Raw genomic sequence first — 56287 nt, 5'->3', positions numbered from 1 at the left:
CTTTCCTCCCTGCTCCATGAGCTGTTCGCGCCCAGCCACGCGCGCATCGTGTGCCTGCGCGCGCAAGACAGCGGCAAGCGGCGTGCCGAGGTCAAGGGCGGCCACGATTCCGTCTACGAATCGTCGTAGCGGCTGCGCACCCGTCCGCACCGCCATGTCCTGAAGGGCCCTGCTGAGCGGCTCACCGGCCCGTGCGTCCGCGAGCGCTCGCCGCAGTTCCTCAGGAAGCGCACCGTGGGTGGTGCGCGCGACACGTTCCATCGCGGCCCGCGCCCCCTCACCCGCGGCAACTGAGAGCGCGAGTAGATCCGCGATCGTAGGAAGTTCAGACACAATGAGCGCGGTGCGCTTGTTGGCCGCGCGCGTGAGCCACGCGTCCCTCGCCAGCGCGGCGCCGAGTGCACAGATCGCCACAAGAATGAGCAGCGTAACGAGCGGCGCTCCCCTGGCGATCCGCATCGTGGTGGCGGCGGCGAACCCAATCCCGAGCCCAACGGCGCCCCACGCCACCTGTTGCGACCGGAACTGCTCGACGGTGAGCCGCGAGCCGGAACGGTCCAGCCGCAACCGCACGTCCTTGGCGCTCGAGCCCCATCGTTCGAGCACGCGACTGGCGTCCCGCACCACGGGAGCCGCGAGTCTTGCGACTGTGAACCTGGACCCTGCGTTGTGCTCCGACCAGGCGCGCCCATCCGCTGGTCTCACGTATGGCGCGAGCCGCGCGTCGAGGCTTGGACGTCGAGCGAAGACCCACGACATCACGAGCCCTATACCCACGGCGAGCGCGAAGGCAGCAAGAAACGCGAAGGGCATCATCGCAACACCCGCGCCTCGTCCGGGAGCCTGCCGATGGTCACCATCAGTCGGTACGCAATGACCGATGCGATCGCACCGAGCGCGAGCACCATCGCACCAGCCGGCGAGTTGTACGCGTCAACACCACCTGGCCGCGTCGCCAGCACGCCGAGCACTACCCATGGTGCAGCGACGGCCAAACGAGCGGCATTGACCGTCCAACTCTGGCGCGCCTCAAGTTCGCCGCGCGTGCGCGCGTCATCGCGCAGGAACTCGCTCAGCGTGCGCAGCATCGTGCCAACATCCGTGCCGCCCACTTCGCGCGTGACCCTGAGCGCCTCAACGATGCGATCCGCGACAGGATCGGCGAGGCGGTCCTTGAGCGCGTCGAGAGAGTCGCCAAAGCGTCCCGTGGCGCGGAAGTCCTCCGCGAAGGCAAGGAAAGCGGGCCGCAACTCCTCCGGTCCCCGCGTCCCCAACTGGGAAACTGCATGAGGCAACGAAAGACCAGCCCGAATCCCCCCTGCCAAGTGGTCTACAGCGTCGGGCCATGCGGCGCGAGTGATGCGAACGCGCGCCCGGGAGCGAGAGGCGACCAACGCGAACGGTGCCCGCGCCGTCATGACTGCGAAGCACGCGGCGACTACCGGCGAGCGGGTAAGACCCGCAATGACGAGGAACACGACGAGCGCGCCAACAACTGCGACGGTCACGAGAGCACCTGGCGTCACTCCAGGCGCTCCCGCGCGCGTAAGGCGATCCTGGGTGCGGCCGTGCCAGCCGTCCGCGCGGCGCGAGGACGCTGGTGAGGGCAACCAGAAGGCCGTCCACACGAGGAAGAGCCCCAGTCCCAGGGTCAGGCCAAGGAGGAGCGCCATGTCACGCGGCCAATAGCTCGGCGAGGCGGTAGCCATTGCGTGCGAAACGCTCTTGGTGGGGCGGGTAGCCGTCCGCACGCTGCAGTCCGTTGCCTCGGTTGATGAAGAGCTGTTCCAACTCCACAACTCCGGACTCCACGCGGCCTGGAACGGCGACGATCTCGGTGGCACGGCGGCGGCCTCGCGCATCTACGGCCAGATGCACAACGAGGTCGATAGCGGACGCGACCGTGGGCACGACGAAGCGATCGGAGACGTTCTCTCCCGCGAGCAGCGGCAGCGTGCACATCTTCACCACGGCGTCGCGAGCTGAGTTCGCGTGCACCGTGCACATGCCGGGGATTCCGGCGTTGAGCGCGATGAGCATGTCCAAACTCTCCGCTTCTCGCACCTCACCGATGATGATGCGGCTTGGCCGCATGCGAAGCGCCTCTTTCACGAGGCGCCGCAGGCCGATTTCTCCCGTGCCCTCGAGAGACGGTTGGCGGCATTGAAGCCCAACAACATCGCGGTGGGTGAGACTCAGTTCAAAGACTTCTTCACACGTGATGATGCGCTCCCGCGCAGGAATGGACCCGGCCAACGCGCCCAACGTGGTGGACTTCCCGGCCTGCGTTCCCCCTGCTATGAGCACGTTCAGTCCGCACACCACGGCGGCGTCGAGGAACCGCGCGGCCTGCTCGGTGAGCGTGCCGAGCGCCACCAGATCGCCCACGTTCTGCGCGCGCGCCACGTACTTGCGGATGTTGACGCTCCAGTGTTCGCGAGTGACATCAGGGATCACCGCGTGGAGCCGCTCGCCACCAGGCAGCGAGGCATCGACGAAGGGACTGCTCAGATCCAGGCGACGACCGGACAGCTTGAGCATGTGCTCTACCAGGTCCCGCACTTGGCCGTCGGTGAGGATGGTGGGGGTCAGCTCGCTCACTCCGCGCCTCGCCACAAACACCTGACTGGGCCTATTGATCCAGATCTCCTCGATCTCCGGATCGTCCAGGTACTGCTGAAGCGGCCCCAAACCTGACACATTCGAGAGCACGGTGCGCACAGCGTCGGCCCTATCGGCAACCGGCGTCACGGTGCCAGCGAGCGCTTGCTTATCCCACTCCGCAAGCACCTCATCGACGAGCCCGCGCACCACGTGGGCATCGCGCACAGGATCTACCCCGCGCTTGCGAATCTCTTCGCGGACGCGGGTCTCGACGGTAACTACTGGGTCTCCCCCCATGCGCCGAAAGTAGTGGCACGTCGGTATCCCCGCAACCCCAGTTGTGGATAACTCAGTCCCGCGCGGTGTCACACGCCTGTGTCACGATGAACCCATGTGCGGCCGCTACGCGAACTTCCTCACCGAGCAAGAACTCATCGACGCCTTCGCCATCGCCACCATTGCGGATGACGTTCGCCTGCTCCCGCCCAACTTCAACCTGGGGCCTATGCAGCAAGGCGTCATCATTCGGCAACGGCCCGACGGCCGGGAGGCCGAGCTTGCCAAGTGGGGTTTGGTGCCTGGCTGGGCAAAAGACCCCGCGGTGGGTGTGCGCGCGTTCAACGCGCGCGCGGAAACAGTTGCGGAGAAGCCCACCTTCAAGAACGCGTTCGCCAAACGACGGTGCATCGTTCCTGCCAATGGCTATTTTGAGTGGCAGGTGGTGGATGGCGCGAAGACGCCACAGTTCATCCACCCGGCCGACGGTTCCCCGCTCGCCTTCGCTGGCCTCACCGAGGTGTGGCGGCCATCGAAAGACGATCCCTGGCTCGTCACCTTCTCGATCGTCACCACGGAGGCGCGCGGCGAGATGAAGCAGATCCACGATCGCGAACCCGTGATGCTGACCACCGAAGATGTGGACGTGTGGCTGGATCCAGAATCGTCCCCGGACGACCTCTTCGCGGTCATTGACGCCCCCGCGCCGGAGCTCACGTGGCATGCCGTGGACAAGCGCGTGGGCAATGTCCGCAACAACGACGCGGATCTCATCGAGCCCGCGTGAGGGCGCTCAGCGGTTCGTGACCGCCGTCAGGATCAGCGCAAGCGCCACGGCCACCGCAACGCCAAACGTGCCCCACAGCACGTAGTTCCACAGCCGCCCGCGCAACTCCACGAGTAGCCTCCCCAGCACCGCGGCGAGCGTGGGCGCAACGATCACCGCAAGAACCCCAACGGGAGTCAGCCCGCTCACCCCAAGTAGCAGCGCCAGCATCAGGCCAAACCCAAAGCCGTAGATGCCGAACGGAATCAAGGAGGCCCGCAGCCCACGAGGCGCCGTGCGGCGATCCGACCACCGCCCAATGGTGAACGCGAACGCGGGAACCACCACCAGCACCCCAAGGCAATAGGTGATGAGCATCAGCAGCAGGAACGCGAGATCCTCAAAGCCCTCGTTGCTGCGGGACGCCGAGGGCGACAGGAACACCAGCCCAATCCAGATGGGTAGCATCGCGCTCGCCGTGGCCCGCCACCCAAGGATCGCGCGCCCAACACTTCCCGGCTCCCCGATCATGCGCGCCTCACCCTCACGTCGCCGGCCAGCACCTCTTGGTCGCCGTTCGCTGTCCTTACGAGTAGCCCGCCCGACGCTGTCAGCCCTATCGCCGTTCCCGTCACTGGGGAGGTGCTTGCGTTAGGACCGGCGGGCACATCCACGGCCACGTCCCAGCCAATCGTGGCGCACGCGGCAGTCACGAGCGCCGGAATGTCGTCGCCGCGTTCCCACGCGGCGACGGCGTCGCGCAGCTCGGCCACAAGCGCACGCAGAAGCGCCACGCGGTCCAGTGAAGCCGCACCAAGGGTGGCGAGCGACGCGGCGTGAGGTACGGGCAGCTCGGACGCATCCTGAGACACATTGATGCCAATACCAGCGACGATGGCGTCCTGATCGGGGACCGCCTCGCACAGGATGCCCACGACCTTGCGCCAGCGACCCCACTCGGGGATGTCTCGCGCGCCGTGTTCCACGACCACATCGTTGGGCCACTTGAGGAATGCGCCAACGCCCATCCGGCGCAGCGCGCGCACCGTTGCCAGGCCCACAACAAGGGGAGCCCAGCCATATTCCGCACGGGAAACGGCGGGCCTCAACACATACGAACCGGTGAGTGCCGCGCGCGCAGGCGTGGCCCACGAGCGGCCCGCGCGGCCCCGCCCAGCCGTCTGATGGTCGGCGACGTAACCGCTCAAGGCGCCCCACCCGTCGGGCTGGCTGGTGACCAAACCCACGAGCGCGGTGTTTGTGGACGCGGAGGTGGCAACGATCTCCAGCCGTGACAACGGGCGGCCGTCGCCAACGACGTCCTCGAAGTCCGCGCGCTCAAGTGGCGCGCGAGAAGCCGCAATCGCTGCGGGCGTGGCGTGGGTCACGGGGCTAGGCTATCTGCCAGCCACAAAGGGAGTGACGTGTCCGAACCCCGCAAGACCACCGCCGCAGCGCTAGACCAGCTGCGCGCCAAGACCGATGCCGCCGTGACCACCCCGGAGGCCACCGCTCAAGACAAGCAGCACGCCCGCGGAAAGAAGACCGCCCGCGAGCGCGTCGACGCGCTGCTGGATGAAGGCTCGTTCGTGGAGCTCGACCGCCTAACGCGGCACCGCAGCCAGAACTTTGGGCTCGAGAAGAACCGTCCGTTTGGCGACGGCGTGGTGACGGGCTACGGCACCATCGACGGCCGCCAGGTGGCCGTCTATAGCCAAGACTTCACGGTGTTCGGCGGCTCGCTAGGCGAGGTGCACGGGCAGAAGATCGCGAAGATTCAGGACTTTGCGTTGCGCACGGGCGTGCCGTTGATCGGCATCTCAGACGGCGGGGGCGCGCGCATTCAGGAAGGCGTGGCCGCGCTCACGCAGTTCGCCGAGATCTTTCGGCGCAACGTGGCGGCATCCGGCGTGATCCCGCAGATCTCGATCATTCTTGGGCCGTCTGCAGGCGGCGCCGTCTACTCCCCCGCCCTCACCGACTTCATCGTCATGGCGGACGGCACGTCGCAGATGTTCATCACCGGCCCTGACGTCATTAAGGCGGTCACCGGCGAAGAGGTGACGTTTGAGGAGTTGGGCGGCGGGCAAACGCACAACGTGAAGTCCGGAGTGGCGCACTACCTGGCCGCGGACGAGGACGACGCGATCGAGTACGTGCAGCACCTGCTGCAGTTCCTCCCCCAGAACAACCTGAGCGACCCGCCGGCATGGGGCGGCGAGGCCGACCTCGCACTCACCGAGGATGACCAGGCGCTCAACACCCTCATCCCCGACAGCGACAACCAGCCCTACGACATGAAGACCGTCATTTCCGCGGTGCTCGATGAGGGCGACTTCTTTGAGGTGCAGCCGCTCTTCGCCCCCAACGTGGTGGTGGGCTTTGGGCACGTGGAGGGATCCTCCGTTGGCATCGTCGCGAACCAGCCGCTGTCCATGGCCGGCACGCTCGACATCGCGGCCGCGGAGAAGGCCGCGCGCTTTGTGCGCACGTGCGACGCCTTCAACATCCCCGTGCTCACCTTTGTGGACGTGCCCGGCTTCCTTCCCGGAACGGACCAGGAGTACCAGGGCATCATCCGCCGCGGCGCCAAGCTCATCTACGCGTACGCGGAGGCCACGGTGCCGCTCGTCACCGTGATCACACGCAAGGCGTACGGCGGCGCGTACATCGTGATGGCGTCCAAGCAGTTGGGCGCGGACGTCAACCTCGCGTGGCCCACCGCGCAGATCGCGGTCATGGGCGCCGGGGGCGCGGTCAACATCCTGCAGCGGCGTGCTCTGGCGGCCGTGGCCGACGAGGGCGGCGACGTCGAGGCCCGCCGCGCCGAACTCGTCTCCGAGTACGAAGAGGCCATCGTCAACCCCTACGACGCCGCCGACCGCGGCTACGTTGACGCCGTCATCGAGCCCTCCGAGACTCGCGCGCAAGTGGTTCGCGCCCTGCGTGCCCTGCGCACCAAGCGCGCCTCCCTGCCGCCCAAGAAGCACGGAAACATCCCGCTATGACCTCGGCGCCGGAAGGGCCCGACGGCCTGCTCGCCGCAGCGGCCGCGCTCAAGATTGTGCGTGGTTCCGTTGACGAGGAGGAGCTCGCGGCGCTGCTCGCCGGGGTAGTCGCGGTGGCGTCCACGGGGCTCGAACACGACGCACCGGGCCACCCTGCGTCCGCGTGGATGGACAGGACGCGCACGATGCGCGGGCGGCGGCTCATGCTGCCGCTTGGACGGGGGGAAACGGCGTGGCGGAACTCGTTGAGGTAGCGCCTGCGCAGGTGCGCAAGACCGCTCGGCGCCGCTGGATCACTGCGATCCTCGTGGCGCTCTTCATTGTGGCGCTACTGCCGTGGACGCTCATCCGCGCGCTCACCTGGACCGACGTAGGGCCGGTTGGGGGCAATCTTGATCACGCAGATGCCGCCCTGGTCTTGGGCGCCCGCGTCTACCCGGACGGCAGCCCCTCTCCGTTCTTGCTGGAGCGCGTGACCGCGGGAGTGGAGCTCTACGAACGCGGCATCGTTGACCGCATCATCATGAGCGGCGACGGCAACGACTCGAGCGGCCACGGCGAGCCCACGGTGATGCGGTCCCTCGCTGAGGGGATGGGCGTGCCCGCGGAAGCGATCGTCGAGGATCCCCTTGGCGTCGATACGTACTCATCATGCGTGCGCGCGCGAGACGAGTTCGGCGCAGACACGGTGATCGTCACCACCCAGGAGTTCCACGTGTCGCGCGCCACGTGGCTATGCAAGCGAGCGGGCCTCGACGCTCAGGGCGCGTTCCCGCCGATCACCCTGCGCAAGGGAACCGTGGTGGGCAACCTCCGCGAAGTTCCGGCGGCCGCGAAGGCCTGGATGGACGTGGTGAGCGGCCGCGAGCCGTGAGCGACGTAGGGTCGACGTTGTGAGCAAGACACCAGCGTTTGCAGCTGCGGGCACGCTCGGCGCGGCCGCCCTTGCCGTCCTGACCCCCGCCGCAACCGCACGTTTGGCGACGATCGGCGCTCGCCGGCCCATAGCGTCGGGCCGTTTTCACCATGCCGAGGCGGCGCTGGTACTTGGCGCGCGCGTATGGGCGGATGGACGCCCCAGCAGATTCCTCAGGGAGCGCGTGGTCACGGGAGTGCGGCTGTACCGGATGGGGCTCGTGGATCGCATCATCATGAGCGGGGCGGGCGAGGACTCGAGCGGTTACGGGGAGCCGCCGGTGATGCGGCGGGTCGCCGAGGCGGCGGGCGTGCCGAGCGAGCACATCATCGAGGACCCGCTTGGCGTCGATACGTATTCAAGTTGCATCCGCGCGCGCGACGAGTACGGGATGCGTTCCGTCATCGTGGCGACGCAGGAATTTCACTTACCGCGCGCGGTGTGGCTCTGCGAGCGCCTAGGACTGGACGCGCAAGGCGCGTACCCGCCGGTGATCCTCACGGAGCACACGATCCGCGGGCACGTGCGGGAGTTGGGCGCCACTGGCAAGGCGATGCTCGATCTGGCGCGCGGGCGCGATCCGCAGGGATGACCCCTGGTTACTTGAACCTTCAAATGATAGAATAGTGCGATGGAGACCGTGGCCACTACCGAGCAGGAGCGCATCCTCTGGGCGCGCTACAACGCCCTGCTCACCACCGTGCCCGGCATGATCGACGAGCGCATGCGCGCCGCCACCGGCCTGTCTCGCTTCCAGTTCATGCTGCTCGACACCCTCGCCAAGAACCCCACCGGCCAGGTACAGCTCGCGGACGTCGCGCGCGCCGCGGACTCCTCGCTCTCCCGACTCAGCCACGCGATAACCCGCCTTGAAGAGGCTGGACTCGTGGAGCGTCGGGCCTGCGATAGCGACCGCCGCGCCTCCTGGGCCGTGCTCACCCCTGCCGGCGCCAAAGCCATGGCCGACGCTCGCGAGGCCCACGATGCCGTCATGCGTGAGGTGCTGCTCAGCAGGATTCCTGCGGGCAAGCAAGCGGAGGCCATCGCCTTCTTGACGGCGCTTCTGCCCGACGATGTGGCTGGGGCCTGCTCGACGATCGACGGGGTCTAGGGCTTGGTTCCCGTGTCAGGGCCGTCCGCTAAGGTGACCCTGTGTCCGAAACGTTTCGCGCATGGTGGCGTCGCTACAAGGAAGAGGCCATAGTCGCGCGCCTGCGCATCTGGCAGATCATGCCGCTCGCGGGGTGGGGGCGCGTGGTGGCACTGGCCGGTGTTGGGCTGATTCTTGGCGGCTTGCCCATCGTGTTCATGGTGGCAACGTCCGCGATGATCGGGCACGTCCCCGCAGCCGTTGACGGCGGCACATCCTCTGACGAGTACGACACTGTGGTGCGGCTGTTCCTCATCGCGGCGGGGGCATTCTTGCTGCAGCAATTGCTCGCCCCGGTGCAGCAGATGATCGGGTTGTCGATTCAGCGCGCGGTTGACGGCCGCATTCGCGACGAGGCCGTGGAGGCCGTGACGGCGTCCGTGGGCATCGGCGCGCTCGAGGACGGCGAGGTGCTCGCCACGTTCTCCGAGGCACGCATGCGGTTCGAGAACAACTTCCACACGCCGGGCAATGCGGTCGCGGGGATGCTGTTCCTGGTGGCGCGCTACGTGCAGATGATCGCCACCTTCGTCATCGTGTGGATCCTGCTTGGCGCGTGGATTGCGCTCGCCATGATCGTGGCGGTGATGGTGCTGCGCACCGGAAACCGGGGCGGGCTGCGGGCGTACTCGGTGCTGTGGCGCACTAACGGCCACTTGCGAAGGCGCCTCATCTACTTCCGCGATATCGCCATGGGCCCAACCGCCTCCAAGGAGATCCGCGTGTTCGGCACCATGCCGTGGATCAGTAAGGGTCACGAGAAGGCGTTCCACGAGTTCGCCGACCCCACCGATCGCGAGCGCAGGCGCATCTACTTCAAGCCGTACCTCGTCTATGCGGCAATCGGCCTGGTAGCCACCGTGTGGGCGCTTGTGGCACTGACTGCTCAGGCGGCGGGGACGGGGAGCGATCCCGGCGAACTCACGCTTGGCACCATGACCATCGGCGAGCTCACGCTTGGCCTGCAGGCGCTCATTGGGCTGCTCATGATGGGGCGCGACTTCCCGGAGTCAGACACGTCCACGCAGTTTGGGATGAACGCGCTCAGCGCCATTCGCGAGGTGCAGCGAGAGGTCAAAGAGCGGGACACCGCACCGCGCGGATCAGCGCCGGTCCCGCCTGGCGCGCCAATCCAGAGCATCGAGTTCCGCGACCTCCACTTCAGCTACCCGGGAGCCGCCCGGCCGGTGTTCTCCGGGCTCAACCTCACGCTCAGGGCGGGACTCACCACCGCCATCGTTGGCGTCAACGGCGCGGGGAAGACCACCCTCATGAAGCTCCTCGCGCGCCTGTACGAACCCACGAGCGGTGCTATTTACGTGGACGGCATCGATATTGCCGAGCTTGACGTCGTCGAGTGGCGGCGCACGCTGTCCGTGGTGTTCCAAGACTTCGTCCGCTACGAGTTCACTGCTGCGGACAACATCGCGATGGGTGCGGCGTTCGATCCCGCCGATAGGGCTGCGGTAGAGGCCGCAGCAGCAAAGACCGGAATGCTTGAGACCCTGTCCGACGCTCCGCTTGGCCTGGACACGATCCTCGCCCGCGCGTACGAGGACGGCATTGACCTCAGCGGCGGCCAGTGGCAGCGCGTCGCAATCGCGCGGTCCCTCTATGCCGTGGACAAGGGAGCGCGCGTGCTCGTGCTCGACGAGCCGACTGCGGCCCTCGACGTGCGCGCCGAGGCGGAGTTCTTTGAGCAGTTCATCGAACTCACGGCCGGACTCACGACCGTGCTGATCTCGCACCGCTTCTCCTCCGTGCGTCGCGCGGACCACATCATCGTTGTCGAGGAGGGTCGCGTGGTGGAACAGGGGTCTCACGACGAGCTCACCGCGTCTGATTCTCGCTACCGGCGCCTGTTTGAGCTCCAGGCCCGCCGCTTCCGCGAGGGCCTCGGCGCGGACGACGATGCCGACGCCGCGGTCATGGAGGGGGCGTAATGGAACTCCTGAAGGGAATGACAGACATCCTGCGGGTGGCCTGGCGCGCGGGAAAACTCAACTTCGTTCTGGGCTTTGGGCTCATGCTCGTGGCGCCCCTTGCGATGCCGCTTGCCGCCGTGGGCTTACGCGGGATCGTGGACAACGCGATTGCGGGAGAGGCGCGCGCCGCAGTCATCGCGGCCGTGTGGGTTGCCGTGCTGTCTGTGCTTGGCCTCACCGCCGGCCACTTCGCCCACATCTTCTACTTCAAGACCGCGGAAGACGCGGCCGCCCTCATCGAGCGGGACGTCGCCGCGCTGTCCAACGGCTCCGTTGGCCTTGAACACCACGAGCGCGCCGACTACGCGGATCGCGTCGCCTACATTCGGCGAGAAACCGATCGTGCGGCCTGGAACACCGTCGCGTCGCTCTATGGCGGCGTCGCGATCGTTGTAGCGCTCGTGGTCACGGGCATCCTGCTTGCGACGCTCTCGCCCTGGCTGCTCCTGCTGCCCGTGTGCGCCATTCCGCCGCTGCTGCTTGGCCGGAAAGCGGAGGCCGTCGCCAAGGAGGGGCGCGCCAAAGGCGCGCCCGCAACGCGCCAGGCAAACCACCTGTTCTCGCTCCTGAGCGAGCCCGGCCCCGTCAAAGAGGTGCGCACGTGCGGCCTTGAGAGCGAGGTTCGGGAACGCCAGCGTCGGGCCTGGAGCGAGGTCTCTCGACTTGAGATGCGCGGCGAGTACAAGGCCACCGTGCTGCGCACCATCGGGCAGGTGTTCTTCGCCATCGCGTACGTGGGCGCCACGCTCCTCGTTGTCCGCGATGCCATCAACGGGCATGCCACCGTGGGCGACGTCCTCATGGTGATCACGCTCGCCGCACAGGTCAACGCGCAGGTCACCTCCGCTGTGGCGATGCTCCAGGGCCTACAGCGCACGGCCTCGCTGTTCACGGAGATCCGGTGGATTCGCGGAGTCGTCGCTGGGCAACAGGGCGAGCCCGCGGATGCCGTCGTTCCGCAGACACTGACCTCGGGGATCGAACTGCGAGACGTCACCTTCACCTACCCGGGCACCGAGGAGCCCGTGCTCAGCCACGTTGATCTCACCATTCCCGCAGGTGCCACCGTGGCTATCGTGGGCGAGAACGGCGCAGGTAAGTCCACGCTCATCAAGCTCCTGTGCCGCTTCTACGACCCCGACTCCGGCCAGATCACGGTGGACGGCACGGGCCTGTCACGCATGCCCGTCACCGAGTGGCGAGAGCGCATCTCCGCTGGCTTTCAAGACTTCGCCAAGTTCGAGTTCTCGGCGCAGAACACGGTGGGGCTCGGCGACCTTCCCCGCGTCGACGATCCCGAGGCGGTGGCGGACGCCCTCGCGCGCGCCCGTGCGGAGGACGTCATGCGGCGCCTCACCGACGGCCTGCAGACCCAACTGGGCAAGTCCAACGTGGGCGGCACCGACCTCAGCGGTGGCCAGTGGCAGAAGCTAGCCCTGGGGCGCGCCATGATGCGCGAATCGCCGCTGCTGCTCTTGCTCGACGAACCCACCTCTGCCCTCGACGCGCAAGCGGAGCACAACCTCTTTGAGCAGTACGCGCTGGGGGCTCGCCGCGTGGCGCAGCGCACGGGCGCGATCACCGTGCTCGTCTCGCACCGCTTCTCAACGGTGCGCATGGCGGACACGATCCTGGTGGTGGGCGACGGCCGCATCGTCGAGTCGGGCTCCCACGACGAACTCGTGGCCCAGGCTGGGCTCTACGCCGAGCTCTACGCCCTGCAGGCCAAGCAGTACGCCTGACCCCCGCGCAATGTGTGCGTCAGCACCACTTTCCCGGGCCTTGCCGCTCCTGTGTGTGCGTCAGCGCGAGACGCGCGGCGCCTCACCCCCGGTGCTCGCGCCTGCCCAGACCTGCCGCACCCAGCGGAGTAGCCCAAGCCAGATATCCGGACCTCACGCACCTTTAGGAGCACGACTCGTGCGAAAACCGGGCCTCACGCACCAATAGGAGCGTAGGGCCAGCGCGGTTAGGCTCGTCGGCATGCCCGTCCCCCTCGTTCTCGCCTCCCAGTCGCCCGCGCGCCTGTCCACGCTCCGCAGCGCAGGCGTGGAACCTCGCGTGATCGTCTCCCACGTGGACGAGGACGCGGTGCTCGCCTCACTCCCGGATGGCACCGGCCCGGCCGACGCTGTGCTCGCCCTGGCGCGCGCCAAGGCCGAGGAGGTGGTTGCCAAGCACGCGCCGAATGCGCTCGTGCTCGGGTGCGACTCGATGCTCGAGTTCGGTGGCGAGATCCTCGGCAAGCCGGGGAACGCCGGGACCGCCATCGTGCGCTGGCGCCAGATGCGCGGCAGCACCGGCGTGCTCCACACGGGCCATTGGCTCGTGGACGCGCGGAACGGACGCGCCGCGAAGCAGACCGGGGCCACCAGCTCCACGACGGTGCACTTCGCAGACCTCACAGACGAAGAGATCAGCGCCTACGTCGCCACGGGAGAGCCCCTCAACGTGGCAGGCGCCTTCACGGTTGACGGTCTCGGCGGGCCGTACGTCGAGGCTATCGACGGCGACTACCACGGTGTGGTCGGAGTGAGCCTGCCCCTGCTGCGGCACCTGCTGAGCGAGTTTGGCGTAGCGTTCCACGATCTGCGCGCATAGCCGCCCTTTGTAGAACCGCAACAACCAGCACCCACCCAGCCACGGCGTCGGGCAGTGTTTTTGTGGCCTTTCTACAAACAGGGGCCAAAGGGATGGTGCCGCCGCGCAAACTTCGCACAACCCCAGTGGGCCGGTTAGGGAGCCGCGCAAGGCCCGCGCTACCGTTTTCCGGTGACTGCCTTCTCATCCGTGCTCATTGCCAACCGTGGGGAAATCGCAGTTCGCATCATCCGCGCCTGCAAGGACGCGGGATTGCGCTCCGTTGCCGTCTACGCCGACCCCGACCGCGACGCCCCGCACGTACGGCTCGCCGATGAGGCGTTCGCTCTTGGCGGCGCAACGGCACGCGAGACATACCTGGACATCGCCAAGATCATCGACGTCGCACGGCGCGCGGGGGCAGAGGCAGTCCACCCCGGCTACGGCTTCCTCGCCGAGAACGCGGAGTTCGCGCAGGCGGTCATCGACGCTGGCCTCGTGTGGATCGGCCCCAGCCCCGCAGCCATCGAGGCGCTCGGCGACAAGGTGAGCGCGCGCCACATCGCGCAGCGCGCAGGGGCTCCCCTCGTTCCGGGCACACCGGACCCCGTTGAGAGCGCCCACGAGGTTGTCGCCTTCGCCCAAGAACACGGCTTGCCCGTGGCCATCAAGGCGGCGTTCGGCGGCGGCGGGCGCGGGCTCAAGGTGGCCCGCACGCTCGAGGAGATTCCGGAGCTTTTCGATTCCGCGACCCGTGAGGCAGTGGCCGCGTTTGGGCGCGGTGAGTGCTTCGTTGAGCGATTTCTCGACCGCCCACGGCACGTTGAGACGCAGTGCCTCGCGGACCGGCACGGCACCGTCGTGGTGGTCTCCACGCGTGACTGCTCGCTGCAGCGCCGGCACCAGAAGCTCGTCGAAGAGGCCCCGGCGCCGTTCCTCACCGACGAGCAGAACGCGCGCCTCGTCGAGGCGAGCAAAGCCATCCTCAAGGAGGCCGCTTACGAGGGCGCGGGCACGTGTGAGTTCCTCGTTGGCGTGGACGGCACCATCAGCTTCCTTGAGGTCAACACGCGCCTCCAGGTGGAGCACCCAGTCACTGAAGAGGTCACCGGGCTGGACCTGGTGCGCGAGCAGTTCCGCATCGCGGCGGGCGAGCCCGTCACCATTCCACAGCCCGCGCGCGGCCACTCGATCGAGTTCCGCATCAACGGCGAGGACCCTGCGGCGAACTTCATGCCGGCCCCCGGCACCATCCGCACGCTGAACTTCCCCAGCGGCCCCGGCGTTCGTGTGGACGCCGGCGTGGTCGAGGGCGACACCGTGAGCGGCAACTTCGACTCGATGATCGCCAAGCTCATCGTCACGGGCGCCACACGCGAGCAAGCGATTCAGCGGGCGCGCCGCGCGCTAGCAGAGCTCGAGATTGAGGGCATCCCCACGGTAGTTCCGTTCCACCGGGCGGTGCTCGAGGCGCCCGAGTACGTGGCCGCAGACGGCCACTTTGGCGTCTACACCACGTGGATCGAGTCGGAGTTCGCGGACACGGTCGCAACCCTTGGGTCCAGCGGTCCCGCCGCGGAGGCCGTTGAAGAGCCCGCCACCGAGCGCGTCATCGTCGAGGTTGGCGGCAAGCGCCTTGAGGTTGTGCTCCCGGCGGCTTTGGCGCAAGCCGGTAGGTCTCGCGCGGGTGGCCCCGTACGTCGGCAGGCCCGACGCTCCGGCGGCCCCGTGCGAGCGGCAAGTGGCACTACCCTCACCTCCCCCATGCAAGGCACGATCGTCAAGGTAGCCGTTGCCGAGGGGGCGGAGGTCGCCGAGGGCGACCTCGTGGTGGTGCTCGAAGCAATGAAGATGGAGCAGCCCCTCATCGCTCACAAGGCTGGCGTCATCCGCGGCCTCACGCTCGACGTGGGTGCCGGGGTGAGCGCGGGCACCGCTATCTGCGATATCGCGGACGTTGACGCGGCTGAATCCGCCGCATCCGCCGAATAACGCAACTAGTCCCTTGCGCAATCCGCCACGGCGGTCCTAGGCTCTCCAAGGCGCATTGCCGCGCCGCCATCCCATCCCCACCAGGGAAAGCCGCCGCATGTTCGCCAACTACCTCATCGGCCTGCGAGAGGGCCTTGAGGCCTCACTCGTGGTCGGCATTCTCGTGGCGTACCTTGTGCGCACCGAACGTCGCCACCTGCTGAGCCGCGTGTGGATCGGCGTCGGGATCGCGGTTGTGCTGTCGCTCGCGTTTGGGGCGCTGCTCACGCTTGGCCCTCAGGGCCTGAGTTTTGAGGCGCAAGAGGCGATCGGCGGAACCCTCAGCATCGTCGCGGTTGGCCTCATCACGTGGATGATCTTCTGGATGGGCAAGAACGCCCGCTTCCTCAAGGGCGAACTCGAGGGCTCGATGGAGCGCGCGATCTCGGTTGGCTCCGGCGCGGTCGTCACGATGGCGCTGCTCGCCGTTGGTCGCGAGGGTCTTGAGACCGCGCTGTTCCTGTGGGCCGGAATCCAGAGCGCGGGCACCACGGCGGGCCCCGTCATCGGCGCCACGCTTGGCCTCGCCACGGCCGTGCTGCTTGGCGTCCTCATCTATCGCGGCGCCATCAAACTCAACCTGCGCGTGTTCTTCCAGTGGACGGGCGTGTTCCTGGTGGTGGTCGCGGCCGGGGTGCTCGCATACCGCGTGCACGACCTTCAAGAGGCTGGCATCCTGCCTGGCCTGCACAACCTCGCCTGGGACGTGACCGCGGCGATACCGCCAAGCTCGATCCACGGCACCATCCTCAAGGCGATCTTCAACTTCTCCCCCGCCACCACCGTGCTCGAGGCCGTCGCGTACTTCGCGTACCTCGTGCCCGTGATGTTCCTGTTCGTTCGCCAAGCCTTTGGCGCACCAAAGAAGAGGCCAGACGCTGCCGTGTCCCCAGCGTCGGGCCCTGCTACCACCGACGCTCGCGAGAGCGTCCAACCCCAAGGAAACTGATGCGATTCCGTACCCCCGTATCCGCGGCGGCCCTCGCCGCCATCTCCGCGCTCGCGCTGGCCGCGTGCGTTCCCAACGACTCGGACAGCTCCGAGGGCATCGCGGTAAGCTCCACCGCGGACGAGTGCAAGGTGGCCACGGACACGGCCGCCGCCGGCCCCGTGGTGTTCCACGTCACCAACGACGGCGAGGACGTCACCGAGTTCTACCTGCTCGCGGACGACGGCCTGCGCATCATCTCCGAGGTTGAGAACATCGGCCCTGGTATCACGCGGGATCTGGTGGTGCGAGTGCCCGAGGGCAACTACCTCACGGCATGCAAGCCGGGCATGGTGGGAGACGGCATTCAGGCGGCGTTCACCGTGACGCCCTCCGATTCCACGGTGGCGCCAACGGGCGACCGCGAGGAGCAGCTCGCCGCGGCTGGCGACCAGTACATCCTGTACGTGCGCGACCAGGTGCAGACGCTCGTGCAGAAGACCGACGAGTTCGTCGCCGCCTACGAGTCCGGCGACTACGACAAGGCCCGCGAGCTCTACGCGGACGCGCGCGTGCACTGGGAGCGCATCGAGCCCGTTGCCGAGTCCTTTGGCGATCTTGACCCCAAGACCGATGCTCGCGAGGCGGACCTCGCCGAGGGTGACGAATGGACCGGCTGGCACCGCATCGAGAAGCACCTGTGGCCCCCGGCAGAGGGCTACGAACTCACGGCAGCAGAGCAGAAGTTCCTAGCAGATGACCTCAAGGCGAACATCGCGACCCTCTCAGACGAGGTGAACGCCGAGGACTTCACGCTCGACGCCTCGCAGATCGGCAACGGCGCCGTGGGGCTCCTGGACGAGGTCGCCGCAGGCAAGGTGACGGGCGAAGAGGAGATCTGGTCGCACACGGACCTGTGGGACTTCCAGGCCAACGTGGACGGAGCGCTCGTGGCGTTCGGCGTGCTGCGCGACGTGGTCAACGAGACGGATCCTGACCTCGTCAACACGCTTGACACTCGCTTCGATGACCTCAACGCACTGCTCGCGCAGTACGGCTCCATCGACGAGGGCTTTGTGCTCTACACGGACCTCACCCCGGACCAGGTCAAGGAGCTCTCTGACGCGGTCAACGCGCTGAGCGAGCCGCTCTCCCAGCTCACGGCAGCCGCCGTACTGTAACTCCCGTGACACTGCCCGACGCTGACGAACCTCAGGCGACGCCGTCGCCAAAGGGGCCCTCGCGTCGGGCAGTGTTGGGGGCGAGTGCCGCGGCCGTGGGCGTCGCTGCGGTGGCTGGCGCCGGGGGATTTGCCTTTGGACGAGAGACGTCGTCCTCACTGACCTTGCGGTCATATGACTTCCGCGGGCCTCACCAGAGCGGCATCGTCACGCCGCAGCAGGACCGGCTCCACTTCGCCGCGTACGACCTCACCACCTCCTCCCGCGAGGACGTGATCGCGCTGCTCAAGGCATGGACGGAGGCGGCCGAGCGGCTCATGGCCGGAGGCGAGCTGGGTTCCGGCGCCACGGGCGGATCCTACGTGGCACCGCCGGATGACACGGGCGAGGCGCTGGGGCTCGCCGCCTCAGGTCTCACGATCACCTTTGGCTTTGGGCCGGGGCTGTTTGATGACCGCTTTGGCCTGGCGTCCAAGCGGCCAGAGCAGCTCATCGACCTTCCGCACTTCAGCGGGGACGTGCTCGACGACGCGTTCGTGGGCGGCGACCTCTGCATTCAGGCGTGCGCCGACGACCCCCAGGTGGCGGTGCACGCGATCCGCAACCTGTCTCGCATCGCGTTCGGGACCGCGGCAATACGTTGGACGCAACTGGGCTTTGGGCGCACGTCATCGACCACGCAGGCGCAGACCACGCCCCGCAACCTGATGGGCTTCAAGGACGGCACGCGCAACCTCCGCGCGGAGCAGACGGCGGACATCGACCGCTTTGTGTGGGCCGACGCTGGTGACGGTGCCGCGTGGATGGCCACTGGGTCCTACCTGGTAGCCAGGCGGATTCGCATCCGCGCGGAGATCTGGGACCGCACGTCGCTGCAAGAGCAAGAGAACTCCATTGGGCGCACCAAGGGCTCCGGCTCTCCCCTCAGCGGAGGCGGCGAGTTCACGGAGCCGGACTTCACGCGTGCAGGCGGCGACGGCACTCCGCTGATCCCTGTCGACTCACATGTGGCGCTCTCGCACCCCGATGCGAATGACGGGATGGCGATGCTGCGACGCGGCTACAACTTCACGGACGGCGCGGACTCGTTGGGGCGGCTCGATGCCGGGCTGTTCTTCCTTGCATACGTGCGCGATCCCCGCACGCAGTTTGTGCCGGTGCAAGAGCGGTTGTCGAAGTCCGATCGCATGACGGTGGAGTACCTCCACACCACGGGCTCGGCGCTGTTCGCCGTGCCCGGTGGCATCGGCCCCGGAGAGTACGTGGGACAGGCGCTGTTCGAGTAGCGCACGGGGGAGACCGATTCCAACGGACGTCCACGTGAATCGCCCGTCAGTTTCCGTGCCCGCACCCAATCTGACGGACGTTCCGCACATTCGCCCGTCAGGAACCGTGGCGTGCGCGACGCAACGAACGCACCAAACCCGGCCACACCGTCGGGCTTGCGTGGTTAGGTACTTCATCTGATACAGTACCTGATGTGACAGAAACTGACGCATTCGCCGCGGACTTGCTCCGCGGCAACACCGACACCATCGTGCTCGGCGTGCTGCGTCGCGGTGACTCTTACGGATTCGAGATCCACAAGGCCATTCGCGACGCCGCAGGCGGCGATCACGAGATCAAGGAAGCCACCCTCTACGCCACGTACCGCCGCCTCGAGAAGGACGGCCTCGTGGAGTCGTACTGGGGTGACGAGTCCCAGGGCGGCAGGCGCAAGTACTACCGCATCACCGACGCCGGCCGCGCCGTGTACAAGGCCCGCGTCGCCGCGTGGGTGGCCACGCGCCGCATCATCGACACCCTTCTAGACGTCAAGGACCCAGCATGAACACCCACATCCATCGCCTCCTAGACGAGGCCTTCGACGGCGTCACCATGTCGCCGGAGGTTCGCGAGCTCAAGGAAGAGGTGCGCGCCAATGTCATGGCTCGCACGGAAGAACTCGAGGCCGCAGGCGCCTCCCCTGCCGACGCGGCTCGCCAGGCAATCGACGAGTTAGGTTCGGTTGAGGATCTGCTCGGCGCTCCCGTCGCGCCTGGTATGCCCGACGCTCGGGCTGGCAAAGCGCCGAACGCCGCTGATCTTCACGCACGTAACAAGGTGCGGCCCAATCCCGGCTTTGTGGTGCGTGTGACGCTGCTGAGTGTGGCCGCAACCGCGGCCGTGGTGCTTGCCGTGCTCGCCGCGTTCGAGGTTGTGGGCGGTGAGGCGCGCACGGTGCTCGCCCTTGGGTTGGCGGGTGCGGCCCTGCTGGGCTTCATCACCGCTGACTCGCTCCGCCAAGAGACCACGAGCAACTACGCGATGCCGCTTGGCCGTGCGGCGCTGTGGGGTCTCGCGACGTTCGCAGGTGTCGCGGCGCTGGCTGCGTTTGGGGCGTTCGCGGTGGACACCTCCGCGGTGGCCCTCGCGATCGCGGGCGGCGTGCTGGCGCTCGTGAGCATCGGGCTGTTCTCGTGGCTGGGCGCCACCCAGACCAACCGCCACAAGGCCTGGGTGCGCGAGCTGGGTGCCGACTACAGCGCGCACCAGGGCGGAGCTCAGTGGAGCGACCCTAACGCCGCCGCGCGCTTTGGGATGTACTCCGGAGCGATCTGGGTCGCCGGGATCGGCGCGGGCGTGGCGCTCGCGATCATCTTCGCGTGGTGGTGGTCTCTCGTGGTGCTCGGCGTGTGCATCGTGCTCACGATGATCGTGCAAGCGTCAACGATGTTCCGATCCACGAAGGACTAACCCGTTACACGGAATCTGACGGGCGGCATCGCATGCGGTCCGTCAGATTCCGTGTTTTCGCGGAAAGCGACGGACTACCCAGGAAGTGATCCGTCAGAATCCGCGGGCGGTGCGCGAGGCGAGAGCGAGTGAGGCCGAGTGGAGCCGAGTGAGACCCAGTGAGAACCCGCGAGACTCAGTGCGTCCCGGGATCCGTCATGTTGTGCAGGCGACGCGCTGCCTCGGCCACGGTGCCACTCAGTGACGGATACACCGTGAACGCGGCCGCAATGTCGTCAACAGTGAGGTGCTGCGCCACTGCGAGAGCGAGCGGGAAGATGTGCTCCGACGCCCTAGACCCCACGATCACCGCACCAAGCACCTGCCCGGTCACGGTGTGACCAAAGATCTTCACGAAGCCCTCGTCGATGCCCAGCATCTTCGCGCGCGGGTTGCGCGCCAAATCCAAGCGAGACACCTGGTAGAAGATGCCGCGCTCCTTGAGCTGGTTCTCGGTAGCGCCCACGGACGCGATCTCGGGGGCGGTGAACACGTTCTGCGCCACGGTCTTGAGTTCGATCGGCGCCACCGCATCGCCGAGCGCGTGCGCCATCGCGATGCGACCCTGCGTCGCGGCGACGGACGCGAGCGGCAGCACCCCGGTGCAGTCCCCCGCCGCGTAGACGCCTCGCGCGGACGTGCGCGAAACCCTATCCACGGTGATGTAGCCGCGCGAATCCACCTCAACCCCAGCGTCGGCCAGGCCAACGTCGCTGGTATTGGGCACCGAGCCAACGGCCATGAGGCAGTGAGAGCCCTCAACAACGCGGCCGTCCTCGAGGAACACCACCACGGAGTCGCCCTGGTTGACGACCTTCTCGGCGCGAGCGCGCCCAAGCACGGTCATGCCGCGCCGCGCGAACACCTCGGTGATGAGCGAGGACGCCTCGGGGTCCTGGGACGCGAGCACGCGATCGCCGGAAGACACGAGCGTCACCCGCGAGCCCAGCAGGTTATAGGCGCCGGCAAACTCTGCTCCGGTGACTCCAGAGCCCACCACGATGAGGTGCTCGGGGATTTCGGTGAGGTCGTACAACTGGGTCCACGTGAGGATGCGCTCGCCGTCCGGCTCGGAACCAGGGATCACGCGCGGCGACGCCCCAAGCGCAAGCAACACAGCGTCGGCCTCGAACTCGTCCGCGTCAGTGGCCACGCGGGTTGGCGACACGAGCCGGCCTGCTCCCTGGACCACCTGGATGTCGTTCTTTGCCATGCGCAGCGAGATGTCGTGCGACTGCTTGAGCACCAGCTTGCGGATGCGCTCGTTAACCGCGTGCATGTCCACGCGAGAGCGCAAGCGGTCGGCGGTGCCTTCGGAATCCGCGATGCCAAGCTCGGGGGCGCGGCCCGCAATGGTGAGCCACTCCGCGGTGGCGATGATGGTCTTTGAGGGGACAACATCGGTGAGGACGGCGTTGCCACCGAGGCCCTGACGCTCAATGAGCGTCACCTCGGCTCCCGCCTTACGGGCGACGAGTGCCGCCTCGTAGCCGCCAGGTCCTCCCCCGACGATCACTACGCGTGAGGTCATACCTCCATTGTGACGGACTCACCGGCAGGCTGTGTTCGCCGGGGATAGTGTTAACCGTATGGATACCGCCCTCAATGCCGCGGCGGAGGCCGCCGCCGTCCTCGCGTCCGCAACCGGTGTAGAACACCACGACATCGCTCTGATTCTCGGCTCCGGTTGGGGTGGAGCAGCGGATCTCATCGGCGAGGAGGTCGCGTCAATCGAGGCCAGCGAGATCCCCGGATACGACGCCCACGCAGTCGCCGGGCACTCCTCCCTCATGCGCTCCATCCGCACCCCAAGCGGCAAGCACGTGCTCGTTCTTGGTGCCCGACAGCACTTCTACCAGGTACGAGACGCCGCAAAGGTGGCCCATGGTGTGCGCATGGCCGCCGCCGCAGGATGCACCACTTTGGTGGTGACGAACGGCTGCGGTTCCTCGCGCCCCGAGGTTGGCCCCGGCTCCGTTGTGCTCATCAGCGACCACATCAATTTCACAGGCGCCACCCCGCTCGAGGGCGCCACCTTTGTTGACCTCACGCAGGCCTATTCGCCGCGGCTCCGGGCCCTGGCACATGAGATTGATCCCACACTCCCAGAGGGCGTCTACATCCAGTTCACCGGCCCCCAGTACGAGACGCCCGCAGAAGTGCAGATGGCCACGCGCTGGGGTGCGGACCTCATCGGCATGTCCACGGCCCTCGAGGTCATCGCCGCGCGCGAGCGCGGGATGGAGGTGCTCGGCCTCTCGCTTGTCACCAATCTGGGCGCCGGAATCGGCGGCGAGGCGCTCCACCACGGCGAGGTGCTCGACGTTGGCCGCGAATCCGGCCCCCGCATCTCCCGCCTGCTCGCCGACATTGTGGCCAGGCTCTCGTGACCACGCTCCTTGATACGGCCCGACGCTGGGTTGCGGATGACCCCGATGCCGCCACTCGCGCGGAGCTTGAGGTGGTCATTGCCGCCGCCGAGGGCGGCGATGCGGCGGCCTTGGCGGACATCGAGGACCGCTTCCGCGGCACGTTGGAGTTCGGCACGGCAGGGCTTCGGGGCGCCGTGGGCGCCGGACCCAACCGCATGAACCGCGCCGTGGTGATCCGCGCGGCAGCCGGCCTTGCGCGCTATCTCAGCGACAGCGTCGGGCCGTCGTTGGTGGTTATTGGCTTTGACGGGCGCCACGGATCGGTGGACTTCGCCAACGACACCGCGGCCGTCATGGTGGCCGCGGGTCACCGCGCCAAGCTCATGCCGCGCATGCTTCCCACCCCCATGCTCGCGTATGCGACGCGAGCGCTCGATGCCGATGCCGGCGTCATGGTGACGGCCTCCCACAACCCTCCGCGAGACAACGGCTACAAGGTGTACCTGGGCGGACGCGCCGTCACGGACTCGGGGCAGGGAGCGCAGATCGTGCCCCCGTACGACGCGGAGATCGCGTCGCGCATTGCGGCCGTGGAGTCCGTGCTCGACGTGCCGCGCGCTGAAGGCGGCTGGGAGATCATCCCCGACTCCGTGGTGGACGAATTTGTTCACGCGGCCGCCGCGCTTGGCCCCGACGCCGACGGGCGGCGCGCCAACACACGCGTGGTCATCACCTCGATGCACGGTGTGGGCTCCGAGTGCATGCAGCGCGCGCTCGCGGAAGCCGGTTTCACCGACGTGCACGAGGTGGCGGAACAGGCAGTGCCGGATCCCAACTTCCCCACCGTTGCCTTCCCCAACCCCGAGGAGAAGGGCGCGATCGACCTGTCGATCGCGCTGGCCCGCGAGGCGGGGGCCGATGTTGTCATCGCGAACGATCCAGACGCGGACCGGTGCGCCGTCGCCACGGTCATCGACGGCGAATGGCGCATGCTGCACGGCGATGTCGTCGGCTCGCTGCTTGGCGAGAAGATCGCGGCCCATCGCGCACTGCTGCGCATGGCCCCTGGCTCGCAGGTGTTCGCGAACTCGATTGTGTCGTCACGCCAACTCAAGGCCATCGCGGAGCACCACGGCCACAGCCACGTCAACACCCTCACGGGCTTTAAGTGGCTCGCGCGCGTGCCCGGGCTCGTCTACGGGTACGAGGAGGCGATTGGGTACTGCGTTGACCCCGCGCACGTGCGCGACAAGGACGGGATCAGCGCCGGCACGATGATGGCCGTGCTGGTCGCGGACCTCAAGGCGCAGGGGCGCACCCTCGCCGACGCCATCGACGACCTCGCGCGCTCCTACGGCGTCTACCTGACGCGCCAAGTGGCGGTGCGCTACGCCGACCTCGCCGAAATACCAGCCACAATGGCGCGCCTCTTGGCCTCACCACCGGAGACCCTTGGCGGCCACGCCGTGACCGCAACCGACGACATGGGCGAGGGGTTCGCGGGACTGTTGCCAACGTCGGGCCTGCACCTGGCGACCGAAAGCGGAGCCCGCGTCATCATCCGCCCCTCCGGAACCGAACCCAAGGTCAAGGCATACCTCGAGGTGATCGTGCCCGTCGCCGAGGGCGACGTCGCGAGTGCGCGTGCGGAGGCCGAAGACGCCATGGCGGCGCTCGAGGCAGATGTGAAGGGCGCCCTAGGGGTCTAGATCGTCAGATCAGCGCCTTGGTGTGCCACACCGTCTTGGTCTCGGTGAAGAACGTGATGCGATCGAGCGTTGCCGCTGGGATGCCGGGCTCCGGCGGGAGAACGCGCTTGAGGGTGTCGGCCGCGGTGACCTGCAGGTCCACCCAGTCAAGCGCCTCAGCGCCAGCGAGGTCGAGCGCGTTGACATCCGCGTGACCCGCGAGCCACGGTGCAATCTCCGCCGCGGAGCCCGTGAGCACGTTGACCACGCCGCCCGGAACGTCGCTCGTGGCCAGCACCTCCGACAGCGTGATGGCGCTTAGCGGGGACGTCTCGCTCGCCACCACCACCGCGGTGTTGCCGCTCACGAGAACCGGCGCGATGACGCTTACCAACCCGAGCAGACCCTGAGCCTGCGGGGCGATCACGGCGACCACACCCGTCGGCTCTGGGGTGGAAATGTTGAAGTACGGGCCGCTCACGGCGTTGCCGTTGCCCGCCACTTGCACGTACTTGTCCGCCCACCCGGCGTACCAGACCCACGTGTCGATGGCGGTCTCTACCTGGCGCTGAGCTGCGGCGGCCGTGAGGCCGTCCGTGAGGCGCAACTCCTCGACGAACTGCGCGGAGCGGCCCTCAAGGAGTTCGGCGATGCGATACAGCACCTGGCCGCGGTTGTAGGCGGTGGCGCCAGACCAGCCAGCGAAGGCCGCGCGGGCGGCCACCACGGCGTCCCTCGCATCCTTGCGAGAGGCCTTCGCGGCGTTGGCGAGGAACTCGCCCTTGGCGCTCGTCACCTCATACACGCGGCCGGATTCGCTACGTGGGAAGGCGCCGCCGATATACAGCTTGTACGTCTTGGGGATGGGGAGATGGCTCATTGTGCTGCCTTCCTCGTGGCGGTGTTGCCCGTGCCCGACGCTGTGGTTGCGCTGGCAAGGTAGGCGGCAAGTCCGTGCCTGCCACCTTCCCTGCCATACCCGGATTCCTTGTAGCCGCCAAAGGGCGACGCGGGGTCAAAGCGGTTGTACGTGTTGGCCCAGACCACGCCCGCGCGGAGCTTGTCCGCAACCGCGAGGATCTTGGAGCCCTTGTCGCTCCACACTCCAGCCGAAAGCCCAAATGGCGTGTTGTTCGCCTTGGCGATCGCCTCCGCGGGAGTGCGGAACGTCATCACGCTGAGCACGGGGCCAAAGATCTCCTCGCGGGCGATACGGTGGCTCGTCTCCACTCCCGTGAAGATCGTGGGAGCGAACCAGAACCCCTTCGTGGGAATCTCGCACGGGGCACTCCAGCGGGTTGCGCCCTCTTGCTCTCCAATGTCCGAGAGTTCGCGGATGCGCTCCAGCTGAGCCTTCGAGTTGATCGCGCCGATGTCGGTGTTCTTGTCCAGCGGATCGCCGAGTCGCAGGGTGGACAGGCGGTCCTTGAGGCGCTCGATGACCTCGGCCTCGATGTTCTCTTGAACCAGCAGGCGAGAGCCCGCGCAGCACACGTGGCCCTGGTTGAAGAAGATGCCGTTGACGATCCCCTCGACGGCCTGGTCTAGCGGCGCGTCGTCGAACACGATGTTCGCTGCCTTACCGCCGAGCTCGAGCGTGAGGCTCTTTCCGGAACCCGCCGTGGACTTCGCGATGATGCGGCCAACCGGCGTGGAGCCGGTGAAGGCCACCTTGTTGACGTCTGGGTGATTGACGAGGGCCGCGCCGGTGTCGCCGCCGCCGTTGATGATGTTGACGACGCCGGGAGGCAGGTCCGCTTGCTGCAGGATCTCAGCGAAGATCAGCGCGGACAGTGGCGTGGTCTCCGCCGGCTTGATCACCACGGTGTTGCCCGCCGCGAGCGCCGGGGCAATCTTCCACGCGAGCATGAGCAACGGGAAGTTCCAGGGCACGAGCTGCGCGGCCACGCCGAGCGCCCGGGGGTTGGGGCCGAGCCCCGCGTGATCGAGCTTGTCCGCCCACCCCGCGTAATAGAAGAACCACGCGGCGACGAGCGGGATGTCGACGTCGCGGCTTTCCTTGATGGGCTTGCCGTTGTCGAGGGTCTCTGCCACCGCGAGCTCGCGGGCGCGCTCTTGGACGAGGCGAGCGATGCGGAACAGGTACTTGCCGCGATCGGCGCCGCTGAGAGTGGACCACGAACGGTTGAAGGCCTTGCGCGCAGCCGCAACCGCCTTGTCGACGTCCGCGGCGTCGGCGTAGGCGACCTCGGTGATCTTCTTCTCCGTCGCCGGCGAGATGGTGGGGAAGGCCTTGCCGTTGCCGGGCACAAAGTCGCCGTCGATGAACAGCCCATAGCTGTCGCGAATGTTCAGGATCGATGCCGACTCAGGGGCCGGCGCGTAGTCCAGGAAGCGGGTCTTGGATTCAGGCATGGGCTCTAGTCCACCGTTACGTAGTCGGGGCCGCTGTAGCGGCCGGTTGCAAGCTTCTGACGCTGGAGCAAGACGTCATTGAGAAGGCTCGAGGCACCGAACCGGAACAGGTGCGGGTCTAGCCACTCCTCGCCAACCGTCTCTGCCACCGTCACGAGGTACTTGATGGCGTCCTTCGAGGTCTTGATGCCGCCGGCGGGTTTCACCCCGATGCGCTCGCCCGTGAGGCGGTGCCAGTCGCGCACCACCTGCAGCATGAGCAGCGTGACGGGAAGCGTGGCGGCAGAGGGCACCTTGCCCGTGGAGGTCTTGATGAAGTCGCCTCCAGCGAGGATGGACAACCACGACGCCTTCAGCACGTTGTCATACGTCACGAGCTCGCCGGTCTCGAGGATCACCTTGAGGTGGGCGTAGGTTCCGTCCTCGCGCTTGCAGGCTTCCTTCACGGCGACGATCTCGTCGAATACGAGGCCGTAGTTGCCCGCGAGGAAGGCGCCCCTGTCGATGACCATGTCGATCTCATCCGCGCCGGCCGCTACCGCGTCGCGAGTGTCCGCCAGCTTGATCGCCAGCGCGGCACGACCGCTGGGGAACGCGGTCGCCACGGCGGCCACGTTGACCCCACTGTTGGGGCCAAGGGCCGCCACCGCGTGCGGCACCATGTCGCCGTAGACGCATACGGCCGCCACGCGCGGGGTGGTGAGGTCCGAGGGGTCTGGGGTGAGTGCCTTCGCAACAAGTGACTGGACCTTGCCGGGGGTGTCGGCGCCTTCGAGCGTCGTGAGGTCGATCATCCGGATGGTCGCGTCGAGCGCCCAGGCCTTCGAGGTGGTCTTGATGGACCGCGTGCCGAGCGAGGCCGCTCGCGCCTGCAGGCCAACAGCGTCCACGCCAGGCAGACCCTCGAGGTAAACCCGCAGGCTCTTCTCCGTGAGGTCGCCGCCAATGACCTCTGCGGCTCGCGCAGTTGGCGCGAGGAGGGCATGGTCTGCCGCGCTGGATGTGGGTGCGCCTGTCACTGTGCCTCCTTGTGTCGCTCGTGCGTCGTTGGCGGCAGTGCCAGCCCCGACGGTCCTCGGCAACTCGTCATCCCTACAGCCTATGCCGCTCGCACGTTGGGCGTGGCCAGATGGGTCACACTCGCGCCCCTTGCGCGCCAGGTGTGAGACCCTTGAGGTCAGGCCGATTCCCGGCCACCGGACGAGTGCGACGTACCCGGAACGCGACAAGACGACGCTCTTTGGAGTACGTCATGCCGTGGATCATCCTCATCCTTTCCGGAGTCCTCGAAGCCGTGTGGGCCACCGCGCTAGGCCGCACTGAGGGGTTCACCAAACCAGTCCCGATCGCCGTGTTTGTCGGCGGGTTGGTGCTGTCGATGGCTGGGCTCGCCTTTGCGATGCGCGAACTCCCGGTCGGCACCGCCTACGCCGTGTGGGTGGGCATTGGCGCGGCGCTCACGGTGGGCTACGCGATGGCGACCGGCGCCGAGCCGGTGAGCCTGTTGCGCATCGCACTCATCCTGGGGATTGTCGCGTGCGTCGTGGGCCTCAAACTGACCCACTGACCCCCTCCTCGTGATCACCTCTCCACACAACGCGAATGCCTCTCCACACAAGCGAGGCGTTCCGGGCGGAGACACACGCTCAGGGGTGCGTGAGAGTACCCCGAGTCAGTCCCTCGTGTGTGGAGGGGTGATCGCCGTGTGTGGAGGGGCGATCCGGTCTACAGCGCTTCGTACGCCTCGAGGATCGTCTCCGCGAGGTCTCCGCGCTCGTCGTACGGCAAGAACGCCGACCACGCCGCCGTGAGCGTGGCCTCGAGGAAGTCCTCGCGGGTCCAACCGGCCCCCTGGAGCGCCTCAAACTCGCCGCTCACCGAGACGTTGGAGACCAAGCGGTTGTCGGTGTTGATGGTCACCGCGAAGCCGAGATCCCGCAACCCGTGAATGGGGTGCTCGGCAATCGAGCGGGCCGCCGCCGTGTGCACGTTCGACGTGGGGCTGCACTCGAGCGCGATCTGCCGGTCCAACGCGTCCTGAGCGATCACGCCAAGCACAGCGTCGTCCGTGCCGAAGTCCGCGATGTCCTCCCAAATGCGCACGCCATGCCCCAAGCGGCGAGCAGAGCCCAGGCCAAGCGCCTCTCCGCAACTCGCCGCGCCGTCAGCCTCTCCTGCGTGAATCGTGACGGGCACGAGTGCTTCGCGAAGCAGCTGGAAGGCTTCGCGGTGCTGCGAAGGAGGGAAGCCGAGCTCGGGGCCGGCGATGTCGAAGCCCACGCAGTTCTCGCCGCGGTTGTCGAGGGCCAACTGGGCGATCTCGAGCGACCGGTCAAGGTGGCGCATGGCGCATAGCAGGGCCGCCGCACGGATCCCAAAGCCCTCTTCGGCCGCGGCCGCGATGCCGTCCTCGATACCGGCCTGCACGGCCTCAACAACCTGTTGCAGCGACAAACCACCTGCTAGATGCTGCTCCGGCGCGTAACGAAGCTCGGCGTAGATGACGCCGTCGCGAGCAAGATCCACCACGGCCTCACGAGCCACGCGGCGCAGGTTCGCCTCGCTTTGCATCACGGCTGTGGTGTGCGCGAACGCCTCGAGGTAGCGCACCAGGTCCCCGGAGTTGGCGTTCTCGGTGAAGATCCGCTGCAGTTCTGCAGGATCCGTGGAGGGCAACTCGTGGCCGATCTCGGCGGCGAGCTCAATGACGGTTGCGGGGCGCAACCCTCCGTCGAGGTGGTCGTGCAAGAGAACCTTGGGCAGGGCGACGATCTGGTCGTGGGTGAGGGTCATGCTCCAAGGCTAGCCCCGCAACACTCCTGACCACTTTCCGTGGGTTCTGCGGGCGTGGGAGCGATCACACACCCCCAAAGTGGTCAGGGGTGTTGGGCACCGCAAGAGTTAGGCTGTGGAAATGGCTGACCGCTCCCAGAAGATCTTCGCGATGCCCGTAGCGAAGGTGTATCCCCTCTACGTGACCAAGCTCGAGCGCAAGGGCCACACCACCGCGGAACTCAACGAGATCATCGAGTGGCTCACGGGGTTCAACGAGGCCCAACTTGAGGCCCACCTCAAAGACGACACCACCTTCGAGGACTTCTTCGCCACGGCCCACCTCAACCCCAAAGCGAGCGAGATCACCGGCGTCATCTGCGGCATGCGCGTCGAGGAAATCGACGATCCGCTCATGCAGAAGATCCGCTACCTCGACAAGCTCGTGGACGAGCTCTACAAGGGCAAGAAGATGGAGAAGGTGCTGCGCGCCTGACGCCTCACGCCCGCGGCGACGGCAGCACGAGCCACACCAGCCGCGTCCAATGACCGAGCGCGGCAAGTTTTCCGTGCGGCGGCGACAGCGCCTCCACCGGCACCGCGTGCACCGCACCGGAGCCCGGCTCGTAGATCCGCAACGCGTCGCCATCACGCCCAACAAGCAGCACCACATGCCGCGGCACGGCCGCCTCCAAGCCGAGCGAGACATCGCCGCCAACGTATGCGGTCACGGGGATCCCGTCCCGCAGCGCCGCCGACGCATGCGCGAGCCCCGCCGCCAAGTCCCCAGGCACCCCGTCGTCGATCACGAAACCGCGCATCCTCAGCCCCGCACACCGCGTCACGTTGTCGACGCGCCACGGCGGCGTCCCCAGCGCCCGCGGCCACGGCAGCGGCCCCACCGCAGATTGGGTGGTTGCCAGGTGCGTTGCGCGCTGCAGCGCGTTCCAGCGCTCGGTGACGGTGTGCGCCCTGAAGCCGTTCACCTCCACCCGCAGCACCTCGGGCGGCATGTAGTCCCCCACTACTTGCCCGGTGGCCACCCATAGCGCCACGAAGGGGTCGGTGATCATCGCCATCATCGTCATGCTCGCGGCGCCGCACGTGGTCTGGTCCACCTGCACGGCGTGAGTTGTGCCCCATTTCACCGGCCCGACGCTTCCCGCCTTGATAGGCGACCTCACCAAGGCCCTGGCTGGGGCGGGCAGGCCGTTCCACTTGGCGGCGAGGCCCGCCACCGCGGCCACGGGGGCCCACGATGCGGCCGCGCGCTCCACGACCGCGCGGTCTACGCCCACCTCCGCGAGCGCGCTCTCGAAGGCCTTGCGGTCCGCCGCGTTTGCGGTGGCGAGGCGGCGCTCGAAGACGCGCGCGAAGATATCGTCTTGGGGGCGCTCTCCGCGTTGCGCTAGGCCGGAAGCCCGCGCGACAGAGGCGGCGGAGGTCCACCGCCGCCTCCCGCCGAACGCGTCTGAGACGTGTGCGGCGACCGCAGTGATGTTCCAGCCTGGACTCAAGAGCGGGTTCCCACCGAGTCCAAGAACAGGGTGCGCTCCACGGGTGAGTCGCCCACCTCGATGGTGCCAGCGCCATCGCAGGCTTCACCGAGCGCGCTCAGACCACGGGACATGCGCTCCGGCGTCTCGGCGTAGAGGGTCATGATGACGTCGCCCTTGCGCACCGGATCGCCAAGCTGCTTGTTGAGCATGATGCCCGCACCGAACACCACGGGAGCACCCTGCCGTTCGCGACCCGCTCCCAAGCGCCAGGCCGCTATCCCTGCGCCCAGCGCGTCGAGCCGAGTGACGTAGCCATCCGCCTCTGCGCGCACCTCCTCCGTGAGGGGAGACAGCGTAAGGGGGGTGTCTGGGTCTCCACCCTGCGCGGCGATCATGCGCCGCCACGAGTCCATGGCGCTGCCGTCCTTGAGGGCGTCCGCGGGGTCAACGTCGCGGAGCCCGGCGCCCGCGAGCATCTCGCGAGCAAGAGCGACAGTGAGCTCCACCACGTCCGCGGGGCCGCCCCCTGCAAGCACCTCGATGGACTCGGCCACCTCGTTGGCGTTGCCGATCGCGAGGCCGAGCGGCGTCGACATGTCCGTAAGCAGCGCGGAGGTCACCACTCCGGCATCGGTCCCGAGATCGACCATGGTGCGTGCAAGTTCACGCGCCTGGTCAAGATCCTTCATGAACGCCCCGCTGCCCACCTTCACGTCGAGCACGAGCACCCCCGTGCCCTCGGCGATCTTCTTGGACATCACGGAGGCGGCGATCATGGGGATGGACTCCACGGTTCCGGTGACATCGCGCAGCGCGTAAAGCTTCTTGTCTGCTGGGGCCAGCTGGGTCCCCGCGGCGCAGATGACCGCGCCCACGTCTTTGAGTTGCGCGTGCATGTCCTCGTTGGAGACATCCGCGCGCCACCCCGCGAGGGACTCGAGCTTGTCGAGGGTTCCGCCCGTGTGGCCAAGGCCGCGCCCGCTCAGTTGCGGAACGGCCACGCCGAACGAGGCGACGAGTGGAGCCAACGGCAACGTGATCTTGTCTCCCACCCCGCCGGTGGAGTGCTTGTCCGCCGTGGCCTTGCCAAGTCCGGAGAAGTCCAGCCGCACGCCGGTGTTGATCATCGCTTGCGTCCACCGCGCGATCTCGCCGCGCGTCATTCCGCGCTGCAGGATCGCCATGGCCAGCGAGCTCATTTGCTCGTCGGCGACAACACCCCTGGTATAGGCGTCAACGACCCAGTCGATCTGAGGATCCGGAATGACCTTGCCGTCGCGCTTGGCGACGATCACCTGCACGGCGTCGAACGGCTCGCTCATGACTCCTCCAAGTTCTCTGGGCCAAACGCCCAGGGGAGAATCTCGCTCATGGTGACAGGGCCGTCGGGCCCATCGAGGATGAGCCCAGGGCCACCGTGCTCAAAGAGCAACTGGCGGCACCTGCCGCACGGGGACAGCGGGGCGCCGTTGCCGTCCACGCACGCAAACGCGATGAGGCGAGTGCCGAGCCCGTCCGTGTGGAGCTTGGAGACCAGCGCGCACTCCGCACACAGCGTGAGGCCAAAGCTCGCGTTCTCGACGTTCGCGCCCGTGACGATCTGGCCGGTGTCGGTGAGCGCCGCGACTCCCACGGGGAAGTGGGAGTACGGCACGTAGGCACGCTCGCTTGCGGCCCGCGCCGCATGGCGCAGGGCCTCCCAATCGATGTCGCTCATTTCTTGTACGGGATGCCTTCTGAGGCCGGCGGGCGGGCGTGGCCCACGAAGCCGGCAACGGCAAGGATGGTGGCAAGGTAGGGCAGCATCGCGAGGAACTGGGACGGGATGCTCGAGCCGATGATGCCCAGCTGGTCCTTGAGCGAGTTCGCGAACCCAAAGAGCAGGGCCGCGGCAAGGGCTCCAACGGGGCGCCAACGGCCAAGGATCATCGCGGCGAGGGCGATGAAGCCCGCGCCGCTCGTCATTTCCTTTCCGAATGCGAGACCTGCCGCCACCGTGAAGTACGCACCGCCGAGACCCGCAACCGCACCGCCAAGGATGGTGTTGCGCACTCGCGTGCGGTTCACCTTGATACCCACGGTGTCCGCGGCCTTGGGGTGCTCGCCAACCGCGCGGACCCTGAGGCCCCAGCGCGAACGGAAGAGCATCACGGCGAGCACCGCAACGGTCACGTACATGATGTAAACGAGGATCGTCGCGTTGAACAGGGTGGGGCCAACCACGGGAATCTTGGACAGCAGCGGGATGGGCAGCTTCGCGAGCGGCATGTTCTGGTTGAGCGCCGTGTTCTCGCGCAAGAGCGTGCTGAACAGGAAGTTGGTGATACCAACCACAAGCACGTTGAGCACCACACCAACGACGATCTGGTTGACCCAGTACTTGACCGCGAAGAGCGACAGGATCGCTCCAACAAGGGCGCCGGCGATGGGCGCCGCGATGAGGCCAACGTAGGCGTTGCCTACGGCAGAGGCGACGACCGCCGCGGTGAAGGCACCCGCGAGCAGCTGGCCCTCAATGGCGATGTTGATGACGCCGGAGCGCTCGCAGATGAGGCCGGAGAGGGATCCAAAGACCAGCGGAACGGACAGCACCACGGCGGCGGTGAGCAGGCCCGTGACGTTGATGCTGGTGTCGGTCTTGCCCGCCCCAGCCCACGTGAGCAGCGCAAAGAGCACGGCGGTGCCGTAGATGACCGCGGCCCACCAAGGGAACTTCCGTGCTGTCTGCACGCACCACGCCGAGTAGCCGGCAAGGCCAAGCGCGATGACGGACAGCGTGATCGCGGTGACCTGGGAGGGCACGTGCCAGATGGGAATCTGGAAGAAGTCCCCCGGGCGCGAGAACGCGAAGGTGGTCTCCGTTCCGCCTTCCGTGCCGAAGCCGAAGAAGACGAGGGACAGGATGCCAATCACGCCCAGCGTGATGGGGATACCCCAGTGCTTGGCGGTCTGGAGGCTTGGGGCTGCCACTGCCGGGGCAGGGGTTGCGACGGCGGTCATGCCACGACCTCCTTCACCTTGTGCGGCGTGGGCAATCGGAACAGGAATCTCACGAGCGGCGGGGCCGCGATGAACAGCACGATGAGCGACTGAATCACGAGCACGATGTCAATAGGTAGCCCCGCCTGCACCTGCAGCGTTGGCCCGGCGGCCTTGAGCCCGCCAAACAGGGTTGCGGCCATCACGATGCCCAGGGGTCTCGAGGCGCCAAGCAACGCCACTGTGATCGCGTCGAAGCCGATCGAGCCCGCGATTCCCACGGTGAGCGAAGGTTGCGTGCCGAGAATCTGGGCGGAACCCGCAAGTCCGGACATCGCACCGGCAACCACCATGACGAGGATGGTGACGGTGGAGACCTTCATACCTGCGGTACGGGCGGCCGACGGGTTGGCCCCCACGGCGCGGAACTGGAAGCCAAGCGTGGATCGCTCCATGAGCCACCACGAGAAGCCCGCTGCGAGCAGCGCGAGCACAAAGCCCCAGTGCAACTGGAACTGGTCTCCGAACAGCTTGGGATACAGCGCAGAGTCGTCGAGCACCGGCGATTGCGGGTTGTCACTGCCCTCGCGCTGCATGGATTCGAGGGTGAGGAGCCAGCCAACGAGGTTGAGCGCGATGTAGTTGAGCATGATCGTGGTGATCACCTCATGGGCGCCGGTCTTGGCCTTGAGCCAGCCGGGGATGAACCCCCAGATGGCGCCACCAAGCGCACATCCGATCACCGCGAGGATGAGGTGCAGCGGGAACGGCAAGTGCCACATGAAGCCAACAACGGCACCGAGCGTGGCACCGATCATGATCTGGCCCTGGGCACCGATGTTGAACAGCCCCGCGCGGAAGCCGATGCCGATGCCAAGACCCGCGAAGATGAGCGGCGTCGCCATCGTGAGCGTCTGCATGAAGGGGGCGATCTTCTTGGCAAAGGTATCGCCGCCGCTGTTGAAGACGGCTCCCTGCCAGATGGCGCTATAGGCGGATCCGAGCGCGTCCGCAGCCGCCTGGAACGTGTCGGCCGGGCGCGAGAAGAAGTACTGCAGCGCCGCCCGGAACTCCGGGTCCGCGAACAGGATCAGCACGCCGCTAAGAATCAGGGATGCGATCACGGCGAGGATCACGACGAGCGTGGAACTCTCCACGATCTCGCGCATCACCGAACGGCCGGAGGGGCGCTCCGCGGACGGCTCGGTCTTTGGCGACTCCGCGATGGAGGCCGCGGCCACGGACTCGCCGGGAGCAGGGGTCTGCTCGCTCATGCGGCACTCTCCTCTTTGTGTGCACCGGCCATCATGAGGCCAAGATCTTCTCTGCTGGTGTCGGGCGGAACGATGCCAACGATCTCGCCGTGGTACATGACCGCGATGCGATCCGCGAGGGCGGCCACTTCGTCGAGCTCGGCGCTCACGATGAGCACTGCCGCGCCCGAATCGCGCTCTTGGATGATCCGTTTGTGCACAAACTCGATAGAGCCCACGTCTAGGCCGCGTGTGGGGTTGGAGGCGATCAGCAGCTTGAGCGGCCGCGACAGCTCACGCGCGAGCACCACCTTCTGCTGGTTGCCGCCGGACAGCGAACCGGCCGTGAGGAACACCGAGGTGGTGCGGATATCAAACTGCTCCACGGCCTTGTTCGCCGACTCTTCGACCACCGCAGGCTTGAGCGCGCCCGCCTTTGAATACGGGTCCTTGTCATAGAGGTCGAGGATGAGGTTGTTCGCAATTGTGAAGGTGGCCACGAGGCCGTCTTCCGTGCGGTCCTCTGGCACAAACCCAAGACCGGACTCGAGCACCTTCTTGATGGGCAGCCCCGTGATCTTCTTGCCGTCGAGGGTCGCGCTGCCCGCCACCGGGGTCACCGCGCCAAGCAGCGCCTCCGTGAGTTCGGTCTGGCCGTTGCCCTGCACACCCGCGATCGCGAGGATCTCGCCCGCGCGTACGTCGAACGACACTCCGTTGAGCTGCACCACGCCAAGGTCGTCAACAACGGACAGTCCGTCAACGGAGAGCACCACATCGCCTGGGGTCGCCGGCTCTTTGTCCACCGTCATGGTGACGGCGCGTCCCACCATGAGGGAGGCGAGCTCTTCGCGAGACGCGGTGGGGAGCGCAGTGCCGACCACCTTGCCGCGGCGAATCACGGTGATCGTGTCCGCGATGGCCTGGACTTCGCGAAGCTTGTGGGTGATGAGCACCACGGCGGTACCGGAGTCGCGCAGCTGGCGCACGATCTCGAGCAGCTCATCGGTTTCTTGCGGAGTCAGCACAGCGGTGGGTTCATCGAGGATGAGCACCTCTGCGCGTTGGGACAGCGCCTTGATGATCTCTACCCGCTGCTGAGCGCCAACGGGGAGGTCTTCGATAACGGCGTCGGGATCCACGTTGAAGCCGAACCGCGCGGAAATCTCGCGCACCTTGTCGCGGGCGGCGTTGATGTCGAGCAGGCGGAACGGCCCCTTGACCTGTTCGTGACCGAGCATCACGTTCTCGGCAACCGTGAAGGGGTGAACCAGCATGAAGTGCTGGTGAACCATCGCGATGCCGGCGGCCATCGCATCGCCGGGGCCTACGAAGGTCACGGGCTTGTCGTCGATGAGGATCTCGCCGCCGTCGGGGTCGTAGAGCCCAAACAGCACATTCATGAGCGTCGACTTGCCCGCGCCGTTCTCCCCCAACAGCGCGTGCACTGTCCCGGGTTCAATCACCAGATCGATGGAATCGTTCGCGGTGAAGTCACCGAAACGCTTGGTAATCCCCCTGAGTTCGAGTTTCACGCCCGCTCCTTTGCTACGCCAACTGAACACTCTTATCCAAGCACTAGGGGCGCGCCGCGTCCACGCAGCGCGCCCCATTGGGTCAGCCCCTGGGGGCCGACCAGTGCTTAGGAGAGCTTGACGGAAATCGAGCCGTCGATGATGCCAGCCTTGAGCTCGTCGAGCTTGGTGACAACCTCAGCAGGAACAACGGAAGCGCTCGGGCCAAGGCCCACTCCGCCGTTCTCAAGGGTGCCAACGTAGTTCTCGTTCGAGAAGCCCGCACCGGTAGCCGCCTCGGCGACAACGTCGTACACGGCGGGTCCCATGAGCTTCATGACCGACGTCAGGATGATGTCGCTGTAGTCGGTGGTCTGCGTCCAGTCGGAGTCAACACCGATGATCCAGGTGTTGCCAGCAGCCTTGGCGGCTGCAGCGGCACCAAGGCCAACCGGGCCAGCGACGGGCATGATGACGTCCGCACCCTGGTCGATGAAGCCCTGAGCAAGGTTCTGGCCCTTGGTCTGGTCGTCGAAGTCGTCAGTGAACGAGCCGTTCTTGCCGTCCCAGCCGAGCACCTTGACGGACGCGCCGTTCTCGGTGTTGTAGTAGTTCACGCCGGCAAGGAAGCCGTCCATGAAGATCGTCACGGTGGGGATGTTCATGCCACCAAACGTTGCCACGGTGCCGGTCTGCGTGGAGCCTGCAGCGGCGTAACCAGCGAGGAACGCTGCCTCGTCGGTCTCGAAGGTGAGGCCCTTCACGTTCTCCATTGGCGGGTCGTACGCGAAGTCGATGATCGCGAAGTTGGTGTCAGGGTTCGCGGTCGCGGCGGCCGCGGTCGCGTCAGCAAGGAGGAAGCCAACCGTGATGATGAGGTCGCAGTTTGCGGACACCATCGCGTTGATGTTGGTCTCGTAGTCGGCACCGTCGGTGGACTCAGCGGTAGCCATCTCAACGCCAAGGTCGTTGGACACCGACTGCAGGCCCTCGAAGCCCGCCTGGTTGAACGACTTGTCGTCGAAGCCACCGGCGTCAGACACCATGCAGGCCTTGTAGTCAATGGGAGTGGCCGTGTTGGTGGGGGCCGCGGTGTTGCTCGTCTCGGTCTCCTCGGGCGCGCTGGAGCACGCGGCAAGCGCGAGCGCCGTGACGGCCGCAAGGGCGCCGAAGCGAATCGTGTTCTTCATGAGTGAGTTCCTCACTGATAGGGCCCGATGTTACGGGCAGTGGGTGATTCCACTCTAGCGAGGCTTTGTTGCGTCTTCTCGCCGGGGATGTTGCGAAAAGGCTACAAAACGCTGCCCGACGCTGGGGTACCGGCGTCCTTGACCGCTTGGGCATGCGCTTTGCTCACCACCAAGATTGCCTCCGGCGTCTCCACCACCACAACGTCGTCAAGGCCCACCACCGCGATGGTGCGCGTGGCACCAATGGCGACCACGCCGTCGGACTGAATGGCGCGAATATCTGCCGTGGAGTCGATGCGCACCACGCCGTCAGCGTCCGCGGAGGTGAGCTCTGCGAGGGTCGCGAAGTCGCCGACGTCGTGCCAGTCGAAGGCCGAGGGAACCACGGCCACGCCTCCTTGGGCCGCGACGGGTTCCGCGATGGCGTGATCGATGGCGATCTTCTGCAGGGTGGGCCATACGCGGTCCATGACCTCGCCGCGCCCGCCCGTGTCCCATGCGGCCGCAATCTCGCGCACGCCGGCTTCGAGCGCTGGCAAGAGGGTGGCGAGGTGCCCAAGCAGCACGTCGGTGCGTACCACGAACATTCCCGCGTTCCATACGTAGCCGCCGTCCGCGAGCATGCGGCGCGCGGTTGCCGCGTCCGGCTTCTCCGTGAAGGCGCGAACGCGCATCACTCCCGGCGAGTGCTCAACTCCTTGTTCGATGTAGCCGAACGCGGTGGACGGTTCGGTTGGCTCAATGCCGATGGTCACCACATAGCCGTCGCGCGCAGGCCCGACGGCCGTGCGGACGGCCTCTCGGAAGCTCACGGGGTCGCCAATCACGTGGTCGGCGGCGAACGAGCCCACGAGCCGTGGGCCGTGGCGATGCTCCACCACGGCGGCCGCGAGCGCGATGGCCGCCATCGAGTCGCGAGGGCTGGGCTCCGCGAGCAGGTTGGTATCAGGCAACTCCGGCGCCTGGGCGAGCACCGCGGAGGCGTGCTTGGCGCCCGTGACCACCACAACGTCGGGCGTCAACGGGGCCAAGCGCGAGAGCGTCTCTTGAATGAGGGTGCTGCCTGTCCCAAGGAGGTCGAGGAGGAACTTGGGCCGGTCAGGCCGCGAGAGGGGCCACAACCGGGAGCCCACGCCCCCTGCGGGAACGATGGCGGTGAAGTCGTCGATGGGCGTTTCGCTCATGGCGACCAGATTATGATGCTTATCGAGGGGATCACGCCTGTAAGGAGACAAAGTGCCGTCGTTGCCGACGCTCTACCGCGGCCGCGAAGGCATGTGGATGTGGGTGGTCCACCGGACCACCGGAATCGCGATCTTCTTCTTCTTGCTGATCCACATCCTGGACACTTCTCTAGTGCGCATCGACCCCGAGGCCTACAACTCGGTGATCGCCTCGTACCACTCCCCCATCTACGGCATCGTCGAGGCGGGGCTTGTGGCCGCGATCATCCTGCACGCGTTCAACGGCGTGCGGATCATCCTCGTAGACCGCTGGACGTGGGCGCTGCGCCACCAGCGGCTGTTGTCCTGGTTTGTGTGGGGCATCTTCGTGGTGATGATGGCCGGCTTCTTGCCGCGCCACCTCATGTCCGTGTTTGGGGGCGAGTGATGGCTACCGCGGCTCCGGCCCTGACCCCGATCCCTTCCCGCCGCACCATCGGCAAGGTGCAGCGGTGGTCGTGGGTCTTCCAGCGCATCTCGGGCCTCGTGCTCATCGTGCTCATCTTCACCCACCTGTTCGTGAACCTCATGACCGGCGACGGAGTAAGCCAGATCGACTTTGGCTTTGTGGCAGGCAAGTGGGCCGCACCGCTGTGGCGCTGGTGGGACTTCGCGCTGCTGATCCTCGCGCTCGCGCACGGCTACAACGGCATGCGCATGATCGTCGACGACTACTCGCACGGCCGGATCATGCCCAAGGTGCTGCACTGGTCGCTGCGGCTTTCTGTGGTGGCGCTCGCGATCCTCGGCACGCTCGTGATCTTCACCTTTGACCCCTGCCCCACCGGGGTGGACCCGTCCATCCTGCCCAGCTTCTGCGCCGACCTGTAAGGACTGCCTTCTATGACAGAGCACGAGTTTGACGTGGTGATCGTGGGGGCCGGCGGCGCAGGAATGCGGGCGGCCCTTGAGTCCTCTCAGCGCGCCAAGACCGCGTGCCTCACCAAGCTGTACCCCACGCGCTCTCACACCGGTGCGGCGCAAGGCGGCATGGCGGCGGCACTGGGCAACGTCGAGACCGACAACATCGAGTGGCACGTCTTCGACACCATCAAGGGCGGCGACTACCTGGTTGACCAGGACGCCGCGGAGATCCTCTGCACCGAGGCTGTGGACGCCGTGCTCGACCTCGAGAAGATGGGCCTGCCGTTCAACCGCACGGAAGACGGCCACATCGACCAGCGCCGGTTCGGCGGCCACACCCGCGAACACGGCCAAGCGCCGGTGCGTCGTGCCTGCTATTCGGCGGACCGCACGGGTCACATGATTCTGCAGACGCTCTACCAGCAGTGCATCAAGCAAGAGGTGGAGTTCTTCAACGAGTACTACGTGCTTGACCTCATCCTCACCGAAGACCCGCAGGCAGCGGCACCCGGCGAAGAGGTCTCGGTGGCGGGCGTTGTCGCCCTTGAACTGTCCACCGGCACCATCCACACGTTCCGAGCCAAGTCCGTCATCTTCGCCACGGGCGGCGCGGGCAAGGTCTTCAAGACCACGTCCAACGCGCACACGCTCACGGGCGACGGCATGGCGATCGCGCTGCGCGCCGGGCTTCCGCTTGAGGACATGGAGTTCTTCCAATTTCACCCGACGGGTTTGGCTGGCTTGGGCATTTTGCTCTCCGAGGCGGCACGCGGCGAGGGCGGCATCCTGCGCAACTCGGAGGGCGAGCGCTTCATGGAGCGCTACGCGCCCACCATCAAGGACCTGGCTCCTCGCGACATGGTCGCGCGCGCCATGGCGAACGAGGTGCGAGAGGGCCGTGGTGCAGGCCCCCACAAGGACTACGTGCTGCTTGACCTCACGCACCTTGAGCCAGCGCACATCGACGAGAAGCTCCCCGACATCACGGAGTTCGCTCGCACGTACCTTGGCGTGGAGCCGTACACCGAGCCGGTTCCCGTCTACCCCACGGCGCACTACGCGATGGGCGGTATCCCCACCAACGTCAAGGGCGAGGTGCTGCGCAACAACACGGACGTGGTGAAGGGGCTTTATGCCGCCGGAGAGTGCGCGTGCGTCTCCGTGCACGGCGCCAACCGCCTCGGCACCAACTCGCTGCTCGACATCAACGTGTTCGGCCGCCGCGCCGGCATCGCCGCCGCGGACTACGCCAACTCGATCGCCGAGGCTCCCCAGCTCCCCGGTGACGCGGCAGAGGCCCTTGCCGCCACCGTCGGGCAGTTGAAGGCCACCGTTGGCACCACGGGAGGCGAGCGCATCGCCGAACTGCGCAAGGCGCTCCAAGAGACGATGGACCGCAACTGCCAGGTGTTCCGCGACGCCGCCTCGCTCGAAGAGGCAACCGGCGTGGTGGCAGAGCTGCGCAAGCGGTACCAGAACATCGCTATCCACGACCGCGGCAGCCGCTACAACACGGACCTGCTCGAGGCGATGGAGCTCGGCTTCCTGCTGGACCTTGCCGAGGTGGTGGTGGCGGGCGCGCTCGCTCGTGAGGAGAGCCGCGGTGGCCACTACCGCGAGGACTTCCCCACGCGCGACGACGAGAAGTTCATGGTGCACACCATGGCGTACTCGGGCGCGGACGGGGTGCGCCTCGACTACAAGCCCGTGACGGTGACCAAGTACCAGCCGATGGAGAGGAAGTACTGATGACTGCGGTAGCAGACTCCCCCGCCGAGACCGGCGTGGTGCCCACGATCGACGTCACCATCCGCATTCGCCGCGTGGATCCGGAGGGGACTCCGGACTCGGCGCCAGGCGAGGAGTACTGGTCGCAGTTCACGCTGACCATGCACGCCACGGATCGCGTGCTGGACGCGCTCCACAAGATCAAGTGGGAGCGGGACGGGTCTTTGGCCTTCAGGCGCTCGTGCGCGCATGGAGTGTGTGGCTCTGACGCGATGCGCATCAACGGCAAGAACCGACTCGCGTGCAAGACGCTGCTCAAGGACCTCAACCCCGCGCGGCCCATCACGGTGGAGCCCATCGCGGGCCTGCCCGTTGAGAAGGACTTGATTGTGGACATGGAGCCGTTCTTCGCCTCCTATCGCGACATCATGCCGTTCCTCATCACGAGCGGGCCCGCGCCCGAGCGCGAGCGGCTGCAGTCCCCTGAGCAGCGCGCTCGCTTCGACGACACCACCAAGTGCATCCTGTGCGCGGCCTGCACCACGTCATGCCCGGTGTTCTGGACCGACGGCCAGTACTTTGGCCCGCAGGCGATCGTGGGCGCCCACCGCTTCATCTTCGACAGCCGCGACGAGGGCCAGTGGGACCGCCTCGAGATCCTCAACGACAAGGCCGGCGTGTGGAAGTGCCGCACCGCGTTCAACTGCACCGAGGCGTGCCCGCGCGGCATCGAGGTCACCAAGGCGATCTCCGAGGTCAAGAAGGCGCTCACGACCGGGGAGATCTAGGGGCCACGCGCGCTCTGTCACCGTGCGCGCCCAGTCACCCTGCGCCCAGTCGCAGGGTCTCGACACCGCGACTACGCACGGCACGACGGACGTCGTTGGGCTGGATCCGTCAAATTCCGTGAGATCGCGGATCGCAACGGTCGATCGCGCGCGCGATCCGTCAGTTTCCGCTGCACGGACCGGAGTCCGCACCCGTGGTCGACACCCGCCCGGGATAGGGCCCCGGCAAACGCAACCACAGCGTCGGGCAGTAGCAAGTTGCCCGACGCTGAGGTGACCGTGCGCGCTTACCTCACCTTGGACGTGGCCGCCGAGCTCTTGGCGACCGTGGTGTAGCCCGCCTTGGAGCCCGTCACCTTGACCGTGATGGTCTTGCCGCGAGCACCCGAGGTGATCTTGTACGTGGACTTGGTGGCCCCGGGAACTGGCTTGCCGCTCACGTACCACTGGTACTTGTACGTGATCCCACTGGGCTTCCACGAGCCCACAGAAACCTTGAGCGTGGAGCCAACCCGCGCGGTTCCGGAAATCCGCGGAGTAGCAGGCGTGATGGTGCCTGCCGCGATCTTCACGGACGAGGACGTCTTCGCCAGCGCCACGTAGCCCGCCTTGAAGCCCGTCACCTCCACGGTGACCTGCTTGCCGTACTGCGCGGAGGTGGGCACGAACGTGGAGCCCGTAGCCCCGGCGATCGCCACGCCGTTCGCGAACCACTGGTACGCGAAGCGCACGCCGCTCGGCTGCCACATGCCCGCCTTCGCGGTGAGCGTGGACCCCACCTTCGCCGTGCCCGCAATAGTGGGCGTGGCCGTGGTGATGGTGCCGCCCTGGACGGTGATGGCAGCGGAGGTGGTGCTCGCCGTGGCGAAACCCGTCTTGGTGCCGGTGGCCTTGACGATGACCTCCTCGCCCACGAGGGCCGCGGTGAGTTCGAGCGTCGGCCCTGTGCCTACCTTGGTGCCGCCCGCGTACCACTCGTACACAACGTCCACAGGCGCAGGGCCCCAGTCATCGGAGGACGCGGTGAGCGTGCTGCCCACCTTGGCCGTACCCGCGATCGCGGGAACGGCCGTGGTGAGCTCGCCCGGACCGAACGTGACGGGCACGCGCACCACCGTGTTGGTGGGAGCGACCGTCAGTTCGAGCACGCCCGTGGCGGCGGTCGCGAGGGTAGGCGCCGTGAAGCTCACGGCCGCGGTTCCGTTGGCATCGACGGCGGCCGTTCCCAGCCCGACGGCGGGGCCGGACTCGGGAACAAAGCTCACCGAGACGGTGGTCGCCTTGGGTGCGCCGGTGGCGTGCATGTCGAGCGTTCCCTTGCCCTCGCCCGCGGTGGCCGAGATCGGCGCGCCGAGCGTGAAGTTCACGGCGTCGCCACTCCCGTAGGTGGAATCGAGTCCCGTGATGCCGACGGAGCGGCGGGAGAAGTCCGGAGCAACTCCGGCACCGCCGTTGTCCCCTGAGTGGTCCTCGAAGTACTGGATCCACGCCTGGTAGTCGACGAGTCCCGTGTCCGCGGACGTGCCCTGCTTGAAGGCGCGGAAGTTGTCGCCTCCCGCCGCGAGGAAGGAGAACGTGGCCACCGTGATGGTCTGGTCGTCGGTGACGAGGTCGCCGTCGATCCAGATTCCGGTGATGCGGTCGCCCTCTGGGCGCGAAGGGTCAAAGGTGTAGCTGGCGTTGTCCGAGAGCCCCAGTTGCAGGTACGAGCGGCTGGGGATCGTTGCGGAGTTGGACCACTGGGACTGGTCGTCGGTGGTGCGCTGCCACTGCTGCTCGAGGATCTTCTTGAGCACCTCGCCCGTCACCGTGGACGTGTAGAGGTTGTTGACGAACGGCAGCACCGCGTTGAGCTCCGCGACGCTGACCATGCCGTCCGCGGTTTCGTTGGCGTTGTTCGTGTCCTTCGCGAACGCGAGCGCCGCACGGATACCGCCGGGGTTGACGATGCCGATGTCCGCCTTGGCGGTGGCGTCGCTCTCCCGCAGGTAGTCGGTGACTTTGTCGCGCAGCGCGTCAGCGATGAGCGTGCCGGTTGCCGATTCCGTGGAGCGGTCATCGCCGGCGCCACCCGTGTACGTGTCGCCGGGGCCCGTGTAGGTGCCGCCGGAGACGCCGCCGCGGGAGATGGTTTGCGTGATCTTGCCGCTGATGACATTGCCGCTCACCGCAGCCGCAGCCAGTGCCGCGTCAACCGTGGACTTCACCTGCGCCACCGCTGGGTAACGAGACGTGAAGTAGCTGTCGGGCACCGTGTACGTCTTGGCCGGGGTGCTGTTGAGCAGGTTGACGTTCTTCTGCGTGTAGCTGACCACCTTCTTGGTGGTGGGGTCTACGGAGAGCACGATGTTGCCGATGTTCGCCCCATAGCTGCCCGTCTGGATGACGGGCCGCGTGGTGGCCTGGCCCGCCGGAGCGCCCGGGTTAAGCGCGTCCCACGCGTTGACCTGGTGCGTGTGCCCAAGGATGAGCGCCGACACCGCGGGGTCAATGTCGTTGACGATGTGGCCAAAGACGGGCGACGCCGTGGTCTGGCTTTCGAGCGTCGCGGAGCCGTCGATGGGCCCCTCGTGGATGACCGCGATGTAGACGTCCGCGGGGTCGTCTGCTTTGAGACGTGCCACCTCCGCGTTGATGCCCTCCCATGGCGTGAGGAACTCAAGGTCCGCGACGCCAGCAGGGCTCACGAGCGCTGGCGTCTCTTGCGTCACGGCGCCGATCACCGAGATCTTGACGCCGTCGATCACGAACCGCTCGGAGGCCTCGACGCCCTCCGGCTGTTCCGTGGTGCCGGCGAGCACCACGTTGGCGCCGAGGAACGGGAATTCCGCGGCGTGGCCCGCGTGAACTCCGGTGCCGTTGACGATTGCCTGGAGGTCGCCGAGGCCCTGGTCCAGCTCGTGGTTACCCAGCGACGACGCGTCCACGCCCACCTGGTTGAGGACGTCGATCGACGGGTTGTCGTGCTGGCTCGCGGATGCGTAGAGACTCGCCGAGATGTTGTCGCCAGCGGAGAGGATGAGCGAGCGGCCCTCGGGCGCGTTGCTCGCCAACGTCTGCACATACCCGGCCCACCCCACGGTGTTGGAGTCGATACGGCCGTGGAAGTCGTTGAGGTTCACCAGGTTGAGGTCAATGGTGTTGTCGATCGATCCCGAGTACAGCGCGTGGCCGAACGGGAAGATGCCGTCGTCCGCCCACACCACCTCACGGGTGGCGCCAGAGCCCGCCACGGCCGAGATCGCGAAGCCCTCGATGTTGACGTTCGGCAGGCCCGCGGGGCGGTTGTAGGCGGCCGCGGCCGTCAGCCCTGCGGTGGTGGAGCCGTTGACCGTGTAGAAGGTTTGCGTCACGTTGCACGTGTTGTCGCACAGCGCCCAGATGCCGCGCTTGACCGGGTCAAACTGAAGGTCGTGCACGTTGGGGGTGTTGCCCGCGATGTCGGCCACGCGAGAGAACGTGCCGTCCGAGTTGAGCGCGTACGCGTAGATGTGACCGTTCTTCTCGAGGCCGAGGAAGAACAGTCCCTCGCCGTGCAGCGGGTAATCGGCAGGGTTGTAGCGCTTGGCCTTCTTCTGGTCGTAGAAGCTGTTGGCCAGCAGGTAGGTGTCGGGCACGTAGGTGATGCCTTCGAAGCCAAGGTTGGCGTCGTCCTTGTTGCCGCCCGTGCCCTCCGCGGATGCGGTGAACAGCGAGGCGAAATCCGCGCGCAGGTCCCACATGCGCGTGGGGGTCAGCGTGCTCGAGTCGTCCGTGGGATCGAACGCGAGCACGGAGTTGAGGCTGTACTTGTTGGCGTCGTTCGCACGCTCGGTGGTGACGTAGAGCGTGCCGTCTGGACCCTGCGTGAGGCCTTCTGTGTCGGGCTGAGTCACCGTGACACTGTTGGACGTCACCCCTGCTCCAAAGCGGATTTCCTTGCCATCGGCCCAGTTGTCCGCGCTCTCGCCGTCGCTGTGCCAGATGCCATCGGTCTTGGTCATCCGGAACAGCTTGGACTTGTTCTTCACCGAGTACAGCACCGAGCCGTCGGCCGTCTGGTTGTCGAACACCAGCGCGGAGATGTCGCGCCCTTCAGGGCCGTTCGTCGCGAGCCACGAGCACGCGGCATCCGCGGGCGTCACGGTTGCGCTTCCCGGCCATGCGGAGGTTCCGGGGGTGGTCGCCGTCCCTGTGCCCGACGCTGCCTCGGGTTGGCATGTCGACGCACCGGTGCCGGCGAGAGAGTACGAGTACTGGTTAGTTGCCGTGGTGCCTGGCGTTCCGATCACTGCGGCAAACCCGGCCGGAGAGGTGGCCGAGGCCGGTACGTCCGACGCCTGGTACTGCACCCAGTGGCTGAAGGAGTTGGCTCCCAGCCACGCCTTGGGTGCGTAGTAGCTCTTGTTGGCGCTCACGCCCGTGTAGTCGACAAGGTCCGCAAGGTTGCCCTGCGCGTCGTACAGCGCGATCGAGTCCGCGCTGCCGAAGCCAATGCCGTTCTGCTCTTGGACCACCTGGACGCTCTCCGGCAGCCCCCACAACGTGCGGAAGTCGGCGGGTGCCTGCGACGACACAACGATGGACTCGCCAGCCGCGATGGACGTGACCGCAGACAGCGACACCGACGAGTCCCCGGTGAGCGCGCGGTGGTTATCGGTCAAGACCCAGCCGGTGAGGTTGAGGGTGCCCGCGCCCACGTTGGTGAGCTCGACGAACTCGTTCTCCGTGCCCGCCGTGTACTTGTACGTGAACTCGGTGATCTTCACCAAAGCCGGCGTGGAGGACGAGTCAACCGCAGCGTCGGCCGGTGGCACCAACGCCACCCCTGTAAGGCCGCTGGCTACGACAGCTGCGGCGGCGACAAAGGCGGGCAAAGCAAGGCGCTTGGAAACCACGTTGTGTCCCTTGGGTCATGGGGTTGATGTCGGCGTCACCGACTCTGCCGATCCCAGGGAAACTTCAAGTGAACTCGCGGTTGCGCGCGCCTTAAACCTGCGCGCGAGAGGGAACTCGCGGGTGCCACCTACTCGTCGCGGACGGGCTCCGCCTCGCGAACAGACTCGGCGGTGGGCCGCGGCGGAAGCACCTCGCCGGCAGCCAGTCGCGCGTCGTGCTCGGCCACCGCGCCAATCCACGCCGCAGCGATCAGCAGCGTGCGCGCCGTGAGGTCCACAAAAAGCATGAGGGCGATGATCGCCGCGAAGGGAGCGAGCACCGAGTTGTTCGACGCGGATTCCACCAGCAGTCCGGAGGCCGCCTGCAGCACGGCGAAGGCGAAGCCAGCCATGAGGATCGTGGGCACCATGACCCGCCGAGAACTCTGCGCCCTTCCAAGCACCAGCAGCACGAGCGCGACGAAGACGCAGTCCATGAGGAAACCGACGACGAACGCGGCGAGGCTCACGACCCACGTGCTCACCACGTCGTCACCGAACAGACCGGAGACAAACGACGCGAAGTTCACCGCGATAATCTGCAGCGCCGTACCGATGACCGCGATGACGACGAGAGCAAACAACACGATGATGTCGCGCAGCGTCCCAGGGATCTTCTTTCCGGCCGCGTCGCCGAGCATGGTGCGCACGCCAGCGCGCAGGCCACGCATATATCGCGTCGCTGTGTAGACCAGGATGAAGAACGCGATCACACCCACGATGCCGCTGATGCTCGAGGCCTCGATCGAGTCGGGATCGATGAGCCCCGGCTGGTCACCGTCGGGGAAGAGTCCCGGAATCGACTGCCCCACGTAGTCGAGCACCTTCTCGCGGAAGTCGGGCGAGTTGAAGATCGCGAGGCTCGCAATCGTCACGCCAAGCACCACCGCAGCGGCAATCGACGCGAGCGAGTAGTACGCGATACCGCCGGCAAGTACATTGCCGTTCTGGCGCACGTAACGCGTTCCCGCAACGCCAACGGGCCGGTCCTGAACCCACTCGGCGAGCGCCTTGAAGTACGCGAACCGTCCGCTCGCCGCGGCCTTCGCTTTCTCCGTGCGCTCCCCCATGCGCTTACCCTCGCTTGGGCAGCAGCCCGACGCTGTCGTAGATCCGGCCAAGCGTCACCTTGGCAATGGCGGAGGCTTTGGCAGCGCCCTCGGCGAGCACGGCGTCGAGCCGGTCTGGCGACTCCACCCAGTCGAGGGTGCGCTCGCGCACCGGCGTAAGCGCCTCAACCACAAGCTCCGCGAGGTCGCCCTTGAGGTGGCCGTACATCTTTCCTTCGTACTCGGCGACGATGTCGGGGATCGCGCGCCCCGTGAGAGCGGAGTAGATCGTCAGCAGGTTCGAGACGCCCGCCTTGTTCTCGGGATCGAACGCGATCACCGCGTCTGAGTCCGTCGCAGCCGACTTGATGTTCTTCGCCACCACCTTGGGGTCCTCGAGGATCTCGATGATGCCGCGCGGGCTCGAGAACGACTTGGACATCTTCTTGGTGGGCTCCTGGAGGTCGTAGATCTTGCCCGTGTCCTTGGTGATGTACGGCTCGGGGACCACCACCGTGCCCTCGCCAAGGCGCGCGTTGAGGCGCTGCGCGAGGTCCCTCGACAACTCAAGGTGCTGGCGCTGGTCCTCGCCAACGGGCACCAGGTTGGTGTCGTACAACAGGATGTCGGCGGCCATGAGCACGGGGTACGTGAACAGGCCAACGTTTGTTCCGGACTCTCCCACTTGCGCGGACTTGTCCTTGAACTGGGTCATACGGCCGGCCTCACCCATGCCCGTGAACGTCGAGAGGATCCATGCAAGTTCAGCGTGCTCATGCACATGGGACTGCACGAACAGCACCGAGCGCTCGGGATCAACACCGGCGGCCAGGAACTGCGCTGCCGTGACGCGAGTACGGCGCGTGAGCACCGCCGGATCTGGAGCAAGCGTCAGCGAGTGCAGGTCCACCACCGAGTAGATCGCCTCTCGCCCGTCTTGCAACTCCACCCACTGCAGCAGCGCGCCAAGGTAGTTGCCAAGCTGAAGAGAGTCACTGGTCGGCTGCATGGCCGAGAAGACGCGCTGAGTCATGCTGGCCATTCTTCCAGGTCGCCGGGGATGCCCAACGCGGGAGACAAACAAGGGTGCGTGTGACGGGAGTGACTGAAGTGACGCGGTGACGGCCGCAGGCCTGTCACATGCGTCACACTCGTCACTCACACCCTTGTTTGTCAACGCAGGGGGCCGACGGTCTGACTGGCTTAGCGGCTACGTTGCGTCGTCGTCGAACGGGGCGCGGGCTGGCTCACCCGCCTGCGCCGGGCTCGCAGGTGCTGCGGAGCCCGGCGCCGGGAGCGGCTCGTAGAGCGCCTCGCGAACGATGCGGCGAGGGTCGTACTGACGGGGGTCAAGCGACTTCCAGTCGATGTCGTCTCCGACCTCCGCCTGAATCTGCTGCTTCCCCTGAGCCCAGATCTGGCGACCCCTGACCACCCACTCGCGGAGTTGCCGCGAGTAGGCAGGCAGACGCTCGGGACCGATGACGATTACCGCCACGAGCGCGAGGAGCGCAAACTCCCCTGGGTTGATGCCAAACATGGCTCTATTGTGCCGTCATTTCGCGACGGCGCCGTTAGTTGCTGTCGTCGTCGTTGGGGGCTGGCTGCTGCTCGGAGTCCTCGTCGCCAAAGCTGACGTCGGTGTTGGACGCGAGCGTGACTGTGATGTCTTGCTCCTTGCCGTCTCGCTTGACGGTAAGGGTCACGGTGTCGCCGGGGGCCTTGGCGCGGATCGCCACCACGAGGTCGTCGGAGCGGGTAATGGCCCGCCCGTCGATGGCCGTGATGATGTCTCCGCCCTTGATTCCAGCCTCATCGGCAGGTCCACCGGGGACAACACCTGGCTGGCCGTCAACCTCGGTGGCCACGAGGACACCCTCATCCTGGTTGGTCCCGTCAACCATCACGCCGATCACGGGGTACGTCGCGGTACCGGTCGCGATGAGCTCCTCAACGGTGCGGCGCACCTGGTTGGAGGGAATGGCGAAGCCAAGGCCAACGGAACCCGCCTGGGTGCCGCTCGTGGCGGTGGACGCGATCGCGGAGTTGATGCCGATTACCTGACCAGCAGAGTCGATAAGGGGACCACCGGAGTTACCAGGGTTGATGGCGGCGTCCGTCTGAATTGCGTCCATGAAGGAGGAGCTGTCTCCAGATTCGGACGACGTGGTCACCGGACGGTGCAGCGACGAGACGATGCCCGTGGTCACGGTGGAGTCGAGGCCAAGGGGCGAACCGATCGCGATCACGGGATCGCCAACCACAACCTGGTCCGAGTCGGCGAGGGTGAGCGGGGTGAGGCCGGTCTTGTCAATCTTCAGCACCGCGAGGTCGTAGTCCGCGGTGGTGCCCACCACGGAGGCGTCCACGATGGTGCCGTCCTCGAACAGCACCTTGATGGAGCCATCCGCACCCTCAACCACGTGGTTGTTGGTGACGATGTAGCCGTCCTCACGCACCACGAATCCGGATCCCGTTGACGCGCGTCCATCCGCGGATGACGCCTCGATCGACACGACGGAGGGCAGCACGGCCGCGGCAACCTGCGCCACAGAGCCGTCCTCAAGTTGGCGCGAACCGCTCGAGTCTGCTGCCGGCAGCACGGACGTGCCTGACGTCTGCGCGGAGTCCTCCGTGACCTGGTCGTACGCGAAGGCGGCGCCAAAGCCGCCAAGCGCACCAAGAATCAGCGCACCACCCGCGATTGCGGCAACCGCACCAGCGCCTAGCCGGGCACGCGCAGGCGGGGTGGCCGCCGGAGCCAGAGGCTCCGCGATGGGGAAGGCAACCACAGCGTCGGGCCGTGCCTGGGTGGGCGTTACGGGGGTGGCAATGCCGGTGTCAGGAAGTTCCTGGGTGATCACCGTATTCGGTGACTGCGGCACGGCAGGAGTGCCGGCGCCCTGCGCGGAGAGGTCCTCCGGCGAGGCGAACGGGTTGTCAGACATGAGAATCCTTTACTTGGGGCTCAATGACCGGTGAGGGCATCACCAAAGACGCCAAAACCGGTGCCAATTTGATCCATGACGCCGGGTTCGCCGGCCTCAGGAAACGCGGCGGCAGCGATCGCGAGAGTGTCGAGCGCGCACGTGCACGTGGCCCCAATCACCACCGATCCCGACTGCCACAGCACCTGCACAGGGGCGGTGCTCACCACGTAAATGTCGAAGTCGTCGAGAGAGACGCGGGGAGCTTGGTCCACCACGGCATCCGAAAGACGTCCCCGCTGCTCGACGATCACGACGGGATCGAGTCCAACGAGCAGCGATGCGACGAGGATCTCCGCGTCGCCATGACGCACCACCTTCGCATCGACGGGAATGAGTCCACTGGCCTGCCAGTCCGGTTGGACCCAATTGGTGAGGTCTTCGTTGTCCATACCCTGGACGTCCAAGACCGCTGTGCTGCGATCGCCGGAATCGGCCATCGCCACAAGGTTGGCGTCAACGGTGTCTGGCGCCCCCGCCAGATACGCCGCGACCACCGTAAATCCGAGGATGACCGCCGCCGAGGCGGCAATCGTTGCTGGGCGCTTGTCGCGGCCCTTGGCCGCTCGCGCTACGTGCTTGGACTCGCCTTTGGCGATCTGCGCCATGCGGTCCTTGTCCAGGAGCATCTGCGCAAAGCGCATGTCGATGCCCGCGGAGGAAGAGTTGAGGGCTTCGCGCGCGGTGCGCAGCTCTTGCCAGCGCTCGTTGCACTCATCGCACGCGGCGAGGTGCGACATCGCTACGGACGTGTCCTGAGGGCTGAGCCGACCGTCGAGGAGGTCGTGAATGCGATCGCCGAGGTGCTTGTCCGTCACACGTCCTCCCGCACCGGCGCGCGGTGAGCCAAAGACTCACGCAGCTTTGCACGGGCGCGGGAAAGGCGGGAACGAACGGTGCCCATCTTGATACCAAGAGTGGCGGCGATCTCCTCGTACGAGAGACCCTCGATGTCGCTCAGCACAACGGCTGCGCGGTACTCCGGGGGAAGCTCGGCGAGAGCCTGGACGATGTCGTCACCAAGGTGCGACATGTCGAAGGCGTCCTCCGGCTGACCCGAACGCTCGTGACGATCAAAGCTGTCCGACGTGGGCACAGCCGCGTCGTCGTCCGCCATGAAGTCGAACCTGATGCGCTTCTTACGGCGCATGCGGTCCAAGAAGAGGTTCGTGGTGATGCGGTGGAGCCAGCCTTCGAAAGTTCCAGGCTTGTACTGGCTGAGCGAGTTGAAGACCCGGATGAAGACATCCTGGGTGAGATCCTCGGCGTCATGCTGGTTGCCCGTCAGGTGATACGCCAGACGGTAGACGCGAGCCGAGTGCTGCTCAACGATGTTCTCCCACGTCAGATCCGTAGGGAGAGTCGCCTCAGTCGCGGCGGTCGCAGAATCATTCGCGACGGACGTCGTCATGCTGCCTCCTCCACGGCGTGAGAACGGATGGGTGTTCATCCATGTTCCCATGTTTTGCTGCGGAGCGGCACCCCCCTCGCCCGAGTGTGACCGATACCATGCTCATGAAGGAGGCCGCTATGAGCGCCGATGCTGCTAACTGGGCTTACGCAGAGGATTTCGTCCCTGAGGACAAGGTGCTGTTGGCCGCACGTGACGCCGCAGACCAGCTGGGGTGCGTGCCGGTTCTGCCAGGGGCGGGCCGTGCGCTGCAACTCTTCGCCGCCGCGCTTGGGGCGCGCACGGCCGTCGAGATTGGCACGGGAGCTGGGGTGTCCCTGATCTATTTGCTTCGCGGCATGACCGCCGACGCTGTGGTCACCACGATCGACGTGGAACCTGAGAACCAGAAGGCAGCCAAGGCCACTCTCGCCGCGGCGGGGTTCGCCGCCGAGCAGGCGCGAATGATCACCGGACGCGCCCTTGACGTATTGCCGCGCCTCGCGGACGGCGCCTATGACTTGGTACTCATCGATGCGCGCAAGAAGGAGTACCCGCAGTACTTGGAGCAAGCACTGCGCTTGGTGCGCGTTGGCGGGCTCATCGCTATCGACAACTCGCTGTGGCACTCTCGCGTTGCGGATCCGGCTCAGCGGGATCCGGACACCACCGCGGTGCGCTCCACCCTCAAGGCCGTGAAAGAGAATGAGAACCTGGAGCCGGTGCTGCTTAACGCGGGAGATGGGCTCTTGGTGGCGCTCAGAACCGCGTAGCGGAGCGATTCCGAGGCGGGCCGTCCTTAGGCGGGCGGGTTCAGCGCACCGTGCAGGGCGTCGCCGAGTTCCTTAACCTCGTCGGCAGTGATCTCCACAACGAGGCGGCCTCCGCCCTCAAGCGGCACGCGCATCACGTAACTGCGGCCCTCCTTCACGACCTCCATGGGGCCGTCTCCGGTGCGGGGCTTCATCGCAGCCATTGTGATCTCCTCGCGGGTAGGCACGCTGTTCGCGCGCAGTGACCATCATTCTACCGCCGGTAGCGCGGCCCCAAAAATCCCCTTGCCCAGCCACACCGTCTGTAGTGAGCAAACCGACACGGGGCACGCAGCCGGCCGCGGCGTCGACCCTCCCCCCGAACGCCTCTCCACACACGGCGAATGCCTCTCCACACAAACGGGCGTCCGCTTCCGCACCTTCACCCACCCTCACGCACAGACTGTCCCCCCGGGCACCGATTCTGTGTGGAGAGGCATTCGCCGTGTGTGGAGGGGTGTTTCAGCTTTGGGCGTGGGAGGGTTCTCCCTCTGGCTCTGTGGCCGCGGGCGTCGTGGCGAGCTTGACGGCCTCCACGGGATCGTCGGTGACGGCGAAAAGGTCCAGATCTGGGCCCGAAATCTTCCCGTGAGGTTCCACCGTGGAGCGCAACCACTCGACAAGGCCATCCCAGTACTCATGCCCGAACAGCACGATCGGAAAACGCGTGATGGTGCGCGTCTGCACAAGGGTCAGCGCTTCGAAGAGCTCGTCAAACGTGCCGAACCCGCCCGGCAGCACGATGAACCCCTGCGAGTACTTCACAAAGCACGTCTTGCGCGCAAAGAAGTACCGGAAGTTGATGCCGAGGTTCACGAACTTGTTGACGCCCTGCTCGTGCGGCAACTCGATGCCGAGACCAACGGAGACTCCGCCTGCGTCTGAGGCACCCCTGTTGGCCGCCTCCATGACGCCTGGCCCACCGCCCGTGATGGTCGCGAAGCCCGCCTCGGCGAGGAGCCGCCCTATCTCGCGCCCAGCCTCGTATTCCTTGGTTCCGCGGTTGGTGCGCGCGGAGCCGAACACGGAGATCGCCGGCCCCAGTTCCGCGAGCGCGCCAAAGCCTTCAACGAACTCGGACTGGATGCGCAACACGCGCCAGGGGTCGTCGTGCAGCCAGTCGGCATTCTGCTGGTCCTTCAGCAGTGCGCCTGTGGTGGACTGCTTGGGAACGTTCTTGCCTCGCAGGATCACGGGGCCCTTGCGGTAAGCGGGCATCACAGCTCCTTAGGTAAGCCACGCCGCGAGCGCGGCCCGGCACGTCTCGATATCGCTGATGGGGCAGCGCTCGTCATCGGCATGCGCGCGCTCGGGGTCGCCGGGGCCAAAGTTGACGGCCGGTATCCCCAGTTCTCCAAAGCGAGCGACGTCCGTCCAGCCCAGCTTTGCGCGCGGTTCGCTGCCCGACGCTGTGGTGACCGCGCGTACAAAGTCGGCAGCGAGCGCGTCGTCGAGGCCAGGGCGGGCGCCGGGCGACAGGTCGGTGAAGGTGAGGTCCCAGTCGGCAAGGCCGGCGCCGGCCACGATGTGCTTGAGGCGGTCTTGGGCCTCCTCAATGGACCACGCTGGCGCGAAGCGGTAGTTGACGGTCACGACGCATTCGTCGGGCACCACGTTGCCGGCGATCCCGCCGCGGATGCCAACGGCGTTGAGCCCCTCTCGGTAGTCCAGGCCGTCGACCGTGAGCGTCTCTGCCGTGTACGTCGCGAGCGTCGCGAGCAGCGGTGCGGCGCCATGAATGGCGTTGACGCCCTTCCACGATCGCGCCGAATGCGCCGCGACGCCCCCGATGCGCACGTCGGCGCGCAGGGTGCCGTTGCATCCGCCTTCGATGACGCCAGACGTCGGCTCGCCAAGGATTGCGAAGTGACCCTCGAGCCACTCGGGGTGATTGCGCGAGACTCGTCCGAGGCCGTTGCGTGTGGCCTCCACCTCTTCGAGGTCGTAGAAAACCCAAGTGACGTCGTGCACGGGATCTGTGAGTTCGACCGCGAGCGACAACGCCACGGCGACGCCAGCCTTCATGTCCACAGAACCGCGACCAACGATCTCGGTGCCATCGTCGCTGAGCGTCGACGGCACGTTGTCCTTGATGGGCACGGTGTCGAGGTGACCGGCGATTATGACGCGGCGCGCGCGGCCAAGTGATGTGCGAGCCACCACAGCGTTGCCGTCGCGTAGCACCTCGAGATGCGGGGACGCCGAGAGGGCGGCCTCCACGGCGTCGGCGATTGCCATCTCATCACCGCTCACAGAGGGGATGTCGATGAGCTGGCGCGTGAGCTCTGCTACCGGGGCGAACGGGTCCAGCTGCATGGTGGCCAGCCTATCCAGCCAGCGGCACCCGCCCCGTACCATGGACGCCATGACCCGCTCCGCCTTTGGCTACGGCCTTGCCACGATTGCCGCAGACGGCACCGTGCTCGACACCTGGTACCCGTCCCCCGCGCTTGGCGAGCCGGAGCCCGGTCACGCCGCACCCGACGCCCTGCACGCGCACGTCGACGAACTCCGGCGAGTGCGCGTGGAGGTGGTCTTCACCCAGGTGGACCTTGACGAGGCCCCCGCCACGGCGTCGGACGCCTACTTGCGGCTGCACCTGCTGAGCCATCGCCTGGCCGCGCCGCGCACGGTCAATCTCGACGGCATCTTCGCTGCCCTGGCAAACGTGGTGTGGACCTCCGCCG

Annotated in this window: 53 protein-coding genes and 1 riboswitch (2 of these 54 cut by a window edge); of the genes, 25 read left to right on the top strand and 28 right to left on the bottom strand. The window is 66.7% G+C overall.

Annotation, left to right across the window (positions count from 1 at the left end; translation table 11 throughout):
• The 3 genes in view from QM618_RS04820 to QM618_RS04810 are tightly spaced (at most 1 nt apart) and all read right to left on the bottom strand, a layout consistent with a single transcriptional unit that may run on beyond the window.
• Positions 1–816, bottom strand: the 5' portion of a protein-coding gene (locus tag QM618_RS04820; protein ID WP_428095327.1) for a type II secretion system F family protein. The gene continues 102 nt to the left of window position 1, outside the view; only the first 816 of its 918 coding nucleotides appear in the window; it begins with the start codon at positions 814–816; its stop codon lies beyond the left edge, outside the window.
• Positions 813–1673: a type II secretion system F family protein gene (locus QM618_RS04815; RefSeq protein WP_428095326.1), complete on the bottom strand. Its 861-nt coding sequence runs from the start codon at positions 1671–1673 to the stop codon at positions 813–815. Before QM618_RS04815 ends, QM618_RS04820 begins: the two co-directional genes overlap by 4 nt.
• A 1-nt stretch (position 1674) precedes the next feature.
• Entirely contained in the window at positions 1675–2901 is a 1227-nt protein-coding gene (locus tag QM618_RS04810; RefSeq protein ID WP_428095325.1) for a CpaF family protein, read from the bottom strand.
• A 94-nt stretch (positions 2902–2995) separates the two neighbouring features.
• On the opposite strand from QM618_RS04810, the gene QM618_RS04805 reads away from it, so the two are divergent.
• Complete coding sequence (locus QM618_RS04805; RefSeq protein ID WP_428095324.1) at positions 2996–3667, top strand: SOS response-associated peptidase; 672 nt, start codon at positions 2996–2998, stop codon at positions 3665–3667.
• Positions 3668–3673: 6 nt separating this feature from the next.
• Here the strand turns inward: QM618_RS04805 and QM618_RS04800 are convergent, their stop codons facing one another.
• Positions 3674–4177 (bottom strand): hypothetical protein, encoded by a 504-nt coding sequence (locus QM618_RS04800; protein ID WP_428095323.1) that lies wholly within the window; start codon positions 4175–4177, stop codon positions 3674–3676.
• Positions 4174–5034, bottom strand: a complete 861-nt coding sequence (locus tag QM618_RS04795; RefSeq protein ID WP_428095322.1) for a biotin--[acetyl-CoA-carboxylase] ligase — start codon at positions 5032–5034, stop codon at positions 4174–4176. Before QM618_RS04795 ends, QM618_RS04800 begins: the two co-directional genes overlap by 4 nt.
• Positions 5035–5070: 36 nt before the next feature.
• On the opposite strand from QM618_RS04795, the gene QM618_RS04790 reads away from it, so the two are divergent.
• From QM618_RS04790 to QM618_RS04725, 14 genes are all read left to right on the top strand, one after another.
• Positions 5071–6654 (top strand): acyl-CoA carboxylase subunit beta, encoded by a 1584-nt coding sequence (locus QM618_RS04790; RefSeq protein ID WP_428095321.1) that lies wholly within the window; start codon positions 5071–5073, stop codon positions 6652–6654.
• Entirely contained in the window at positions 6651–6908 is a 258-nt protein-coding gene (locus QM618_RS04785; RefSeq protein WP_428095320.1) for an acyl-CoA carboxylase subunit epsilon, read from the top strand. Before QM618_RS04790 ends, QM618_RS04785 begins: the two co-directional genes overlap by 4 nt.
• Complete coding sequence (locus QM618_RS04780; RefSeq protein WP_428095319.1) at positions 6887–7528, top strand: SanA/YdcF family protein; 642 nt, start codon at positions 6887–6889, stop codon at positions 7526–7528. The genes QM618_RS04785 and QM618_RS04780 overlap by 22 nt, the downstream gene beginning before the upstream one ends.
• 19 nt (positions 7529–7547) lie before the next feature.
• Positions 7548–8162, top strand: a complete 615-nt coding sequence (locus QM618_RS04775) for a SanA/YdcF family protein (RefSeq protein WP_428095318.1) — start codon at positions 7548–7550, stop codon at positions 8160–8162.
• 39 nt (positions 8163–8201) lie between these two features.
• Positions 8202–8681: a MarR family winged helix-turn-helix transcriptional regulator gene (locus tag QM618_RS04770; RefSeq protein WP_428095317.1), complete on the top strand. Its 480-nt coding sequence runs from the start codon at positions 8202–8204 to the stop codon at positions 8679–8681.
• A 41-nt stretch (positions 8682–8722) separates the two neighbouring features.
• Positions 8723–10663: an ABC transporter ATP-binding protein gene (locus tag QM618_RS04765; protein WP_428095316.1), complete on the top strand. Its 1941-nt coding sequence runs from the start codon at positions 8723–8725 to the stop codon at positions 10661–10663.
• Positions 10663–12447, top strand: coding sequence for an ABC transporter ATP-binding protein (locus QM618_RS04760; protein WP_428095315.1), 1785 nt, complete (start codon positions 10663–10665; stop codon positions 12445–12447). The genes QM618_RS04765 and QM618_RS04760 overlap by 1 nt, the downstream gene beginning before the upstream one ends.
• 241 nt (positions 12448–12688) lie before the next feature.
• Positions 12689–13306, top strand: a complete 618-nt coding sequence (locus QM618_RS04755; protein ID WP_428095314.1) for a Maf family protein — start codon at positions 12689–12691, stop codon at positions 13304–13306.
• Between the two features lie 171 nt (positions 13307–13477).
• Positions 13478–15277: an acetyl/propionyl/methylcrotonyl-CoA carboxylase subunit alpha gene (locus QM618_RS04750; RefSeq protein WP_428095313.1), complete on the top strand. Its 1800-nt coding sequence runs from the start codon at positions 13478–13480 to the stop codon at positions 15275–15277.
• A gap of 97 nt (positions 15278–15374) precedes the next feature.
• Positions 15375–16265 (top strand): iron uptake transporter permease EfeU, encoded by an 891-nt coding sequence (gene efeU, locus QM618_RS04745; protein ID WP_428095312.1) that lies wholly within the window; start codon positions 15375–15377, stop codon positions 16263–16265.
• Complete coding sequence (efeO, locus tag QM618_RS04740; RefSeq protein ID WP_428095311.1) at positions 16265–17425, top strand: iron uptake system protein EfeO; 1161 nt, start codon at positions 16265–16267, stop codon at positions 17423–17425. Before efeU ends, efeO begins: the two co-directional genes overlap by 1 nt.
• Before the next feature lie 5 nt (positions 17426–17430).
• Positions 17431–18711, top strand: a complete 1281-nt coding sequence (efeB, locus tag QM618_RS04735) for an iron uptake transporter deferrochelatase/peroxidase subunit (protein WP_428095310.1) — start codon at positions 17431–17433, stop codon at positions 18709–18711.
• A 194-nt stretch (positions 18712–18905) separates the two neighbouring features.
• Positions 18906–19256 (top strand): PadR family transcriptional regulator, encoded by a 351-nt coding sequence (locus tag QM618_RS04730; protein ID WP_428095309.1) that lies wholly within the window; start codon positions 18906–18908, stop codon positions 19254–19256.
• The gene (locus tag QM618_RS04725) at positions 19253–20161 is read left to right on the top strand and encodes a permease prefix domain 1-containing protein (protein ID WP_428095308.1); all 909 of its coding nucleotides are present in this window, start codon (positions 19253–19255) and stop codon (positions 20159–20161) included. Before QM618_RS04730 ends, QM618_RS04725 begins: the two co-directional genes overlap by 4 nt.
• Positions 20162–20336: 175 nt before the next feature.
• Here the strand turns inward: QM618_RS04725 and QM618_RS04720 are convergent, their stop codons facing one another.
• Positions 20337–21731 (bottom strand): NAD(P)H-quinone dehydrogenase, encoded by a 1395-nt coding sequence (locus QM618_RS04720; RefSeq protein WP_428095307.1) that lies wholly within the window; start codon positions 21729–21731, stop codon positions 20337–20339.
• Between the two features lie 58 nt (positions 21732–21789).
• Here QM618_RS04720 and QM618_RS04715 point away from each other — a divergent pair, with 58 nt between their 5' ends.
• Together QM618_RS04715 and QM618_RS04710 are read left to right on the top strand one after the other, a co-directional pair.
• Positions 21790–22590, top strand: coding sequence for a purine-nucleoside phosphorylase (locus tag QM618_RS04715; protein WP_428095306.1), 801 nt, complete (start codon positions 21790–21792; stop codon positions 22588–22590).
• Positions 22587–24281: a phospho-sugar mutase gene (locus QM618_RS04710; protein ID WP_428095305.1), complete on the top strand. Its 1695-nt coding sequence runs from the start codon at positions 22587–22589 to the stop codon at positions 24279–24281. The genes QM618_RS04715 and QM618_RS04710 overlap by 4 nt, the downstream gene beginning before the upstream one ends.
• Before the next feature lie 4 nt (positions 24282–24285).
• Here the strand turns inward: QM618_RS04710 and QM618_RS04705 are convergent, their stop codons facing one another.
• The 3 genes from QM618_RS04705 to deoC are packed head-to-tail and all read right to left on the bottom strand — an operon-like array spanning position 24286 to position 27655.
• Positions 24286–25140 (bottom strand): aldehyde dehydrogenase family protein, encoded by an 855-nt coding sequence (locus tag QM618_RS04705; RefSeq protein WP_428095304.1) that lies wholly within the window; start codon positions 25138–25140, stop codon positions 24286–24288.
• Entirely contained in the window at positions 25137–26636 is a 1500-nt protein-coding gene (locus tag QM618_RS04700; RefSeq protein WP_428095303.1) for an aldehyde dehydrogenase family protein, read from the bottom strand. Before QM618_RS04700 ends, QM618_RS04705 begins: the two co-directional genes overlap by 4 nt.
• Before the next feature lie 5 nt (positions 26637–26641).
• Positions 26642–27655: a deoxyribose-phosphate aldolase gene (gene deoC / locus QM618_RS04695; RefSeq protein WP_428095302.1), complete on the bottom strand. Its 1014-nt coding sequence runs from the start codon at positions 27653–27655 to the stop codon at positions 26642–26644.
• A 156-nt stretch (positions 27656–27811) separates the two neighbouring features.
• Positions 27812–27876: riboswitch (guanidine-III (ykkC-III) riboswitch) on the top strand.
• Between the two features lie 12 nt (positions 27877–27888).
• Here deoC and QM618_RS04690 point away from each other — a divergent pair.
• Positions 27889–28203, top strand: a complete 315-nt coding sequence (locus tag QM618_RS04690; RefSeq protein ID WP_428095301.1) for a DMT family transporter — start codon at positions 27889–27891, stop codon at positions 28201–28203.
• A gap of 158 nt (positions 28204–28361) precedes the next feature.
• Here the strand turns inward: QM618_RS04690 and QM618_RS04685 are convergent, their stop codons facing one another.
• On the bottom strand, positions 28362–29429 hold the full coding sequence (locus tag QM618_RS04685; RefSeq protein WP_428095300.1) for an adenosine deaminase: 1068 nt from the start codon (positions 29427–29429) through the stop codon (positions 28362–28364).
• Positions 29430–29550: 121 nt separating this feature from the next.
• On the opposite strand from QM618_RS04685, the gene QM618_RS04680 reads away from it, so the two are divergent.
• Entirely contained in the window at positions 29551–29904 is a 354-nt protein-coding gene (locus tag QM618_RS04680; protein WP_428095299.1) for a DUF2200 domain-containing protein, read from the top strand.
• Between the two features lie 4 nt (positions 29905–29908).
• Here QM618_RS04680 and QM618_RS04675 read toward each other — a convergent pair whose 3' ends face one another.
• The 8 genes from QM618_RS04675 to QM618_RS04640 all read right to left on the bottom strand — a co-directional run bounded on the left by QM618_RS04675 (position 29909) and on the right by QM618_RS04640 (position 39027).
• Positions 29909–30925 (bottom strand): hypothetical protein, encoded by a 1017-nt coding sequence (locus tag QM618_RS04675; protein ID WP_428095298.1) that lies wholly within the window; start codon positions 30923–30925, stop codon positions 29909–29911.
• Positions 30922–32229, bottom strand: a complete 1308-nt coding sequence (locus tag QM618_RS04670) for a thymidine phosphorylase (RefSeq protein ID WP_428095297.1) — start codon at positions 32227–32229, stop codon at positions 30922–30924. The genes QM618_RS04675 and QM618_RS04670 overlap by 4 nt, the downstream gene beginning before the upstream one ends.
• Positions 32226–32624, bottom strand: a complete 399-nt coding sequence (locus QM618_RS04665; RefSeq protein WP_428095296.1) for a cytidine deaminase — start codon at positions 32622–32624, stop codon at positions 32226–32228. Before QM618_RS04665 ends, QM618_RS04670 begins: the two co-directional genes overlap by 4 nt.
• Positions 32621–33907 (bottom strand): ABC transporter permease, encoded by a 1287-nt coding sequence (locus QM618_RS04660; RefSeq protein WP_428095295.1) that lies wholly within the window; start codon positions 33905–33907, stop codon positions 32621–32623. Before QM618_RS04660 ends, QM618_RS04665 begins: the two co-directional genes overlap by 4 nt.
• Positions 33904–35160 (bottom strand): ABC transporter permease, encoded by a 1257-nt coding sequence (locus tag QM618_RS04655; RefSeq protein ID WP_428095294.1) that lies wholly within the window; start codon positions 35158–35160, stop codon positions 33904–33906. The genes QM618_RS04660 and QM618_RS04655 overlap by 4 nt, the downstream gene beginning before the upstream one ends.
• Positions 35157–36674: an ABC transporter ATP-binding protein gene (locus tag QM618_RS04650; protein WP_428095293.1), complete on the bottom strand. Its 1518-nt coding sequence runs from the start codon at positions 36672–36674 to the stop codon at positions 35157–35159. The genes QM618_RS04655 and QM618_RS04650 overlap by 4 nt, the downstream gene beginning before the upstream one ends.
• A 107-nt stretch (positions 36675–36781) precedes the next feature.
• Positions 36782–37843 (bottom strand): BMP family lipoprotein, encoded by a 1062-nt coding sequence (locus tag QM618_RS04645; protein WP_428095292.1) that lies wholly within the window; start codon positions 37841–37843, stop codon positions 36782–36784.
• 101 nt (positions 37844–37944) lie between these two features.
• Positions 37945–39027, bottom strand: a complete 1083-nt coding sequence (locus QM618_RS04640; protein ID WP_428095291.1) for a mannose-1-phosphate guanylyltransferase — start codon at positions 39025–39027, stop codon at positions 37945–37947.
• A gap of 52 nt (positions 39028–39079) precedes the next feature.
• On the opposite strand from QM618_RS04640, the gene sdhC reads away from it, so the two are divergent.
• From sdhC to QM618_RS04620, 4 genes are read left to right on the top strand one after another with little or no spacing between them, the layout of a single operon-like run.
• Entirely contained in the window at positions 39080–39454 is a 375-nt protein-coding gene (sdhC, locus tag QM618_RS04635) for a succinate dehydrogenase, cytochrome b556 subunit (protein WP_428095290.1), read from the top strand.
• Positions 39454–39897 carry a succinate dehydrogenase hydrophobic membrane anchor subunit gene (locus QM618_RS04630; RefSeq protein ID WP_428095289.1) on the top strand — a complete coding sequence of 148 codons (444 nt, stop codon included), beginning with the start codon at positions 39454–39456 and terminating at the stop codon, positions 39895–39897. Before sdhC ends, QM618_RS04630 begins: the two co-directional genes overlap by 1 nt.
• A 12-nt stretch (positions 39898–39909) precedes the next feature.
• Positions 39910–41679: a succinate dehydrogenase flavoprotein subunit gene (gene sdhA / locus QM618_RS04625; protein ID WP_428095288.1), complete on the top strand. Its 1770-nt coding sequence runs from the start codon at positions 39910–39912 to the stop codon at positions 41677–41679.
• A complete protein-coding gene (locus QM618_RS04620) occupies positions 41679–42446 on the top strand; it encodes a succinate dehydrogenase iron-sulfur subunit (protein ID WP_428095287.1) in 768 nt (255 codons plus the stop codon). Before sdhA ends, QM618_RS04620 begins: the two co-directional genes overlap by 1 nt.
• 287 nt (positions 42447–42733) lie before the next feature.
• On the opposite strand, the gene QM618_RS04615 is transcribed toward QM618_RS04620, so the two are convergent.
• From QM618_RS04615 to sigE, 7 genes are all read right to left on the bottom strand, one after another.
• Entirely contained in the window at positions 42734–47323 is a 4590-nt protein-coding gene (locus QM618_RS04615) for a 5'-nucleotidase C-terminal domain-containing protein (protein ID WP_428095286.1), read from the bottom strand.
• 128 nt (positions 47324–47451) lie between these two features.
• Positions 47452–48432: a YihY/virulence factor BrkB family protein gene (locus QM618_RS04610; RefSeq protein WP_428095285.1), complete on the bottom strand. Its 981-nt coding sequence runs from the start codon at positions 48430–48432 to the stop codon at positions 47452–47454.
• A gap of 4 nt (positions 48433–48436) precedes the next feature.
• Positions 48437–49453 carry a tryptophan--tRNA ligase gene (gene trpS, locus QM618_RS04605; protein WP_428095284.1) on the bottom strand — a complete coding sequence of 339 codons (1017 nt, stop codon included), beginning with the start codon at positions 49451–49453 and terminating at the stop codon, positions 48437–48439.
• A 168-nt stretch (positions 49454–49621) separates the two neighbouring features.
• Positions 49622–49951 (bottom strand): Sec-independent protein translocase TatB, encoded by a 330-nt coding sequence (locus QM618_RS04600; protein WP_428095283.1) that lies wholly within the window; start codon positions 49949–49951, stop codon positions 49622–49624.
• Positions 49952–49985: 34 nt separating this feature from the next.
• Positions 49986–51359 carry a S1C family serine protease gene (locus QM618_RS04595; protein ID WP_428095282.1) on the bottom strand — a complete coding sequence of 458 codons (1374 nt, stop codon included), beginning with the start codon at positions 51357–51359 and terminating at the stop codon, positions 49986–49988.
• Positions 51360–51379: 20 nt separating this feature from the next.
• Positions 51380–52216, bottom strand: a complete 837-nt coding sequence (locus tag QM618_RS04590) for an anti-sigma factor family protein (RefSeq protein ID WP_428095281.1) — start codon at positions 52214–52216, stop codon at positions 51380–51382.
• A complete protein-coding gene (gene sigE / locus QM618_RS04585; RefSeq protein WP_428095280.1) occupies positions 52213–52809 on the bottom strand; it encodes an RNA polymerase sigma factor SigE in 597 nt (198 codons plus the stop codon). Before sigE ends, QM618_RS04590 begins: the two co-directional genes overlap by 4 nt.
• 119 nt (positions 52810–52928) lie before the next feature.
• Between sigE and QM618_RS04580 the strand changes: the two genes are divergently transcribed.
• Positions 52929–53561 (top strand): O-methyltransferase, encoded by a 633-nt coding sequence (locus tag QM618_RS04580; RefSeq protein WP_428095279.1) that lies wholly within the window; start codon positions 52929–52931, stop codon positions 53559–53561.
• A gap of 26 nt (positions 53562–53587) precedes the next feature.
• On the opposite strand, the gene QM618_RS04575 is transcribed toward QM618_RS04580, so the two are convergent.
• The 3 genes from QM618_RS04575 to dapE all read right to left on the bottom strand — a co-directional run bounded on the left by QM618_RS04575 (position 53588) and on the right by dapE (position 55916).
• Positions 53588–53764 carry a DUF3117 domain-containing protein gene (locus QM618_RS04575; protein WP_428095278.1) on the bottom strand — a complete coding sequence of 59 codons (177 nt, stop codon included), beginning with the start codon at positions 53762–53764 and terminating at the stop codon, positions 53588–53590.
• A 298-nt stretch (positions 53765–54062) separates the two neighbouring features.
• Positions 54063–54818 (bottom strand): TIGR00730 family Rossman fold protein, encoded by a 756-nt coding sequence (locus tag QM618_RS04570; RefSeq protein ID WP_428095277.1) that lies wholly within the window; start codon positions 54816–54818, stop codon positions 54063–54065.
• A gap of 9 nt (positions 54819–54827) precedes the next feature.
• Entirely contained in the window at positions 54828–55916 is a 1089-nt protein-coding gene (gene dapE, locus QM618_RS04565; protein ID WP_428095276.1) for a succinyl-diaminopimelate desuccinylase, read from the bottom strand.
• A gap of 49 nt (positions 55917–55965) precedes the next feature.
• On the opposite strand from dapE, the gene dapD reads away from it, so the two are divergent.
• Positions 55966–56287 carry the beginning of a 2,3,4,5-tetrahydropyridine-2,6-dicarboxylate N-succinyltransferase gene (gene dapD, locus QM618_RS04560; RefSeq protein WP_428095275.1) on the top strand. It continues 620 nt past the right edge of the window, so 322 of the gene's 942 nt are visible here — the first part of the coding sequence; the start codon lies at positions 55966–55968; the stop codon falls past the right edge of the window.

Origin of the sequence: Demequina sp. (genome assembly GCF_049841215.1) — a bacterium.
Lineage (GTDB): Bacteria > Actinomycetota > Actinomycetes > Actinomycetales > Demequinaceae > Demequina.
Note: the sequence above shows the minus strand (reverse complement) of the source record. Positions and strands in the feature narration are given on the sequence as shown.

Excerpts from the sequence above, each read along its gene's own strand:
- QM618_RS04815 (WP_428095326.1), bottom strand. The coding sequence starts at position 1,673 with ATGGCGCTCCTCCTTGGCCTGACCCTGGGACTGGGGCTCTTCCTCGTG.
- QM618_RS04810 (WP_428095325.1), bottom strand. The coding sequence starts at position 2,901 with ATGGGGGGAGACCCAGTAGTTACCGTCGAGACCCGCGTCCGCGAAGAG.
- QM618_RS04805 (WP_428095324.1), top strand. The coding sequence starts at position 2,996 with ATGTGCGGCCGCTACGCGAACTTCCTCACCGAGCAAGAACTCATCGAC.
- QM618_RS04800 (WP_428095323.1), bottom strand. The coding sequence starts at position 4,177 with ATGATCGGGGAGCCGGGAAGTGTTGGGCGCGCGATCCTTGGGTGGCGG.
- QM618_RS04785 (WP_428095320.1), top strand. The coding sequence starts at position 6,651 with ATGACCTCGGCGCCGGAAGGGCCCGACGGCCTGCTCGCCGCAGCGGCC.
- QM618_RS04770 (WP_428095317.1), top strand. The coding sequence starts at position 8,202 with ATGGAGACCGTGGCCACTACCGAGCAGGAGCGCATCCTCTGGGCGCGC.
- QM618_RS04760 (WP_428095315.1), top strand. The coding sequence starts at position 10,663 with ATGGAACTCCTGAAGGGAATGACAGACATCCTGCGGGTGGCCTGGCGC.
- QM618_RS04755 (WP_428095314.1), top strand. The coding sequence starts at position 12,689 with ATGCCCGTCCCCCTCGTTCTCGCCTCCCAGTCGCCCGCGCGCCTGTCC.
- efeU (WP_428095312.1), top strand. The coding sequence starts at position 15,375 with ATGTTCGCCAACTACCTCATCGGCCTGCGAGAGGGCCTTGAGGCCTCA.
- efeO (WP_428095311.1), top strand. The coding sequence starts at position 16,265 with ATGCGATTCCGTACCCCCGTATCCGCGGCGGCCCTCGCCGCCATCTCC.
- QM618_RS04725 (WP_428095308.1), top strand. The coding sequence starts at position 19,253 with ATGAACACCCACATCCATCGCCTCCTAGACGAGGCCTTCGACGGCGTC.
- QM618_RS04720 (WP_428095307.1), bottom strand. The coding sequence starts at position 21,731 with ATGACCTCACGCGTAGTGATCGTCGGGGGAGGACCTGGCGGCTACGAG.
- QM618_RS04715 (WP_428095306.1), top strand. The coding sequence starts at position 21,790 with ATGGATACCGCCCTCAATGCCGCGGCGGAGGCCGCCGCCGTCCTCGCG.
- QM618_RS04705 (WP_428095304.1), bottom strand. The coding sequence starts at position 25,140 with ATGAGCCATCTCCCCATCCCCAAGACGTACAAGCTGTATATCGGCGGC.
- QM618_RS04700 (WP_428095303.1), bottom strand. The coding sequence starts at position 26,636 with ATGCCTGAATCCAAGACCCGCTTCCTGGACTACGCGCCGGCCCCTGAG.
- QM618_RS04690 (WP_428095301.1), top strand. The coding sequence starts at position 27,889 with ATGCCGTGGATCATCCTCATCCTTTCCGGAGTCCTCGAAGCCGTGTGG.
- QM618_RS04685 (WP_428095300.1), bottom strand. The coding sequence starts at position 29,429 with ATGACCCTCACCCACGACCAGATCGTCGCCCTGCCCAAGGTTCTCTTG.
- QM618_RS04680 (WP_428095299.1), top strand. The coding sequence starts at position 29,551 with ATGGCTGACCGCTCCCAGAAGATCTTCGCGATGCCCGTAGCGAAGGTG.
- QM618_RS04670 (WP_428095297.1), bottom strand. The coding sequence starts at position 32,229 with ATGAGCGAGCCGTTCGACGCCGTGCAGGTGATCGTCGCCAAGCGCGAC.
- QM618_RS04665 (WP_428095296.1), bottom strand. The coding sequence starts at position 32,624 with ATGAGCGACATCGATTGGGAGGCCCTGCGCCATGCGGCGCGGGCCGCA.
- QM618_RS04660 (WP_428095295.1), bottom strand. The coding sequence starts at position 33,907 with ATGACCGCCGTCGCAACCCCTGCCCCGGCAGTGGCAGCCCCAAGCCTC.
- QM618_RS04655 (WP_428095294.1), bottom strand. The coding sequence starts at position 35,160 with ATGAGCGAGCAGACCCCTGCTCCCGGCGAGTCCGTGGCCGCGGCCTCC.
- QM618_RS04645 (WP_428095292.1), bottom strand. The coding sequence starts at position 37,843 with ATGAAGAACACGATTCGCTTCGGCGCCCTTGCGGCCGTCACGGCGCTC.
- QM618_RS04640 (WP_428095291.1), bottom strand. The coding sequence starts at position 39,027 with ATGAGCGAAACGCCCATCGACGACTTCACCGCCATCGTTCCCGCAGGG.
- QM618_RS04630 (WP_428095289.1), top strand. The coding sequence starts at position 39,454 with ATGGCTACCGCGGCTCCGGCCCTGACCCCGATCCCTTCCCGCCGCACC.
- sdhA (WP_428095288.1), top strand. The coding sequence starts at position 39,910 with ATGACAGAGCACGAGTTTGACGTGGTGATCGTGGGGGCCGGCGGCGCA.
- QM618_RS04620 (WP_428095287.1), top strand. The coding sequence starts at position 41,679 with ATGACTGCGGTAGCAGACTCCCCCGCCGAGACCGGCGTGGTGCCCACG.
- QM618_RS04610 (WP_428095285.1), bottom strand. The coding sequence starts at position 48,432 with ATGGGGGAGCGCACGGAGAAAGCGAAGGCCGCGGCGAGCGGACGGTTC.
- trpS (WP_428095284.1), bottom strand. The coding sequence starts at position 49,453 with ATGGCCAGCATGACTCAGCGCGTCTTCTCGGCCATGCAGCCGACCAGT.
- QM618_RS04600 (WP_428095283.1), bottom strand. The coding sequence starts at position 49,951 with ATGTTTGGCATCAACCCAGGGGAGTTTGCGCTCCTCGCGCTCGTGGCG.
- QM618_RS04595 (WP_428095282.1), bottom strand. The coding sequence starts at position 51,359 with ATGTCTGACAACCCGTTCGCCTCGCCGGAGGACCTCTCCGCGCAGGGC.
- sigE (WP_428095280.1), bottom strand. The coding sequence starts at position 52,809 with ATGACGACGTCCGTCGCGAATGATTCTGCGACCGCCGCGACTGAGGCG.
- QM618_RS04580 (WP_428095279.1), top strand. The coding sequence starts at position 52,929 with ATGAGCGCCGATGCTGCTAACTGGGCTTACGCAGAGGATTTCGTCCCT.
- QM618_RS04575 (WP_428095278.1), bottom strand. The coding sequence starts at position 53,764 with ATGGCTGCGATGAAGCCCCGCACCGGAGACGGCCCCATGGAGGTCGTG.
- QM618_RS04570 (WP_428095277.1), bottom strand. The coding sequence starts at position 54,818 with ATGCCCGCTTACCGCAAGGGCCCCGTGATCCTGCGAGGCAAGAACGTT.
- dapE (WP_428095276.1), bottom strand. The coding sequence starts at position 55,916 with ATGCAGCTGGACCCGTTCGCCCCGGTAGCAGAGCTCACGCGCCAGCTC.